The sequence below is a fragment of the Lysobacter sp. F60174L2 genome (assembly GCF_052547135.1).
Genome location: NZ_JBQWRA010000001.1, coordinates 338945 through 395697 on the forward strand (window position 1 = coordinate 338945; position 56753 = coordinate 395697).

47 protein-coding genes and 1 pseudogene (2 of these 48 running past the window's edge) are annotated in these 56753 nt (G+C 68.1%); 31 read left to right on the plus strand and 17 right to left on the minus strand.

What is annotated here, in order from left to right; genetic code table 11:
• The 10 genes from ACT9AS_RS01515 to ACT9AS_RS01560 form a co-directional block, all read left to right on the plus strand.
• Positions 1 to 2618, plus strand: the 3' portion of a protein-coding gene (locus tag ACT9AS_RS01515) for an alpha-amylase family glycosyl hydrolase (RefSeq protein WP_445098354.1). It extends 88 nt beyond the left edge of the window; the window shows 2618 of its 2706 coding nt (coding positions 89-2706); its start codon lies beyond the left edge, outside the window; it ends in the stop codon at positions 2616 to 2618.
• Positions 2619 to 2836: 218 nt separating this feature from the next.
• Complete coding sequence (locus tag ACT9AS_RS01520) at positions 2837 to 3661, plus strand: hypothetical protein (protein ID WP_445098355.1); 825 nt, start codon at positions 2837 to 2839, stop codon at positions 3659 to 3661.
• Between the two features lie 410 nt (positions 3662 to 4071).
• Positions 4072 to 4470, plus strand: coding sequence for a GFA family protein (locus ACT9AS_RS01525; RefSeq protein ID WP_445098356.1), 399 nt, complete (start codon positions 4072 to 4074; stop codon positions 4468 to 4470).
• A 229-nt stretch (positions 4471 to 4699) separates the two neighbouring features.
• Positions 4700 to 5125, plus strand: coding sequence for a hypothetical protein (locus tag ACT9AS_RS01530; RefSeq protein WP_445098357.1), 426 nt, complete (start codon positions 4700 to 4702; stop codon positions 5123 to 5125).
• Between the two features lie 174 nt (positions 5126 to 5299).
• Positions 5300 to 5929 (plus strand): hypothetical protein, encoded by a 630-nt coding sequence (locus tag ACT9AS_RS01535; RefSeq protein WP_445098358.1) that lies wholly within the window; start codon positions 5300 to 5302, stop codon positions 5927 to 5929.
• Between the two features lie 62 nt (positions 5930 to 5991).
• A complete protein-coding gene (locus ACT9AS_RS01540) occupies positions 5992 to 6411 on the plus strand; it encodes a hypothetical protein (protein ID WP_445098359.1) in 420 nt (139 codons plus the stop codon).
• A 64-nt stretch (positions 6412 to 6475) separates the two neighbouring features.
• Positions 6476 to 6916 carry a heme-binding protein gene (locus ACT9AS_RS01545; RefSeq protein WP_445098360.1) on the plus strand — a complete coding sequence of 147 codons (441 nt, stop codon included), beginning with the start codon at positions 6476 to 6478 and terminating at the stop codon, positions 6914 to 6916.
• Positions 6917 to 6977: 61 nt separating this feature from the next.
• Positions 6978 to 7355, plus strand: a complete 378-nt coding sequence (locus tag ACT9AS_RS01550; RefSeq protein WP_445098361.1) for a VOC family protein — start codon at positions 6978 to 6980, stop codon at positions 7353 to 7355.
• A 50-nt stretch (positions 7356 to 7405) separates the two neighbouring features.
• On the plus strand, positions 7406 to 7909 hold the full coding sequence (locus ACT9AS_RS01555; RefSeq protein ID WP_445098362.1) for a hypothetical protein: 504 nt from the start codon (positions 7406 to 7408) through the stop codon (positions 7907 to 7909).
• Between the two features lie 121 nt (positions 7910 to 8030).
• On the plus strand, positions 8031 to 8504 hold the full coding sequence (locus ACT9AS_RS01560; protein WP_445098363.1) for a hypothetical protein: 474 nt from the start codon (positions 8031 to 8033) through the stop codon (positions 8502 to 8504).
• A 33-nt stretch (positions 8505 to 8537) separates the two neighbouring features.
• Here the strand turns inward: ACT9AS_RS01560 and ACT9AS_RS01565 are convergent, their stop codons facing one another.
• On the minus strand, positions 8538 to 10907 hold the full coding sequence (locus ACT9AS_RS01565) for a GH92 family glycosyl hydrolase (protein WP_445098364.1): 2370 nt from the start codon (positions 10905 to 10907) through the stop codon (positions 8538 to 8540).
• Positions 10908 to 11078: 171 nt separating this feature from the next.
• On the opposite strand from ACT9AS_RS01565, the gene ACT9AS_RS01570 reads away from it, so the two are divergent.
• The 6 genes from ACT9AS_RS01570 to ACT9AS_RS01595 all read left to right on the plus strand — a co-directional run bounded on the left by ACT9AS_RS01570 (position 11079) and on the right by ACT9AS_RS01595 (position 16487).
• Complete coding sequence (locus ACT9AS_RS01570; protein ID WP_445098365.1) at positions 11079 to 12116, plus strand: substrate-binding domain-containing protein; 1038 nt, start codon at positions 11079 to 11081, stop codon at positions 12114 to 12116.
• Positions 12113 to 13123 carry a PfkB family carbohydrate kinase gene (locus tag ACT9AS_RS01575; RefSeq protein WP_445098366.1) on the plus strand — a complete coding sequence of 337 codons (1011 nt, stop codon included), beginning with the start codon at positions 12113 to 12115 and terminating at the stop codon, positions 13121 to 13123. The genes ACT9AS_RS01570 and ACT9AS_RS01575 overlap by 4 nt, the downstream gene beginning before the upstream one ends.
• The gene (locus ACT9AS_RS01580) at positions 13120 to 14355 is read left to right on the plus strand and encodes an AGE family epimerase/isomerase (protein WP_445098367.1); all 1236 of its coding nucleotides are present in this window, start codon (positions 13120 to 13122) and stop codon (positions 14353 to 14355) included. Before ACT9AS_RS01575 ends, ACT9AS_RS01580 begins: the two co-directional genes overlap by 4 nt.
• Positions 14352 to 15776: a glycoside hydrolase family 47 protein gene (locus tag ACT9AS_RS01585; RefSeq protein ID WP_445098368.1), complete on the plus strand. Its 1425-nt coding sequence runs from the start codon at positions 14352 to 14354 to the stop codon at positions 15774 to 15776. Before ACT9AS_RS01580 ends, ACT9AS_RS01585 begins: the two co-directional genes overlap by 4 nt.
• Positions 15773 to 16273, plus strand: coding sequence for a GNAT family N-acetyltransferase (locus ACT9AS_RS01590; protein ID WP_445098369.1), 501 nt, complete (start codon positions 15773 to 15775; stop codon positions 16271 to 16273). Before ACT9AS_RS01585 ends, ACT9AS_RS01590 begins: the two co-directional genes overlap by 4 nt.
• A 76-nt stretch (positions 16274 to 16349) precedes the next feature.
• Positions 16350 to 16487: a hypothetical protein gene (locus ACT9AS_RS01595; protein WP_445098370.1), complete on the plus strand. Its 138-nt coding sequence runs from the start codon at positions 16350 to 16352 to the stop codon at positions 16485 to 16487.
• A 21-nt stretch (positions 16488 to 16508) separates the two neighbouring features.
• Here the strand turns inward: ACT9AS_RS01595 and ACT9AS_RS01600 are convergent, their stop codons facing one another.
• The 3 genes from ACT9AS_RS01600 to ACT9AS_RS01610 all read right to left on the minus strand — a co-directional run bounded on the left by ACT9AS_RS01600 (position 16509) and on the right by ACT9AS_RS01610 (position 18900).
• Complete coding sequence (locus ACT9AS_RS01600) at positions 16509 to 17738, minus strand: nucleotide disphospho-sugar-binding domain-containing protein (RefSeq protein WP_445098371.1); 1230 nt, start codon at positions 17736 to 17738, stop codon at positions 16509 to 16511.
• Positions 17735 to 18364, minus strand: a complete 630-nt coding sequence (locus tag ACT9AS_RS01605; protein WP_445098372.1) for a TetR family transcriptional regulator — start codon at positions 18362 to 18364, stop codon at positions 17735 to 17737. Before ACT9AS_RS01605 ends, ACT9AS_RS01600 begins: the two co-directional genes overlap by 4 nt.
• A gap of 86 nt (positions 18365 to 18450) precedes the next feature.
• Complete coding sequence (locus ACT9AS_RS01610; RefSeq protein ID WP_445098373.1) at positions 18451 to 18900, minus strand: Rrf2 family transcriptional regulator; 450 nt, start codon at positions 18898 to 18900, stop codon at positions 18451 to 18453.
• A gap of 110 nt (positions 18901 to 19010) precedes the next feature.
• On the opposite strand from ACT9AS_RS01610, the gene ACT9AS_RS01615 reads away from it, so the two are divergent.
• The 5 genes from ACT9AS_RS01615 (at position 19011) to xth (ending at position 25386) form a co-directional block, all read left to right on the plus strand.
• The gene (locus ACT9AS_RS01615; RefSeq protein WP_445098374.1) at positions 19011 to 19946 is read left to right on the plus strand and encodes an FAD-dependent oxidoreductase; all 936 of its coding nucleotides are present in this window, start codon (positions 19011 to 19013) and stop codon (positions 19944 to 19946) included.
• A gap of 219 nt (positions 19947 to 20165) precedes the next feature.
• A complete protein-coding gene (locus ACT9AS_RS01620) occupies positions 20166 to 21797 on the plus strand; it encodes an ATP-binding cassette domain-containing protein (RefSeq protein ID WP_445098375.1) in 1632 nt (543 codons plus the stop codon).
• A 35-nt stretch (positions 21798 to 21832) separates the two neighbouring features.
• Positions 21833 to 22288 carry a DUF2946 family protein gene (locus tag ACT9AS_RS01625; protein ID WP_445098376.1) on the plus strand — a complete coding sequence of 152 codons (456 nt, stop codon included), beginning with the start codon at positions 21833 to 21835 and terminating at the stop codon, positions 22286 to 22288.
• Between the two features lie 66 nt (positions 22289 to 22354).
• Positions 22355 to 24481 carry a TonB-dependent receptor domain-containing protein gene (locus ACT9AS_RS01630; RefSeq protein WP_445098377.1) on the plus strand — a complete coding sequence of 709 codons (2127 nt, stop codon included), beginning with the start codon at positions 22355 to 22357 and terminating at the stop codon, positions 24479 to 24481.
• A 101-nt stretch (positions 24482 to 24582) separates the two neighbouring features.
• A complete protein-coding gene (gene xth, locus ACT9AS_RS01635; RefSeq protein WP_445098378.1) occupies positions 24583 to 25386 on the plus strand; it encodes an exodeoxyribonuclease III in 804 nt (267 codons plus the stop codon).
• Here the strand turns inward: xth and ACT9AS_RS01640 are convergent.
• Together ACT9AS_RS01640 and ACT9AS_RS01645 are read right to left on the minus strand one after the other, a co-directional pair.
• Positions 25358 to 25912, minus strand: coding sequence for a cytochrome b/b6 domain-containing protein (locus ACT9AS_RS01640; protein ID WP_445098379.1), 555 nt, complete (start codon positions 25910 to 25912; stop codon positions 25358 to 25360). The two genes, xth and ACT9AS_RS01640, sit on opposite strands and share 29 nt — an antisense overlap.
• Positions 25909 to 26958: a catalase gene (locus tag ACT9AS_RS01645; RefSeq protein WP_445099008.1), complete on the minus strand. Its 1050-nt coding sequence runs from the start codon at positions 26956 to 26958 to the stop codon at positions 25909 to 25911. The genes ACT9AS_RS01640 and ACT9AS_RS01645 overlap by 4 nt, the downstream gene beginning before the upstream one ends.
• Before the next feature lie 275 nt (positions 26959 to 27233).
• On the opposite strand from ACT9AS_RS01645, the gene ACT9AS_RS01650 reads away from it, so the two are divergent.
• Together ACT9AS_RS01650 and ACT9AS_RS01655 are read left to right on the plus strand one after the other, a co-directional pair.
• Positions 27234 to 27746: a sigma-70 family RNA polymerase sigma factor gene (locus tag ACT9AS_RS01650; RefSeq protein ID WP_445098380.1), complete on the plus strand. Its 513-nt coding sequence runs from the start codon at positions 27234 to 27236 to the stop codon at positions 27744 to 27746.
• Positions 27743 to 28486 carry an anti-sigma factor family protein gene (locus tag ACT9AS_RS01655; RefSeq protein WP_445098381.1) on the plus strand — a complete coding sequence of 248 codons (744 nt, stop codon included), beginning with the start codon at positions 27743 to 27745 and terminating at the stop codon, positions 28484 to 28486. Before ACT9AS_RS01650 ends, ACT9AS_RS01655 begins: the two co-directional genes overlap by 4 nt.
• Before the next feature lie 22 nt (positions 28487 to 28508).
• Here the strand turns inward: ACT9AS_RS01655 and ACT9AS_RS01660 are convergent, their stop codons facing one another.
• From ACT9AS_RS01660 to ACT9AS_RS01675, 4 genes are all read right to left on the minus strand, one after another.
• Positions 28509 to 30347 (minus strand): alpha/beta hydrolase-fold protein, encoded by a 1839-nt coding sequence (locus ACT9AS_RS01660; RefSeq protein WP_445098382.1) that lies wholly within the window; start codon positions 30345 to 30347, stop codon positions 28509 to 28511.
• Between the two features lie 118 nt (positions 30348 to 30465).
• Positions 30466 to 32520: a glycoside hydrolase family 97 catalytic domain-containing protein gene (locus ACT9AS_RS01665; RefSeq protein ID WP_445098383.1), complete on the minus strand. Its 2055-nt coding sequence runs from the start codon at positions 32518 to 32520 to the stop codon at positions 30466 to 30468.
• A 130-nt stretch (positions 32521 to 32650) separates the two neighbouring features.
• Positions 32651 to 35485, minus strand: a complete 2835-nt coding sequence (locus tag ACT9AS_RS01670; RefSeq protein ID WP_445098384.1) for an alpha-1,6-glucosidase domain-containing protein — start codon at positions 35483 to 35485, stop codon at positions 32651 to 32653.
• 15 nt (positions 35486 to 35500) lie between these two features.
• Positions 35501 to 37144, minus strand: coding sequence for an alpha-amylase family glycosyl hydrolase (locus tag ACT9AS_RS01675; protein ID WP_445098385.1), 1644 nt, complete (start codon positions 37142 to 37144; stop codon positions 35501 to 35503).
• Between the two features lie 225 nt (positions 37145 to 37369).
• Here ACT9AS_RS01675 and ACT9AS_RS01680 point away from each other — a divergent pair, with 225 nt between their 5' ends.
• Positions 37370 to 38860, plus strand: coding sequence for an MFS transporter (locus ACT9AS_RS01680; RefSeq protein WP_445098386.1), 1491 nt, complete (start codon positions 37370 to 37372; stop codon positions 38858 to 38860).
• Positions 38857 to 40572 carry an alpha-amylase family glycosyl hydrolase gene (locus ACT9AS_RS01685; protein ID WP_445098387.1) on the plus strand — a complete coding sequence of 572 codons (1716 nt, stop codon included), beginning with the start codon at positions 38857 to 38859 and terminating at the stop codon, positions 40570 to 40572. Before ACT9AS_RS01680 ends, ACT9AS_RS01685 begins: the two co-directional genes overlap by 4 nt.
• Before the next feature lie 213 nt (positions 40573 to 40785).
• Here ACT9AS_RS01685 and ACT9AS_RS01690 read toward each other — a convergent pair whose 3' ends face one another.
• The 3 genes from ACT9AS_RS01690 to ACT9AS_RS01700 form a co-directional block, all read right to left on the minus strand.
• Positions 40786 to 41844 carry a substrate-binding domain-containing protein gene (locus ACT9AS_RS01690; protein ID WP_445098388.1) on the minus strand — a complete coding sequence of 353 codons (1059 nt, stop codon included), beginning with the start codon at positions 41842 to 41844 and terminating at the stop codon, positions 40786 to 40788.
• 60 nt (positions 41845 to 41904) lie between these two features.
• Complete coding sequence (locus ACT9AS_RS01695; RefSeq protein WP_445098389.1) at positions 41905 to 44025, minus strand: TonB-dependent copper receptor; 2121 nt, start codon at positions 44023 to 44025, stop codon at positions 41905 to 41907.
• Between the two features lie 108 nt (positions 44026 to 44133).
• A complete protein-coding gene (locus tag ACT9AS_RS01700) occupies positions 44134 to 44559 on the minus strand; it encodes a DUF2946 family protein (RefSeq protein WP_445098390.1) in 426 nt (141 codons plus the stop codon).
• Between the two features lie 203 nt (positions 44560 to 44762).
• On the opposite strand from ACT9AS_RS01700, the gene nirK reads away from it, so the two are divergent.
• From nirK to ACT9AS_RS01715, 3 genes are all read left to right on the plus strand, one after another.
• Positions 44763 to 46139 carry a copper-containing nitrite reductase gene (gene nirK, locus ACT9AS_RS01705; RefSeq protein WP_445098391.1) on the plus strand — a complete coding sequence of 459 codons (1377 nt, stop codon included), beginning with the start codon at positions 44763 to 44765 and terminating at the stop codon, positions 46137 to 46139.
• A gap of 82 nt (positions 46140 to 46221) precedes the next feature.
• Positions 46222 to 48132, plus strand: coding sequence for a DUF885 family protein (locus ACT9AS_RS01710; protein ID WP_445098392.1), 1911 nt, complete (start codon positions 46222 to 46224; stop codon positions 48130 to 48132).
• A gap of 90 nt (positions 48133 to 48222) precedes the next feature.
• On the plus strand, positions 48223 to 48687 hold the full coding sequence (locus ACT9AS_RS01715) for a BON domain-containing protein (protein ID WP_445098393.1): 465 nt from the start codon (positions 48223 to 48225) through the stop codon (positions 48685 to 48687).
• 52 nt (positions 48688 to 48739) lie between these two features.
• Here ACT9AS_RS01715 and sstT read toward each other — a convergent pair whose 3' ends face one another.
• From sstT to ACT9AS_RS01730, 3 genes are all read right to left on the minus strand, one after another.
• Positions 48740 to 49966: a serine/threonine transporter SstT gene (sstT, locus tag ACT9AS_RS01720; protein WP_445098394.1), complete on the minus strand. Its 1227-nt coding sequence runs from the start codon at positions 49964 to 49966 to the stop codon at positions 48740 to 48742.
• 84 nt (positions 49967 to 50050) lie between these two features.
• Positions 50051 to 50533: a TrmH family RNA methyltransferase gene (locus ACT9AS_RS01725; protein ID WP_445098395.1), complete on the minus strand. Its 483-nt coding sequence runs from the start codon at positions 50531 to 50533 to the stop codon at positions 50051 to 50053.
• Between the two features lie 224 nt (positions 50534 to 50757).
• Complete coding sequence (locus ACT9AS_RS01730) at positions 50758 to 51474, minus strand: SDR family NAD(P)-dependent oxidoreductase (RefSeq protein ID WP_445098396.1); 717 nt, start codon at positions 51472 to 51474, stop codon at positions 50758 to 50760.
• Positions 51475 to 51633: 159 nt separating this feature from the next.
• On the opposite strand from ACT9AS_RS01730, the gene ACT9AS_RS01735 reads away from it, so the two are divergent.
• The 3 genes and pseudogenes from ACT9AS_RS01735 (at position 51634) to ACT9AS_RS01745 (ending at position 56322) form a co-directional block, all read left to right on the plus strand.
• Positions 51634 to 54558 (plus strand): insulinase family protein, encoded by a 2925-nt coding sequence (locus tag ACT9AS_RS01735; protein ID WP_445098397.1) that lies wholly within the window; start codon positions 51634 to 51636, stop codon positions 54556 to 54558.
• Between the two features lie 266 nt (positions 54559 to 54824).
• A pseudogene (locus ACT9AS_RS01740) lies at positions 54825 to 55136 on the plus strand (DUF4156 domain-containing protein); the annotation flags it as partial.
• Between the two features lie 169 nt (positions 55137 to 55305).
• Entirely contained in the window at positions 55306 to 56322 is a 1017-nt protein-coding gene (locus ACT9AS_RS01745; protein ID WP_445098398.1) for a 3-oxoacyl-ACP synthase III, read from the plus strand.
• A gap of 201 nt (positions 56323 to 56523) precedes the next feature.
• Here ACT9AS_RS01745 and ACT9AS_RS01750 read toward each other — a convergent pair whose 3' ends face one another.
• Positions 56524 to 56753, minus strand: partial view of a hypothetical protein gene (locus ACT9AS_RS01750; protein ID WP_445098399.1) — the end only. Its footprint extends 598 nt past the window's final position; the window shows 230 of its 828 coding nt (coding positions 599-828); the start codon falls outside the window, past its right edge; it ends in the stop codon at positions 56524 to 56526.

Below are 56753 nucleotides of genomic sequence, written 5' to 3' on the forward strand. Positions count from 1 at the left end.
CGCAGGCCGCCCCGACGGAGCCCGGCAAGCTGCACGTGCCGTCGCCGGACTGGCGCGATCAGGTCATCTACTTCGCGATGATCGACCGTTTCGACGACGCGCAACCCGGCAACAACGACCAGGGCGTCGACGAGTACGACCCGACGGACCCGTCGCATTACAGCGGCGGCGACATCCCGGGCATCACCCGGCGGCTCGACTATATAAAGAGTCTCGGCGCGACCGCGGTCTGGATCACCCCGCCGGTCGCCAACCAGTGGTGGAACCCGGGCGGCAGCTACAGCGGTTACCACGGCTACTGGGCGTCGGACTTCGGCGCGGTCGATGCGCACTACGGCACGCTGGCCGACTACCAGGCGCTGTCGCGCGCGTTGCACGGCCGCGGCATGTACCTGGTGCAGGACGTGGTGGTGAACCACGTCGCCGATTACCTCGACTGCAAGCCCGGCGACGACGGCGCGCTCGACCCGGCGCGCGACTGCAGCGTCCGCGCCGACGCGCGCGGACGCACCGCGCCGCTGCAACCGCCGTTCGACCGCAACGACGCGCGCGACCCGGAACAGCGCGCCGGGGCGATCTACCACTGGACGCCGGAGATCACCGACTTTACCGAGCGCCGGCAGGAACTCGACTTCGTACTCGCCGGCCTCGACGACCTCGACACCGAAAACCCGGACGTGCGCGACGCCCTGCGCGCGGCCTACGGCCACTGGATCCGCGAGGTCGGCGTCGACGCCTTCCGGGTCGACACCGCGTTCCACGTGCCGGCCGATTTCTTCCCCGACTTCCTGCACAGCGACGACGCCGACGCACCCGGCATGGCGCGCGTCGCCGCGGCGACCGGCCGCGACGACTTCCTGTCGTTCGGCGAAGGTTTCGGCAGCGACAAGCCGTTCGACGACACCCAGGCGCGCAAGCTCGACAGCTACATGCGCGTGCCCGGCGGGCTGCCGTCGATGATCAACTTCCCGTTGTACGGCAGCCTCGGCGACGTGTTCGCGCGCGGCCGGCCGACCGCCGAGCTGCGCCACCGCATCGAGTCGATGCTGGCGCTGCACGCCGACCCGCACCGCATGCCGAGCTTCATCGACAACCACGACGTCGACCGCTTCCTCGCCGGCAGCGACAGCGCCGGACTCAAGCAGGCCTTGCTGGCGATGCTGACCCTGCCCGGCATCCCGGTGATCTACTACGGCACCGAACAGGGCTTCAGCGAACGCCGTGCATCGATGTTCGCCGGCGGCGTCGGCAGCGGTGGCCGCGACCACTTCGACACCGAAGCGCCGCTGTACCGCTACCTGCAACGCGCGATCGCCCTGCGCCGCGAGCACAGGCTATTCTCGCGCGGCACCCCGACCGTGCTTGCCGACGATTCGGCCGGCGCCGGTGCGATCGCGTGGCGCACCGACCATGAGGGCGATGCCGCCGTGGTCGTGCTCAACAGCGCCGAGCACCCGGCGTTACTCAGCCACCTCGACACCGGGTTGCCGGCGGGAACCCTGCTGCGAGGACTGTTCGGCATCGACGGTGCGCCGGAAGACCTCGTTGTTGGCGCCGACGACGAAGTGACGCTGGTGCTGCCGCCGCGCAGCGGGCAGGTGTGGCGGGTGGAGTGGGGCGGCGTGGCGTCCTCGCCGGCATCAGTGCCCACCCCGGCCGTGCTGCCGGGATCGCCCTCGACGTCGACCACCGCAACCGCGTCGTCCGCGTTGACCATTGCTCCCCTGCAGACACAAGAATCCAGTGATGCACCAACGCTTACCGGTAACCTCCAACTCAGCGGCACCGCTCGCCCGGGCCAAACCTTCCAGCTCGTCGTCGACGGCAACCTCGCCGCCGCCACCGACGTGCGCGCCGACGCCGATGGCCGCTGGCACGCCACCGTCCGCACCGACGGCATGACCGACCCCGCGATAGAACACCGCGTCGTCGCCTTCGATCCCGTCACCACCCACACCAGCGCCGCCCGCCCGTTCCGAGTCACCCTCGACTGGCAACTGCGTGTCGACCAGCCCGACCCCCGTGGCGACGACACCGGCCCGACCGGCAACTACAGCTACCCGCTCGACCTCGGCTGGCGAGACCTGCACCCGGCCGACATCGAGCGCGTGCGCGTCTGGACCGCCGGCGGCGCGCTGCGGTTCGAACTCACGATGCGCAACGTCACCGCGCCATGGAACCCGGCCAACGGCTTCGACCATGTCGCCTTCACCGCCTACCTGCAGCTTCCCGGCCGCGCCGGCGGCGCGCGCGCGATGCCGCAGCAGCATGCCGACCTGCCCGGCGACATGCGCTGGAACTACCGCCTGCGCGCCCACGGCTGGTCGAACGCCCTGTTCGGTTCCGAGGGCGCCAGCGCCACCGACGAAGGCACCCCGGTCACGCCGGGCGCCGCGATCGACGTCGACGCCACTGCGCGCACCGTCACCTTCACCCTCCCGGCGACCGCGCTGGGCAACCCCGACTCACTTGCCGGCGCGAAGTTGCACGTCACCACCTGGGACTACGACAGCGGATACCGCCTGCTCGCGCCCGAGGCGGGGCCAGCGACATTCGGCGGCGGCGAAACCGAAGAGCCGCGGGTGATGGATGCCGCTACGGTGGTTCTGCAGTACTAAACATCAAAACAGGGGGCCGTGGTCGGAAGTTATCCTCCGGCATCGCAGTGATAACTGATCACTTCATTTACGCTGCATATCCCTCAGCCGCTCAAACGAGGCGTGCGGCAACTCAGCACGGCTGCGGTTGACGCGGTTGCCGCGACAAACGAGGATCGGATAACACCTCAATTCTGGGGTATACGTAGTGTTAGGCATTGGGGGATAGATCAGCGCACATGACACTTCCAACCCTGAGCGTCCCTACCGTTGTCTGGTCCGGCATCGTTGCCGCGGCCATTTCACTTGCGGGCGTTGTACTTTCAAACTGGAGCACGGCTAGGCGGCTGCGGATGCAGCTCGAGCATGACGCAGGTGAAAAGCTAAAGGATCGCCTTGGCACGCTGCGAAAGGAGATTTACCTCCAGCTTTACAGCGACATCTCCGCCTTACAAGGCCACCTAGGGGCGCTTTCGGCCAAGGATCCGACGTCACCCGAATTTGCGGCGCCAGTGCAAGTTGTGAACGCACAACTGGCCAAGGTTCAACTAGTGGGCGGCACTGAGGTCATGGAGCACGCCGGAGAGTTGATGGCTCTCTTTACCGAGTCCTTGTTCAACCTGATGGTCGCGGCCAAGCCCCTCCATGAACTTCGGTCTGACATTTCCATAGCTGACCGTCTCTACAACCAGTATTTTCAAGAGGCGCAGCGCGTTAATAGCGAGATGACTGCACTCAACGAATCGGGTCACCCAGACCCCATGCGCATGGCCGCCCTACAACGCTCATTTGAAGGTTTTCGGGAGCAGTACACCAAGTTCAGTAATGAGCGAGACGAGGCGTGGGACAAGCACAACACTTCCCAAGGCGATTTCGTTAGCGCGGTTAAGAAGCAGATTGAGTACGTTGGTCCAACCCAGGCAAAGTTGATGGCTGCAATCAAGAACGAAATTGGCGTACCTACAGACGTAGCCAAGCTTCTTGATCGGCTAGAGGCCAATCAACAGCGAATGGAGAATGCGGTTAAAGCCGTCTTGGCTGAGTTCACGGCCGACAAGGCCTAACAGTTCATTCAAGCCGAAGCCGCTTCACGGCTCGGCTTAACTCAGGTGTTAGGCCTAATGAAACAAACCACGTGGCTAGTGTTAATTCCAGGCGCAATTTTAGCGAGCCTTGGCGTCGCTCTCATCGTGCTAATGAACGTGGGAAGTCCAATATGGACTTGCAGCTGCGACGACGCAGATCACTGGCAGTATGTCGGTCCAAATGGCGTTGCGGAGAGTGAATCGCATTTTGATGCAACTAGACACACTACTTCGTGCAAGCGTACGGATCGGGCAGCTAAGGTTATGGATCGGGTGTACGGATTAATTTTCGGGCCATCAGGCCTAAGCGACGCACTTGCTGACATGTACTGAAAACGTCACATCAACGGGGCTCACGACCAGTTCGCGATACGCAATCGAGGATCTTCATGAAGTATCTAACTGGCTCCTGCCTGTGCGGGAGCGTGAAAATTCAAGTATCAGATAACTTCGGCTTTGTCGGCTACTGTCATTGCTCCGAATGTCGAAAATGGTCCGGTTCGGCATTTGCCACAGGCGCACTTGTGAGTCCTGAGGATTTTTCAATCGCTTCGGGTGAAGAATTTGTGTCCTACTACAGCAAGTCTGAAGAGACAGTTCTAGGCTTCTGTAGGAGCTGCGGATCAAGTTTATTTTCAAAGAAAGTCAAGCTCGGAAGATACATCGTCCGCCTTGGCATCCTCGATGATGCGCCGACCCAGCGACCTGACGTGCACATATTCGCAGCGTCAAAGGCACCCTGGTTTGAGATTACCGATCAACTCGACAAATTCGATACAGTGCCTTAGATGGTCCATTGCCACGGGCTGTGACGCGGCCAAACAATTCGTTCAACTGGGACTTGCTTCGTTCCACCAAGGCCATGGCAGAAAAGGCTTGCCATGACTTTGACTCCACTACGCAAGCCGGCTCAACTCAGGTACTAGCGCCCAACCGGTGTCTCTCGCACGCTTCTATGTCAACGTCCCAACCCGCGCAGCCATTTGCGCGTGGCTACTGGTGTGGCTACATCCGTCCATGGCGCAGCAGCCGCCTGCGCGCGAGGCACAAGCGGAACCGCCGGTGACGTTGGATCGGGTCGAGGCCCGGGAACACCACTGGCGGGATATCCGCGGCACCACCGACTACTGCGTCGACGCCCGCTTTCTGCGCGGGTGGAGCAAGGACGGGGAGGGGCTGTTGGTCGAGGTATCGCCGCTGCGGCATGCCGGGCACCGTTACTACCGGGTCGAGACCGTGGAAACCTGCTCCGATCTGGCCAGTGCACATTCCATCCGGTTGGTGTCCAGGAGCGGGGGAGCGGCGGTATGCGGGCATCCGGGTGACAAGGTGGTGTTACTGGACTACTCGTCGCAGGGCCTCTCCAGAATGGGAGTCTGGGCTACTCGTGCATTCGAGCGTGGCTGCGAGATCAACAAGGTCACTCCGGTTCCGCGCAAGTGAGCTCAGTATCTGGAATCCCTTCTAGTCTGCCCATCTTCCTTTCCGGGTGGCGTGGGTGTTGCATCTACGCTATTGGCTCGCGCGCGCCCACGATTCATTATGCGAAAGGTAGCGTCGGAGAATACGCTCGACCGACGGCGCACTGGCTCTCAATCTTATGGAGAAGACACCGCAATGCAGCGATCGCAGCAGTTCCTCGTGCTTTACTCGGGCGTCCTGACCGTAGCCTTCGCCGCCACTGCGCTGTTGGCCTTTGGGCCATGGAGGACCGGGGATTTTCGCGAACTCACGGTGGAACGACTCAACGTCGTCGAGCCGGACGGAACGCTCCGGATGGTCATATCGAACCATGACCTGATCCCGGGCATCATCGTTCGCAGCGAAGAACGCGCGCTCGACCGCAGCCAGGCGGGCATGCTGTTCTACAACGACGAGGGCTCCGAGGTCGGCGGCCTCATCTTCGGCGGGCATCGCAACGCCGAGGGCGAAGTCGTCGATTCGGGAGTAAGCCTGTCCTTCGACAAATACGAGTCCAACCAGATCGTGTCCCTCTATGGAGTCGACGACAGCAAGAACAAATTCGCCGGGCTGTCCGTTGCCGACAGCCCGAGTGGATCCGAGGTCAACCGCCGGATCTGGCTGGGACGCGGCGAGGACGGCATCGCGACACTTGCCCTGATGGACGCGGACGGCAACAAGCGTCTCCTGATGCAGGTCGAGCCTGACGGCCAGGCGAAGTTCAGCGTGCTGGATGCGGAGGGAAACGTTATCCAGAACGTCCTGCCCTCATCTGTTGCCGAGTGATGGTCAAGGTTGCGGTTTGACGCAGCGTTCGCTGCAGCAATTCTTCATTGCGGAGAAAATCGATGAATACACCAAAGTGGTTCAAGGTGGTTGCCGTGATCGCCCTGCTCTGGAACCTGCTCGGTTGCCTGGCGTTCGCCATGGACCTGCGCATGACGCCCGAGGATGTCGCCGCGCTTCCCGAGGCGCAGCAGGCACTGTATGCGGCGCGGCCGGGGTGGGCGGTGGTGGCAACCGCGGTTGCGGTGATCGGCGGCGCGCTTGGTTGCGTCGGGCTGCTGCTGGGCAGGAAGTGGGCGTTCGTGCTGCTGCTGTTGTCATTGGCCGGCATTCTCGCCCAGGACTACGGACTGTTCGTGCTCGCGGACGGTGCGAGCCTGGCTGGGCCCATGGCGGTAATCATGCAGGCCATCGTGCTTGCGGTCGGGATCGGGCTGGTCCTGCTCGGCCGCAAGGGTATTGCGCGCGGCTGGTTGGTATAGCCGGATCCCGCAACGGTCGATCGGGCCAGCGGTCCGCATCTGCTACGTGGCTTCAAGGAATTCCATGACAGACAACATCTCGTCCCCGACCGGCAAACTCCTGCGCAGCCGGCTGGTTCTCGGCCTCGACGCCGCCAGGAAAATCACCGCCGCGGCCGAAGCCGAAGCGGTGCGCAACAACTGGAACGTGTCGATCGCCATCGTCGACGAGTCTGGCCGCCTGCTCCATTTCATGCGGATGGACGACACCAGCAACGCCAGCGTCGACATCGCGATCGCCAAGGCCCGCCACGCCGCCAATTACCAGCGCGACACGGGCTTCCATCAGCAGCTGCTGCAGAAGGGCAACAACGTCGTGCTGTCCCTGCCGGAGAGCATGCCGCTCGAAGGCGGGGTCCGGCTGCTCAACGACGGCAAGGTGATCGGCGGCATCGGCGTTTCCGGCGTGCAGGCGAACGAGGATGGCCAGATCGCCCAGGCGGGCGCGGATTGGCTGGGCGGATGAAGGCCGGGCCGGCCACGATTCGTGACAAATGGTCGGCCGGCGAGTTCGGGAGAGTCGACACATGAAACGCGTAACGGGAATCGGCGGGATCTTCTTCAAGTCCCGGGATCCGGTAGCGCTCGGCACCTGGTACCGGGATCACCTTGGACTGGATGTGTCCGACTGGGGCGGTGCCATTTTCAACTGGGGCGGGCCCGGCAGCGAGGAAGGCATGACCATCTGGAGCGCGTTCAAGAGCGACACGACCTACCTGGAGCCGGGTACTGCCAGCTTCATGGTCAACTTCCGGGTCGCCGACCTGCAAGCGTTGCTCGGCGCGCTCCGGGCGGAAGGCTGCAACGTGGAAGAGCGCACGGAAGAGTCGGAGCAGGGCAAGTTCGGCTGGGTGATCGACCCCGAGGGCAACAAGGTCGAGCTCTGGGAACCGCCTGCTGGATAAGCGGGACTGCGAGGGGCGTCCTGTAGCAGGATTGCTTGGGGGGTGGGGCGATGAGTGTCAATGCAAGGATCGGATATTGTTTTCTGGCTTTGATTTTTCTTGTTGCCGTGATCGCCGGAAGGGACGGGTTAACCACTCTGGTTGCAGGAGCAAACAAGGATAAAGTTGCCGTCGGCACTCTTCGCGAGGGGTTCGATTCGTTACCCGTTTTTCCGGGGGCGGTAGCGGAGGGCGACGTCCGCAAATTCGACAAGGCCGTGTTAACCAGTTACTCGAGGAACATGTACGCGGAAGGTTCCATGGATCATGTCATTCGTTTCTATGAATCCGTCATGCCTCCGCTGGGTTGGGGGCGCTCCACGGTAAAGAAAGTAGACGGAGTCACCCGGTCAGCCAAGTTCTGCAAGTCGGGAGTGGCCTTGATCGTAGGGTTCGTGGGTGACGCGAGGAACGGCGTGATCTATGGAGTTCAGATGGTGTGGGATGGTGATGCAAACAGCAGTCTCCACTGTCCTCTTGCCCGGGAAAGTCCGGTGGCCGCCCTTCACCTATAGTCGCCCGACCGTTTGCTCCGCGCTTGTTGGAGCGGCCAGGGTGAGCTGTACCGTTGGCGGCGCACCGTCTCTAGGCCCTTTGGCCAGCTTGCTACCCCTATGGATATCGAGAGGGTGGGTAATGAAAAAACTCGCAGTCACTATCGGGTCTTTGCTCTTGATGGCGCCCGCCGTTGGTGGTGCCCAGGGCAGAACCCATGACGGTAGATATTCGAGCAGTTGCTACCCGTCTCATAACAACACGTCGAAGGCTGATGCGTACTGCGAGTCTTCGATCGTCCGGTTGATTGCTCGCCCCGAGGAATATCACGATAAGCACATCCGCGTGACTGGATTTCTCATTCGGCAATCAGGGATCTACGTTCTGTTTCCGGGTCGCAGCTTCTGGATGGCGACACGCGGTACCAGCGGCGTGGAACTTCTAACTGGAGAACAGATACCCGCCGACATTCGGGCCCTGGCTGACGGTGACGGCGTCGATGGGGTGCGTATCACTGGCAGGTTTGATGCTCGAAGTCCGGCCCGGGCCAGTGCTTCTGCTGGCCTTGTCACCGATGTCGAAGCCATATTCGTGGAGCCGCTGTTTCCGCATTGATCGTTTATGGCGGAGGAGTTGGAACCGCTGGCATCAATGATTCGCCCCCGACATCGAATACGGCCGCTGATCCGCGCCGGTCGCCCACGCCTTGTTCGCCTGCGCCCGCATCGTGAAGCGCAATTCGCCGCCGGCCATGATCTCTTCGTGGGTGATGTAGCTGCGCTGCAGCGGCTTGCCGTTGAGCAGCACGCCGCCGACATACGGGTTCGCGTCGTCGAGGCCGTCGGCGACCACGGTGAAGCGCTTGCCGTTGGGCAGGTTCATCGCCGCGCGCGGCAGGAACGGGCGGCCGATCACGTACTGGTTGCTGCCCGGCGCGACCGGGTAGAAGCCCAGTGAGGTGAACACGTACCAAGCCGACATCTGGCCGAGGTCGTCGTTGCCCGACAGCCCGTCCGGGCGCGGTGCGTACTGGCTTTCAACTATTTGCTTGAGCCGCTCCTGGGTGCGCCACGGCTGGCCGGCGTAGGCGTACAGGTAGGCGACGTGGTGGCTGGGTTCGTTGCCGTGGGCGTACCAGCCGATCAGGCCGGTGATGTCCTCCATGTGCTCGAACAGGCCGGGGTCGACCTCGGCGTCGAACACCTGGTCGAGCTTGGACACCAGCGCGTCGTCGCCGCCGAGCGAGTCGATCAGTCCCGCCACGTCCTGCGGCACGTACCACGAGTACTGCCAGGCGTTGCCCTCGGTGTAGTCGGTGCCGTAGCCGCTGGCGGTCGGGTCGAACGGGGTGCGGAATTCGCCGTCGCGTTTTCGCGCGCGCATGAAGCCCGTTTCGGAGTCGAACGCGTGGCGCCAGTTGCCGGCGCGCTTGCCGAAGGTCGCGGCGATGTCGTCGCGGCCCATCGCGTCGGCCATGCGCGCGATGGTCCAGTCGTCGAACGCGTATTCGAGCGTCTTCGAGGCGGCCTCGCCTTCCTCGTCGATCGGCACGTAGCCCAGCTCCATGTACTGGGCGAGGCCGTCGTAGGGGCCGTAGCTGGCGCTGGCGACCATCGCCTGCAACGCCTCGTCGGCGTCGAAGCCGCGGATGCCCTTGAGGTAGGCGTCGGCGATCACCGGCACCGCGTGGTAGCCGACCATGGTCCAGGTCTCCAGCCCGTGGAACGACCACACCGGCAGGATCCCGTACGGGCTGTGGCGGCGGTGCGCGAGCATCGAGTTGATGAAGTCGCTGTTGCGCTGCTCCGGCTGCACCAGGGTCAGCAGCGGGTGCAGCGCGCGGTAGGTGTCCCACAACGAGAAGGTCGAATGGTGGCGGAAGCCCTCGGCCTGGTGCACGGCGTTGTCGGGTCCGCGGTAGCGGCCGTCGCTGTCCATGAACAGGCTGGGCGCCATCAGCGTGTGATACAGCGCGGTGTAGAAGGCGGTGCGGTCGTCTTCGGGGGCGTCGACCTCGATCGCCGACAGCGCTTCGGTCCAGCTGGCGCGCGCGGCGGTGCGGACGCGGTCGAAGTTCCAGCCCGGCACCTCGGCCTCGAGGTTGGCGATCGCGTTGTCCTCGCTGACGGAGGAAATCGAGACTTTCACCAGCAGCTGTTCGGTGTCGCCGAAATCGAAGGTGCCGACCAGCTCGCGCCCCTCGATCTGCGCGCGCTGGCGTGGGTCCTGGTGGCCCGGCGTCGGGAAGCCCTTGTAGGCGATGTCCTGTTCGGTGTCGTGCAGCGCGTGGCCGCTGACCGGTTGCGAGAAACGCATCGCGAAGTACAGCTGCCGGCCCGGCGCCCAGCCGCGGGTCTCGCGGACGCCGGTGACGGTGCCGTCCTCGCGCAGCCGCATGCGCGACCACAGGGTCTTGCCGGGGTAGTCGTACATGCTGGTGCGCAGGTCGACCAGCACATGCGCGGGCTTGCCGGCGGGGAAGGTGTAGCGGTGCACGCCGACGCGCTCGGTCGCGGTCAGCTCGGCGCGGATGCCGTAGTCGTCGAGGGTGACCGCGTAGTAGCCGGGCTGGGCGACTTCGTCGTCGTGCTTGAAGCGCGAGTGGTAGCCGCTGCCGGGCTTGTCGACGTCGCCGCGTTCGAGTTGAACCTCGCCGGCGATCGGCATCAGCAGCACGTCGCCGAGGTCGGAATGGCCGGTGCCGGAAAAGTGGGTGTGCGAGAAGCCGATGATCGTGCTGTCGTCATAGCGGTAGCCGGCGGCCCAGTCGTAGGCATCCTTGCGCGGCTGGATGCGGGTATCCGGGCTGAGCTGGATCATCCCGAACGGCACCACCGCGCCGGGGAAGGTGTGGCCCTCGCCGCCGGTGCCGATGAACGGGTCGACCGCGTCGAAGCCGGTGCTCTTGTCCGCAGCCGGACCGGCGATGGCGGAGCCGGCGATCACCGAGGCGCACAGCAGCGAGAACGCCCGGTGCCAGGACCGGCGACGGCGCGGGAGGAGGGTCGGGACGGGCATGCGGCGGCTCCGGTGGGGCGGGTTCGGCGGATTTTTGGATCGTTCCAATGGCGGCGACGCTACCATCGCGCCGCGCCTGCCACATGCTGCGGTGCAAAATGCGCGGTGCCGGCGGAAACGTCAGGATGCCCCGAATTGGATCGATCCAAATCCGTGAAACCGAAATCCACCATGACCGCCGCCCCTGCCCGCCGCCGCGTCACCCTCGCCGACATCGCCAAGGCCTGCGAGCTGTCGCGGGCGACGGTGTCGCTGGTCCTGCGCGGCAGCCCGCTGGTCCATGCCGACACCCGCGCGCGGGTCGAGGCCGAGCTCAAGCGGCAGGGCTACGTCTACCACCGCGGCGCGGCCAACCTGCGGCGCAACGTGTCGTCGGCGGTGGCGCTGGTGATCAACGACCTGTCCAACCCGTTCTTCGCCGAGTTCGCGTCCGGCGTCGACGAGGCGCTGGCCGAGGCCGGTTATGTGACCCTGCTCGGCAGCACCGGAGAGTCGGTCGAGCGCCAGCAGGCGGTGCTCGCCTCGCTGCTGGAGCACGACCCCGCCGGGATCATTCTGTCGCCGGCCGAGGGCAGCGACGCGACGCGCCTGCACGCGCTGGTCGGCCCGCGCACGCCGGTGCTGGTGTTCAACCGCGAGCTCGACGCCGGCTGGGACTTCCTCGAACTCGACAACCACCACGGTGCGCGGCTGGCGACCGAGCACTTGATCGGACTCGGCCACCGGCGCATCGCGTTCTACGGTGGTCACCGCGATTCCAGCTCCTGCCGCCAGCGCCGCGACGGCTACCGCGAGGCGCTGGCGCAGGCCGGCATCACGCCCGAGCCGCAATGGCTGGTCGAGTCCGCGCCGACCCGGCTGGAGGCGGCGCGACAGGTCGGCGCGTTGTTCGTGCGCGATCCCGCGCCGACCGCGGCGGTCTGCTACAACGACGCCGTCGCGCTCGGCCTGGTCGCCGGGCTGACTGCGCGCGGTCGCCGCGCCGGCGAGGACTTCGCGGTGGTCGGTTTCGACGACATCCCCGAGGCCGCGGTCAGCGCGCCGCCGCTGACAACCATCGCCGCCGACCCGCGCGCCCGTGGTCGCCAGGCCGCGGCGCTGGTGCTGCAACGGCTGCAACACCCCGACGCCGCGCCCGCCCGCACCGTCGCCCCGGCACGGCTGGTGGTGCGTGACAGCAGCGGCCTCGCCATGGAGGTCCAGGCATGAGCACTACGCCGCGCAAGCCGCGCGACCGCAACGCCATCGTCTGCTTCGGCGAGGCGCTGGTCGACCTGCTTGCGCAACCGCCGGCGTCGCCCGGTGCGCCGCGCCAGTTCGTCGAATACGCCGGTGGCGCGCCGGCCAATGTCGCGGTCGCAGCGGCCCGGCTCGGCGGGCATGCCTGCTTCGTCGGCATGCTCGGGGAGGACATGTTCGGCGACATGCTGCTGGGGCAGTTGCGTGCCGCCAACGTCGACACCGCCTACGTGCGCCGCACCGACCAGGCCAAGACCGCGCTGGCCTTCGTCTCGCTCGATGCCGATGGCGAGCGCAGCTTCAGTTTCTACCGGCCGCCGTCGGCCGACCTGCGGTTCCGCGACGGCGATTTCGACGAGCGGTGTTTCGAGCGCGCCGCGGTGTTCCACGTCTGCTCCAACAGCCTGACCGAACCGCGGATCGCCGATACCACGCTGGCCGGGATGGCACGTGCCCGGGCCGCCGGCGCGCTGGTCAGCATGGATCTCAACCTGCGACCGTCGCTGTGGCCGGCCGAGGTCGACCCGCAGGCGCAGTGCTGGCGCGCATTGTTCGAGGCCGACCTGGTGAAGCTGAGCCGGCAGGAGCTGGAATTCCTCGCACCCGGTTCGGGTGGCGAGGACGGCGTGATCGCGCGGCTGCTGCGACAGCGCACGCGTTGCGTGGTGGTCACCGATGGCGCAGCGCCGATCCGGTGGTTCACCCGCAAGCACCGCGGAAGCGCGGCGACGATTCCGGTGACCGCGATAGACACCACCGCGGCCGGCGATGCCTTTGTCGGCGCGCTGCTGCAGCAACTGGTGTCGCGCAACGTTCGCGCATCCACGTTCGCCGAGTTCCTGGATTACCGCAATGCGCTCGACGACGCGCTGCGTTTCGCCGCCGCCGCCGGCGCGCTGGCGACCACCCGCAACGGCGCGTTCGCCGCGATGCCCGACCCCGACGATATCGACCGACTGCTGCAGGCCGCCGCATGAACCATCCGCCGATCCCGCCGATGCCCGACTTCCGCAGCCCCGGGTTCCTGCGCAGCCACATCGCGCGGACGATGGCGTTCTACCACCCGCACGCGCTCGATCCGGCGGGTGGCTTCTTCCACTACTTCCGCGACGACGGCAGCGTCTACGACGCGTCGCACCGCCACCTCGTCAGCAGCACCCGCTTCGTCTTCAACCACGCGATGGCCGCGCGCCTGTTCGGCATGCCCTGCGATGTCGAGGCCGCGCGCCACGGCCTGCGCTACCTGCGCGAGGTGCATCGCGATCCCGCCAGCGGCGGTTACGCGTGGACGATCCGCGACGGCGTGCCCGAGGACCGGACCAACCACACCTACGGCCTCGCGTTCGTGTTGCTGGCCTACGCGACCGCAATGAAGGCCGGCATCGACGAGGCCGCGCCGTGGCTGGACGAAACCTGGGCGCTGCTGGAATCGCACGCCTGGGACGCGGACGCCGGCCTCTACCGCGACGAAGCCGACGCTGACTGGAACTACAGCGACTACCGCGGCCAGAACGCCAACATGCACATGTGCGAGGCGATGATCGCGGCGTACGAAGCCGGTCACGACGATCGCTACCTCGACCGTGCGCTGCTGCTCGCCGACCACATGACCCGGCGCCAGGCGGCCAAGGCTGACGGGCTGGTCTGGGAGCATTACGACCGCGACTGGAATGTCGACTGGGACTACAACCGCGACGATCCCAAACACCTGTTCCGCCCGTGGGGTTTCCAGCCCGGCCACCAGACCGAGTGGACCAAGCTGCTGCTGACGCTCGACGGCCACCTGCGTGCGCGCGGCAACGCTCACGATTGGCTCGTGCCGACTGCGCGCCATCTGTTCGACACCGCTGTCGCGCGCGCCTGGGACGACCGCAACGGCGGCCTGTTCTACGGCTTCGCCCCGGACGGCAGCGTCTGCGACGACGACAAGTATTTCTGGGTCCAGGCCGAGTCGATCGCCGCCGCCGCGCGGCTCGCGGCCGCGACCGGCGACACCCGCTACTGGGACTGGTACGACCGCCTCTGGGGCTACGCCTGGCAGCACTTCATCGACCACCAGTACGGCGCCTGGTATCGCATCCTCGACCGCGACAACCGCAAGTACGGCGACGACAAGAGTCCCGCCGGCAAGACCGACTACCACACCATGGGCGCGTGCCACGACGTGCTGCAACTGCTGCGCGACACCGCGCAAGGAGACCCCGCATGACCCTGCACGCGCTGCTGCTCGCCACCCTGTTGCTGCCGGCCGGTGCCATTGCAGCCGAACCGCAGGCCACACCGGCCGCGACCGAAGCCAGCGACGCGGTAGCCGTCATCACCGACGCCGAATCCGCGCGCCTCGCCGAACAGGTCAAGGCTGAATTCCTGCACGCCTGGAACGGTTACAAGCAGTACGCCTGGGGCCACGACGCGCTCAAGCCGCTGAGCAAGGCGCCGCGCGACTGGTACGGCCAGTCGCTGCTGATGACCCCGGTCGACGCGCTCGACACCATGATCCTGATGGGCCTGGACAAGGAAGCCGATGCCGCGCGCGAACTGATCGCAACGAAGCTGTCGTTCGATGTCGATGCCGACGTCAAGCATTTCGAGATCGTGATCCGCCTGCTCGGCGGCCTGCTGTCGGGCTACCAGTTGACCGGCGACGAACGCCTGCTCGCGCTGGCCGAAGACCTCGGCACCCGCCTGCTGCCGGCATTCGACTCGCCGACCGGGCTGCCGTACGTCTACGTCAACCTGCGCACCGGCGCCGCCCACGGCAACGAGAGCAACCCCGCCGAGTCCGGCACCCTGCTGATCGAGTACGGCACCCTCAGCAAGCTCACCGGCAACCCGGTGTTCTTCGACAAGGCCAAGCGCGCGCTGGTCGCGACCTACGAGATGCGCTCCGACATCGGCCTGGTCGGCGAGCGCTTCGACGTCACCACCGGCGAGTGGACCAACACCCGCAGCCACGTCGGCGCCCGCATCGATTCGTACTACGAGTATCTCTACAAGTGCTGGCGCCTGTTCGGCGACGCCGACTGCAAGGCGATGTGGGACGACGCCATCGCCGCCGCCAACCGTTACTACCCGGAGGAGGTCGACGGCGCACTGTGGTACGGCCACGTCGACATGCACGACGGCTCCCGCGTCGCCAGCCAGTACGGTGCACTCGACGCGTTCTTCCCCGGTCTGCTGGCTTTCTCCGGAGATATCGAACGTGCGCGCCGGCTGCAGGCCTCGTCGTTCGACATGTGGAACGTGCACGGCATCGAGCCCGAGGCATTCGACTACCGCACCCGCACGGTCACCGCCGCCAGCTATCCGCTGCGCCCGGAAATCGTCGAGTCGACCTGGTACCTGCACCGCCTCACCGGCGACAACGAATACCGGGTGATGGGCCGGCAGTTGTTCGATGACTTTGTCGAACACACCCGCAGCGACACCGGCTACGCGGCGCTGAAGAGCGTCGTCACCAAGGAGAAGGCCGACGACATGGAAAGTTTCGTGCTGGCCGAGACCTTCAAGTACTTCTACCTGCTGTTCGCGCCGCCGCAGGTGCTGGACCCGGCCGAGGTGGTGATGAACACCGAGGCGCATCCGATCCGGCCGACCTGGAACGACGCGGGCACGCGGAAGGTGCAATGAGCGATCTGCCCTCGACCGATCCCGCCCTGACGTTCCGCGCCGCCACCCGCGACGACCTCCCCGCGATCGTCGCGCTGCTGGCCAACGACCCGCTCGGCGCCGAGCGCGAGAACCACGTGCTGCCGCTGCCGCGGTCGTACGAGGACACGTTCGCCGCGATCGACCGCGACCCCAACAACGAGCTGGTGGTGGTCGACACCCCGGAGCACCCGGTCGCCGGCGTGCTGCAGCTCACCCGGATCCCGCACATCACCTACCAGGGTGGCTGGCGCTGGCAGATCGAAGGCGTCCGCGTCGCGTCCGCATTGCGTTCCAGCGGCATCGGCCGGCAACTGTTCCTGTGGGCGATCGAGCGCGCCCGCCGCAGCGGCTGCCACCTGGTGCAGCTGACCTCCGACAAGGCCCGCCCGGACGCGATCCGGTTCTACGAGCGGCTGGGTTTCAAGGCCTCGCACGAGGGCATGAAGCTCCACCTGGAATCGCAGGGCACGGCCTGAACGTCCTGCGTCCGAATTTCGCGCCGCGGCCCGCAATTGGGTATCTTGGAGGCATCGGCCACCGCGGAGTGACGCGATGATCCTCGACTCGATGCTCGGCTCCCAACCGCTGCTGCTGTTCGCCGCATCGGTCGTGGTGGCGGGCGTGTACCTGCTCTGGCGCCTGGCGCGGGGCTGCGTGCACGGGGTCCGAGGCTGGTGGGCGCACCGCTAGGCGCGCCCGGGGTTCGGGAAGTCAGCGCATCAGCGCTTCGATCCGCGTCACCGCGGTCGCCAGTCCGTCTTCGGCGCGCATGCGCCGGCCGAGGGTTTCCGCCCGGCCCCTGATTTCCGGCTGCGCGGCGGCGTCGATCGCCTCAGCGAGGCTGGCCGCGTCGAGCGAACGGCCGTCCAGCCGCGTTGGCGAGACGCCCGCGCGTCGCAGCCGGTCGGCCCAGAAGAACTGGTCGCCGGCAAACGGCACCACCACCGACGGCACCCCCGCGCGCGTCGCCGAATGGCTGGTGCCGGAGCCGCCGTGGTGGACGACGACGCCCACGCGCGGAAATAGCCAGCCGTGCGGGGTGTCGCCGATGACGTGGATATTGGCCGGCAGCGCGCTGGTGTCGATGCCGCTCCAGCCGGGCTGGAACACGGTGCGACGGTCACCGACGGCATCGACGATGGTCCGGCGCAGCGCCGCGTTGTCGAAGCCGAGCATGCTGCCGAAGCCGATGTGGAGCGGCGCTTCCCCGGCGTCGAGGAAGGCCTGCAACGCCGCAGGTGCTGTCCAGTGTTCGACCGGCCGGGTCCACTGCCCGCACATCAGCGCGTTGTCGGGCCAGTCCGCGGGCGTCGGGCACAGGCTCGGCGAGATGCCGTAGAGCATCGGATGGCCCTGCCACAGCCGGTGCCGTGGCGGCAGGTCGCAGACGGCGGCGCGGGCGCGGTTGGTTTCGGCGCGGAAGGCGCGCCACAGCAACTGGTTGACCAGCGACTGGCTGGCGCGGTTGAGGAAGCTGGGCAGGCGCTGCGTCGGCAGGAACGGCGAGGGGAACTCGCGCGTCGGCGTGATCGGGATCATCCCGGCGCCGATCGCGGGGATGCGCAGGAACTCGGCGGCGGAGAAGCCGACGAACGCCGCCAGCCCGCTGACGATCAGCGCATCGCAACCGCGCGCGGCCCCGACCGTGGTCCTCAGCCACGAAGTCGCGTTGGCATTGGCGATGTTCGCCAGTGCCCGGGTGGTGCGGGTGACGCCTGCGCCTTCTTTCAGTACCCCGGAGATCGCCTGCTGCGGGTCCAGCGTGCCGCGGATGTCGCCGGCCAGCGGCACCGCCGGTACGCCGAGCGCCTTCGCCGTGCCGAGGGTCGAGGCGTCGGCCAACTGGATCGCCTCGTGGCCGGCATCGATCAATGCGCGGGCGAGGAAGGCCAGCGGACGGGTGTCGCCCTCGGTGCCGTAGCCCAGCAGCGCGAACTTCATGCGGCACCGGCCCGGCGCGGGTCGCGGGCAGCGGCGCCCTGCAGGAAGAACGTCACGATGTCGCCGAACTCGTCCGTCAGCGACAGCCGTGCGTGGTCGAGCCAGCGCAGCAGCGCCGACAGGTAGAGGAAGTGCAGGTACAGCGCCAGCTGCGCGGTCGAGAGGTCATGGCGCAACTCGCCGTCGGCCTGGCCGCGCGCGATCAGTGCGGCGAACGCCTGGGCGAGGTCGGCCGATGGCTCGTCGTGATTGCCGGGCTGCGGCTGGCCGACGCCGGTGAGGCGGTAGCGCAGGTACGGGGCGAGGTAGCCGCGATGCGCCTCGCACCATGCGACCGACGCCTGCAGCACCGTCGCCACGCGCGCGGCGAAGCTGCCGGCCGTGGCGGCGCTGGCCAACAACGGCGCCAGGTCCTGTGCCAGTTCGGCGTGGATCCAGTGCGACAGCACCGCTTCCTTGACCGGGAAATACTTGTACAGCGTGCCCTTGGCGATATCCGCCTCGGCGGCGATCTGTTCCATCGTGACGGCATCGAAGCCGTAGGCCTGGAACAGCGCGTAGCCGGTGCGGGCGATATGGTCGAGCGCCTGCTGGCGCTTGCGGTCGCGCCGGGTGGGAGGCGTCATGGGAAGACCAAAAATGTACGTCGTATGATTTTATACGACGTATATTTCAGGTCAAATCCTGGCCTCGCTCCGATGATTGGCACGGGTCACAGGTCGTGCGTCCAGCCGCCGCCGGCGCGCAGGCGCTGGTCGAAGTCCGCGGCGATGTCCGACAGCCTGATCGCTGCGAAGCGCGCGAGGATCGCCGCTTCGGCCTCGCCGAGCGTCGACTCCAGCCGCATGTTCACCGATTGCTCGACCAGGCAGTCCGGTGTCCGGTCGGCCACGCCGATGGTGAACAGCGTGGTCGTGCCCGAGGCCTGGTAGACGTCCAGCAGGGTGATCTCCGACAGCGCGCGTGCCAGCGCCCAACCACCGCCGGGCCCACGTTCGGCTTTGACGATGCCCTGCTCGCGCAGGCCCGCCAAGGTGCGTCGGACCACCGCCGCATTGGTTTCCAGCATGCGGCCGATCGACTCGGAGGTCGCGCGCTGTTCGTGGCGATCCATGTGGACCAGCACGTGCAGCATCCGGGACAGGCGGCTGTCGGTTCTCAATGGGATCACCTTGCTGGGCGGGGCTTGGAGACAAATCATAACATTAGATGTTGCGAATAGGCCGGGCCCGGTCTATATTGAAACTTCCGATGATACATATAGGTCCGCAGATGGAAACGACACCCGTACGGCATGACGCGATCGTGGTCGGCGGCAGCTTCGCTGGCCTGTCCGCCGCGTTGATGCTCGCCCGCGCCCGCAAGCGCGTGCTGCTGGTCGACGCCGGCAAGCCGCGCAACCGCTTCGCCGCCGAGGCGCACGGCGTGATTGGCCACGATGGCACCCCGCCGCAGGTGCTGCTCGGCAACGCCGTCGCGCAACTCATGGCGTACCCGACGGTCATGCTGAAGGTGGGTACGGCGACCGGCGCCAGCGGCCACGACGGCCACTTCGCCGTTACGCTCGATGACGGCGAGCGGGTCGAAGCCAGCAAGCTCGTGCTCGCCACCGGCGTCACCGACCTGCTGCCCGACATCCGCGGCGTTCGCGAACGCTGGGGCAGCACGATCCTGCATTGCCCCTACTGCCACGGTTTCGAAGTGGCGGACCGGGCGCTCGGCGTACTCGGCACCTGCGCGATGAGCACGCACCAGGCGCTGCTGATCTCGGAGTGGGGACCGACCACCTACTTCACCCAGGGACGGTTCGCGCCCGACGACGGCGAGTGGCGGCAGATGCAGGCACTCGGCATCACCATCGAAACGACGCCGGTGCTGGCGGTCGAAGGCGCGGCGCGCACGATGGAGCGCGTGCTGCTGGAGGACGGCCGCACGGTGGCGCTCGGGGCCATGTTCCTCGCGCCCGCGCAGGAGCTCACCAGCGACCTCGCGATACAACTGGGCTGCGAACTCGACAGCGGGCCGCTGGGACCGTTCGTGAAGGTCGACGGCATGAAACAAACTAGCGTGCCCGGCGTGTTCGCCGCGGGCGACCTCGCCGCGCCGATGCAGAGCGCACCGATGGCGCTCGCCGCCGGGCAGATGGCGGGCCTGGCAGCGCACCGCGCGTTGATGGAGGAAGCCCGGCGGCGGCTCGCCGGCGACTGACGGAGTACCGGTGGCACGGCCAGCTGCCGTGAACCGCACCGTGTTCCACTGCCGGACAGGCCGGTATCGCTAGAATCGCCAGGCCCATCAACGAGGAACGACGCCAGACATGTGAACAACGACGACATCGCCGGATAGCCGGCAGTCATCGACCACCGGCCGCGCGCAAGCGCCGCCATGGGTCGCATCGTCGTTACAGATTCCTTCCAGGGAGCCAACATGTCCGAACCGTTCATTCGATGCACCGACCTTTCCTTCGCCTGGCCCGATGGCACGCCGGTGTTCCGCGACCTGTCGTTCGGCATCGGCAGCGGTCGCACCGGACTGGTCGCACCCAATGGCGCCGGCAAGACCACGCTGCTTCGGTTGGTCGCCGGCGAATTCCATCCTGCTGCCGGCGCCGTCAACGTCCAGGGCCAGGTCGGCTACCTGCCGCAGGACCTGCCGTTCACCGGCGAACTGAACGTGGCCGAGGTGCTCGGCATCGCGCCGGTGCTCGATGCATTGCAGGCACTGGCTGCGGGTGATGCCGACGAGGCGGTGTACTCGGCCATCGGCGACGACTGGGACATCGAGGAGCGCACCCGCGCCCAGCTTCACCGGCTGGGTCTGGGCATCGCGCTCGACCGGCACCTCCACACCCTGAGTGGCGGCGAAGTGGTCTCGCTCGGCCTCGCCGCGCAATTGCTGAAGCGGCCCGACGTGCTGCTGCTCGACGAGCCGACCAACAACCTCGATCTCGACGCGCGCCGCAAGTTGTACGACGTGCTCGACGACTGGAGCGGCTGCCTGCTGCTGGTCAGCCACGACCGCGCGCTGCTCGACCGCATGAACCGCATCGCCGAACTCCACCGCGGCGAGCTGCGGCTGTACGGCGGCAACTTCAGCGCTTACGAAGAGGCGATACGCGCCGAACAGGAAACCGCCGAGCGCAATCTCCGCAATGCCGCGCAGCAGCTGAAACGCGAGAAGCGCGAGATGCAGCAGGCCCGCGAACGCACCGAGCGTCGCAACAACAACGCCGCCCGCAACATCGACAGCGCCGGCCTGCCGAAGATCGTCGCCGGCAACCGCAAACGCAGTGCGCAGGAGTTGGCCGGGCGTTCCGACGAGACACACGCCGCTCGCGTCGGCGACGCCCGCGGTCGGCTCGACCAGGCTGCCCGCGCCGTGCGCGACGACGACACGCTGGTGCTGGACCTGCCGGCCACCCGCGTGCCGGCCACGCGCATGGTCTTCACCGGCGAAGGGATGCAGGTCTGCCGTGATGGCCGTGCGCTGTTCGCCGACGGCGGCATCGATCTGGCGATCCGCGGCCCCGAACGCATCGCCCTGACCGGTCCCAACGGCGCCGGCAAGACCACTTTGCTGCGCCTGGTCAGCGGTGCGCTGGTGCCGGACACCGGCGAAGTGAAGCGCGCCGACGGCCGCATCGCCACGTTGTCGCAGCGCCTCGACCTGCTCGATCCCGATCGCACCGTGGCCGGGAATTTCGCCGCCGCCGCACCGGACATGCCGGCGGCGGAGCGGATGAACCTGCTTGCCCGCTTCCTGTTCCGCGGCGATCGCATGCACCTGCCGGTCGGCGCCCTGTCCGGCGGCGAGCGCCTGCGCGCAACCCTGGCTTGCATCCTCCATGCCGAACCCGCCCCGCGATTGCTGCTGCTGGACGAACCGACCAACAATCTCGACCTCGCCAGCGTCGGTCAGCTGGAGAGCGCGGTAAGGGCGTTCGAAGGTGCGCTGGTCGTCGTGAGCCACGACGAGCGGTTCCTCGAAGCGATCGACGTGGGGCGATGGTTACGGCTGGACGGCGGCGCTTTGCGGGACGCGGCGAACAACGCCGGCTGAGCGCCGGCATCGAAGCGCCGTGAGAGAATCCGCCGGTGTCCAGCCGCTGCTCCCGTTTCCTTGCCTGTCTCGCCCTGGTGGCGACGCTGCTGATCGTGGTGATGCCGACGGTCGGGCGCCAGTTCGGCGGCGGTTTCATGCTGCCCGGCGAAACGCACGGGATGCCGCATGGAGCCACGCACGATGCGGCCCCGGCGATGGCCGGCATGGAAGGAATGTCGCCCGCCGAGCATGCACACCACATGCAGGCGATGGCATCGGCGGATACCGAAGCGGCTGAACCCGCGGACAAGCCGTCACCGCATGACGGGCACGCCGGCCACGACTGTGCCTACTGCCCGCTGGCATCCGGGCTGGTCGCATTCACCGTGCCGCGGCTCGATCTGGCTCCGGCACCGCTGGCGCCTTGGTCGGTACGCACTGCGGCCAATCCGCCGCGGCCGGCGCCGGTTCCCGCGCTGGGTTCCCGCGGTCCACCGCCCCTGCTCTGAAAGCCAGTACCGACTCTCGCGTGGGGCCACGAGCTCCGCGCGCACCCCGCTTTCGGAGTTCTACCAATGTCGATCTTCCCGATCGCGATGCCGCGTGCGTCGCGTCTGGCCGTGGCCGTCGCCACGGCGTGCATCCCCCTGTCCGCCACCTTCGCGGCGGAACTGCAGGACCCCATCACCCTCGACCCGGTCCAGGTCCAGTCCACGCGACCCGACGACGTCCAGGCCGAGCGCGCGAAAACCCCCGGCGCGGTCAGCGTCGTCGAGGCCGAGGCGTTCTACGAGCGCACCGTCACCAACCTGGCCGACTCGCTGCGCTACGTGCCCGGCGTGTTCACCGAGAGCGGCACCGGCGGCGATGCCATCTTCATCTCCAGCCGCGGCTCCAACCTCGACGCGACCAACTACGACAGCAACGGCATCAAGCTGTTCCAGGATGGCCTGCCGGTCAGCACCGCCGACGGCAACAACCACAACCGCTTCCTCGACCCGATGGCGGCCCATCGCATCGTCGTCGCCCGCGGGGCCAATGCCCTGACCTACGGCGCGAGCACCCTGGGCGGCGCCATCGACTCGATCTCCGCGACTGCCCGCAACAGCCCGCCGTTGCAGGCGTTCTTCAACGCCGGAAGCGACGGCCTCATCAGTAGCCGCCTGACAGCCGGCGGGGTTGCGGGGAACGCCGACGGCCTGGTCACGCTGGAGGCCAAGAGCCGCGACGGCTACCGCGAGCACAGCCGGCAGGATCGCATCGGCGTGTATGCCAACGCGGGCTGGCGGCTGTCGGAGGATTTCGATGCGCGGGTGTTCGCCACCCACGTCGACAACGACGAGCAACTGGCCGGTGCGTTGACGCGCGCGCAGTTCGAGCAGGACCCGATGCAGGCCGACCCGTCGGCCATCACCGGCAACTATCAGTTGAACGTCGAGACCAGCCGCCTGGCAGCCAAGGGCACGTGGAATGTCGACCCGCGCAGCCGCCTCGAATTCGGCCTGTCCTACGAGGAACAGTCGCTGTACCACCCGATCGTCGACCGGGTGCTGGTCGACTTCGACGGCCCCGGCCCCAACCCGCCGACGGAGGTCTTCAGCCTGCTGAAGAACACCGACCAGCGTACCTACGGCGGCATGGTCCGCTACAACCTGCGGTCGGGCGACCACGACGTGCTCGCGGGCCTCAACCTCGCCGACACGCATGAGCAGGGCGGCAACTACCGCAACGCCGGCGGCCGCCGCAACGGCCAGACCGGGATCATCGACAACCGCTCCGACAGCGTCGAGCTGTTCATCGTCGACCGGTGGAATTTTGTCCGCGACTGGACGCTGGTCTACGGCGCGCAGGGCGTGCTCACCGGCCGCGACGTGCGCAGCGTCGACCTCGCCAGCGGCAGCGCGCGCAACCCGCGCCGGGACTACCGCGCGTTCAACCCGCGCGTCGGGCTGATCCGCGCGCTGGGCACCGCGGGCGAGGCCTTCGCCAGCGTCAGCCGGCTGTACGAGGCGCCCACCACCTTCGAGCTGGAGGACGACGTGCGCGGCGACAGCCGCACGCTCGACGCGATGCACGGCACGGTGGTCGAGGCCGGCGTGCGCGGCAACGCCGTCGCATCAGCCGACGCGCCGGGCTGGCGCTGGGACCTGTCGGTGTACTACGCGCGGATCGACGACGAGATCCTGTCGGTCGAGGATCCGGACGCGCCCGGCACCAGCCTGTCGACCAATGTCGAGCGCACGGTGCACGCCGGCCTCGAAGCGCTGTTGGGCGCCAGCTTCCCGCTAGGCGACGGCAGGCACCGCATCCAGCCATTGCTCAGCGCCACGTACAACGCGTTTGCCTTCGACGACGATCCTGTCTACGGCGACAACGACTTGCCGGCCGCGCCGGAGTACGCGGTGCGCGGCGAGGTGATGTACCGCAACGACAATGGTTTCTTCGTCGGCCCGACGTTCGACCTGGTCGGCGCGCGTCATGCCGACTTCGCCAACAGCTACCGCGTCGATTCGTACCACCTCGTCGGCCTGCGCACGGGGATCCAAGGCGAACGCTGGGAGGTGTTTGCCGAGGCGAGGAACCTGCTCGACGAAACCTACGTCGGCACGTTCAGCGTGCGCGATCGCGCGACCCTGGACGACGCCATCCTGCAGGCCGGCGAGCCGCGTTCGGTCTACGTCGGCATGAGGTTGCGGTTTTAACGACGCCTCATCCCGGGCGCGGATCAACCGGCAACCGCGCCCGGTTTCACCCCTTTTCGTATCCTTACCCGTCTACTGTTCCGTGGACGAAGGAGACCGGCGTGGCACGCAGCAAGACCCTGAAGCTGGCAACGTTCAACGTAAATGGCATTGCTACGCGCCTGCCGCATCTGCTCGCGTGGCTGGAGAAGGAACAGCCCGACATCGTCGCGCTGCAGGAGCTCAAGACCGTGGACGCGGCGTTCCCGGTCGCCGAGCTGGAGGCGGCGGGCTACGGTGCAATCTGGCACGGGCAGAAGTCCTGGAACGGCGTGGCCCTGCTGGCGCGCGACGCGGTGCCGGTGGAAAGCCGGCGTGGCCTGCCGGGCGATGCCAACGACGGGCAGAGCCGTTACATCGAAGCGGCCATCCACGGCATCGTCGTGGCCGGTCTGTACCTGCCCAACGGCAATCCACGGCCCGGCCCCAAGTTCGACTACAAGCTCGCCTGGATGGAGCGCCTCATTCGCCATGCCAGTACGTTGGTGGACCTGCCGCATCCGACGGTGCTGTTGGGCGATTTCAACGTGATCCCGAGGGACATCGATGTCTATGACCCCAAGGCCTGGCGCAAGGACGCGCTCATCCAGCCGGAGGTGCGGGCGGCGTTCGAGCGACTGCTGGCGCAAGGCTGGACGGATGCGCTGCGGCAGGTCGCCGGTGACGAGGTGATCTACACGTTCTGGGACTACTTCCGCCAGCATGCCGAACGCGACCGCGGGTTGCGGATCGACCATCTACTACTCAACCCCGCGCTCGCGAAGAACCTCAAAGACGCCGGCGTCGACCGTTGGGTGCGGCTGCAGCCGAAGGCCAGCGATCACGCACCGACCTGGATCACCGTTCGCGTCCCACCCGCTGCCTGATCCTCCCGGCCATCGCCTGGAACACCCCGTCGCGATACACCCACGCATGCAGCAGCGCCGCCGACAGGTGCAGCAGCACGGTAGCGAACAGCAGGTAGGCCAGCCAGCCATGCGCGGCACGCAACGCGGCGTACAGGGTCACGTCCTGCGGCAGGATCGGCGGCAACGCGAACGACGGCGACATCTGCACCGGGTAACCGCCGGCGGACAGCATCGCCCAGCCGATCAGCGGCATCGCCAGCATCAATCCGTACAGAAGCCAGTGCGAGGCGCGGGCCGCGGTCTTCTGCCAGTGCGGCAACGTCGAGGGCAGCGCGGGCGGGCGATGCCGCATCCGGTTGCGCAGCCGCAGCACGACCAGCAGCAGGATCGCGATGCCGAGCGGGCGGTGCAGGTCGATCAGCCACGGTCGTGCCGAGATCGACGTGACCATGCCGACGCCGATGAACAGCATCGACACGATCATCGCCGCCATCGACCAGTGCAGCCAGCGCGCGGTCGGGTTGAAGCGGGTCGGGATATTCATCGGGTCGGCTCCGTACCGGTGGCGGCATCACCGCGGCCGAGCGCGATCTCGCGCTGGCGGCGGTTGAAGGACTGCGAGTAGGCCGCCGAGCGGGTGGCGAGGATCGGGTCGCCGGATGCGGCGACGCCCGGCGGCAGGATCAGCGGGTCGAAGTTGACGTCGCGGCATTCGCCGGTCGCCTGTGGCTCGGCGTGGACCAGGGTCAGCGTGCCGGCAACCACCTGCTCGCGCGTGTCGGGCCAGGGTTGCGACGGGTCGTCGACCGCGTCGCCGGGCGCGGCCAGCGTCACCACCATGTCCCAGTGCACTGGGCCATGCGCCAGCCGCGTGTGCAGGTCGGCGGCGAGGAAGTCGGCATCGGCGCGTTCGCGTTCTTCGGCGTCCAGTGCGTGGAACGGCAGGCGTGGCTGCATCGACCAGCGGACAAACCGCTCGGTGCCGTCGGCGTCGATGAAGCGGAACGCGTTGACGCTGTTGTATTGCGTATTCGCCCAGCTGTCGGACCACGGCGCGGTCTTCGCCCACTTCCCGAATTCACGGGCTTGCGGATGGGCGGCGAGGAACGCTTCCATGGCGACGGGGTCCGGCTTTCCGGTCGCCGGATCCGGGCGCTTGGCGAGGATCTGCTGGTGGAACGCCTGCGGCGTCGCCACGGCGAAGAACGGGAAGCTGTTCATCGCCATGCGCCATTGCGGTTCACCGGGGCCGCCGAACTGCAGCGCCATGCTGCGTACGCGCGCGGTGTTGTCGGCGCCGTGCGGGTTGGGCCCACCGATCGAGAACCGGCCCAGCACCGGCACGGGCGTGCCGGAAAATGCGCGTGCGCTCGACAGCGCCTGTCCCTGCGGCGTGCCGCGGAACGTGCCGCTGACGCAGACGCCCTTGGCATGGTTGCGGCGGAAGCCCGGATGCGCGGGGCCATTGGCTTCCATCGCGCCGACGATGCGTTGCGCGGTCAGCCGGTCGCCGCCGATCCAGCCGGCGGTCCAGGCGAACGCGCTGGCGGAACCCAGCGCGATGGCGCCGATGCCGGCCAGCGCGGCCAGTTGCCGGCGCCGTTCGCGCTTCGCGATTGCAGCCGATGTGTCGACCGGCGGGACTACGGACGGACGGTGAGGGTCTGATTCGTTCATTGCACGCTCGGTGGTGGAATCCAAGGTGTGACGAGCCGCACGGGGATATATTCCCTACAAGCGGCACGCGTGCCGGCTTGGGAATAAACCGCGCGCCCACGCGTCCCACGCCCATGAACCCGCGTCCGCGCCACACGCCCGCCATCGACCCATCCCCCAATCCGCCCCGCACCGTGGATGTCTGCGCCATGGATGAACTGGATGAGGACCGCCTGCATGCACTGATCCCGCGAATGCGGCAGTTCGCACGCGCACTCACGCGTGACGGCACGGCGGCCGATGACCTGGTCCAGGCCGCGCTGGAGCGAGCGCTACGGGCGTGGTCGTCGCGCAGCAAGCGCGATGCGTTGCAGTCGTGGCTGTTCTCGATCCTGTACCGGCAATTCATCGACGAGCAGCGGCGAGCCAAACGCTGGCGGCGCGTGCTCGACGTGGTAGGCGTGGCCGATGAACCGCATGCGCCATCGGCCGAGCGGGTCAACGAGGGGCGCGACGCGCTGGCGGCGTTCGCCCAACTGCCGGATGAGCAGCGCGCGATCCTGCTGCTGGTCGGCGTCGAGGGATTCAGCTACCGCGAAGTCGCGGATACGCTGGAAATCCCGATCGGTACCGTGATGTCGCGCCTGTCGCGCGCCCGCGACAGGCTGCGCCGGCTTTCCGAAGGGCGCGCGTCTACCCCTGCACTGCGGATACTCAAATGAACACTTCGGCCCCGCACCCCGACGAACTGCACGCCTATGTCGACGGCCAGTTGCCTGCCGCGCGACGCGCCGAAGTGGAAGCCTGGCTGGCCGCCCACCCCGATGATGCCGCCCGGGTGCGCGGCTGGAAGTCCGACGTCGAGGCCCTGCGCTCGGCCTGGGGCAATCCCGCCGCATTGCCGGCCGCGCCGCGGCTGGACCCGGCCCGGATCCGCCGCCTGCATGCCGGCCGCTGGACCGGGCTGGCCCGCGCGGCTGTGCTGGTGCTCGCGTTGGGACTGGGGGCCGGCGGCGGCTGGCTGGCGCGCGACGCACGCAACGGCTACGGCACCCCGCCGATGGCGGATGCGGTGACGGCCTACCGGATGCTTGCGGACCAGCAGGTGTCGATGGATTTCGAGGGCGACCGGATGGGCGGCCTGCAGGGCTGGCTCGCGCGCAACTTCAACGAAGCCGGCCGCGTGCCCGACCTCAGCTCACAGGGCTATGCCCTGCAGGGCGCGCGCATGATGTCGACGCCCGAAGGCGCGGCGGCGATGCTGGTCTACGAGGATGGACAGGGCGGCATGCTCGGGGTCTACCTGCGGCCGCGCACGCAGCGCATGCGCGATGGCGAGCGCCGCGACGGCGGCCTGATGGCGCGCTACTGGGGCCAGGGCGATACAGCGATCGCGGTGGTCAGTTCGCGTTTCGACCAACGCGCCGACGCAATTGCGCCACTGGTGCGGCGCGGCGGATAGAAGCCGTGCGTGATCGCCGGTCTCAGTCGCCGAGCAGGAACCGCAGCGGCTGGTCGATCCGCGCGCGCCATGCCGCCTCGTTGTGCCCGGCGCCTTCGAACACGCGGCTGCTCCAGTTGCCGCCCTCGACATAACCGGCGGCGCGCAGGCGCTGGTCCATGCGCTGCTGGTAGGGCGCGTAGCCGGCGTCGAGGGTCGCGGTGCCGTGGTCGAAGTAGAGCCGGTGGGTCGCCGGGTCCGGCAGGTGGTCGCCGAGCCAGTCGACCACGATGCCGTCGCCGACCGGCCAGTGGGTCGACAGCGCGCCGACGCCGCCGAACACGTCTGGGTACTCGGCGGCGGCGTACAGCGAGATCAGCCCGCCCATGCTGGAGCCCATCACGAAGGTGTCGTCGCGGCCCGGCCGGGTCCGGTACGTGGCGTCGATCCACGACTTGAGCTCGTCGACGAGGAAACGCAGATAGGCGTCGGAGATGATGTCCGCGGTCGGCAGCGGTGGCACGCCGTCGACGCCGGACGGCAGCGCGTCGCCAGCGACCGGTTTGCGCGGCATGTATTCCTGGAACCGCCGCGGAGTGTTCCAGATGCCGACCACGATCGCCTCGCGCACGGCACCTTCGGCGACCAGTCGGGTCATGGCTTCGTCGATGCCCCAGTCGACGCCGGTGTACGACAGCGCCGGGTCGAACAGGTTCTGGCCGTCGTGCATGTAGAGCACGGGGTAGCGCCTGGCCGGGTCGTCGCCGTAACCCGGTGGCAGCCAGACGTCGACATTGCGCGGCGCGACGTGGGCGGAGGGCACGTCCTGCCAGCTGTCGACGCGGCCGGTGGCGTCCAATGCCGGCGCGCGCGGTGCGTAGGCCCATTGCAGGAAGTGCGGCAGCATCCGCGCCCACGCGGCCTGGTTGTGCTCGCCGTCGGACAGCGACAGGTAGGCGATGTCGGCGCGGGTGGTGTCGGAGCCGGCGTCGCCAGCGCTCGCGACGTGGGTGCTGCGGTAGCCGAGGTCGACCAGCCCGCGCAGGTGGCGGCCATCGGGCGAGGTGTAGCCATCGATGAGGTCGCGCGCATCGTCGATCGGGTCGTTGATGCCGTCGCCGTCGCGGTCGTCGCTGTCCTCGTTGGTGCCGACGGCGAAGAAGAACTTGAGGCCGTGGCGCGCCTCGCTGCTGCCGACCATCGCCTGGGCGAGGCGGGTGCGCTGGACCGACTCGACATCGCTGCGGTCGGCGGAGATCCACAGCGACGGCGAGAACATGCCGACCCGTCCGAACACGTCCGGATACTGCCAGCCGAGGTTGAAGGCGTTGAGTGCGCCGAGCGACCAGCCGAGGATCGCGCGCGCGCCGGGGGTCGGGTTGCTGCGGTAGTGGGCATCGACGTACGGCACCAGGGTGCGGGCGACCCATTCGGAATAGTCGTGCGCGCGGGCGCCGACCGGGCCGTATTTCGTCTGCGCGACGATCGCGTGGCCGGCGCCGCGGTCGGACAGGCCGTAGGTGCCCATGCGGTCGGGCAGCATGTGGATGGCGACGACGATGACCGGCTGGATCGAGTCGTCCGCGTGCAGGCGCGCGAGGGTGTCGGCGAGGTGGACCGCTTCGGCGTCCTGGCCGTCGTTGAGGTAAAGCACCGGGTAGGCGCGGGCGCCGCTGGGGTCGTAGCCGGATGGGAGGTGGATTGCGACTTCTACCTGCTCCGGGGCGAAGGCGGTCGCGTCGAGGTGGAGGATTTCGATGGTGGCGGGCTGTGCCGTCGATTCCGCCGGTGTCGCAGGGGGCGTACTGGTCGCGGCGGTCGCGGGAAAAGCGAAGCAGGCGGCAAGCAGGGCGGTGGTCACGGGACCGGCGGTGCACTTCATGGCGTCGGGGCGACTCGCTTCGTTGTAGGAGCGACGTAAGTCGCGATCGCACGGCGATCCCGGGCAGCAGTGAAATCGCGACTTACGTCGCTCCTACACGGGTGCCGGGGTTGTCTCGTCATTGGGGCTTCGCCACAAACCGGATTGCCTGGCCGCCACCGGCCGCAAGCCGAATCGTCAACACATCGGTGCTGGTCACCTCGCGATCCTCGCGCTCGAACTCGAACGGCGCATCCTCCCAATGCGCCCCGTCACCATCGCGATAGATCTGCGCGGTGTAGGTCCTCCCCGGTTGCAGAAACGCCAACGGCACCTGCAACACCCGACCGTGCTCGTCGGTGATGCTGCCGAGATACCAGTCGTCACTGTCGCGGTCCTGCCGTGCGAAGGTCACGTAGTCGCCGACCTCGCCGTTGAGCACCTCGGTGCGCGCCCAGTCGGCGGGCACGTCCCGGATGAACTGAAATGCGTCCATGTGCTTCGCATAGTTCTCCGGCAGGTCGGCGGCCATCTGCACCGGGCTGTACAGCACCACGTACAGCGCGAGCTGCTTGGCGATCGTGGTCTGGATCGCCTGCCCGCGACCCTGCAGGCTGAGGATGCCGGGGGTGTAGTCCATCGGGCCGGACAGCATGCGGGTGAACACGAGGTTGGTTTCGTGCTCGGGCGGATTGGTCGGGTCGGCCCAGGCGCCGTACTCCATGCCGCGCGCGCCCTCGCGGCTGACCCAGTTCGGGTAGGTGCGACGCAGGCCGGTGTCCTTGATCGGCTCGTGGGTGTTGATCGCGACGTGTTGTTTCGCCGCGGCTTCGAGCACGCGCAGGTGGTGGCCGGCGTTCCACTGGCCGTCGTGCCACTCGCGCGCGATCGTGCCATCCGGCAGGCGCCGCTCGATGCCGCCGGCGTCGCAGACGTAACCGGTCTTCACCACGTCGATGCCGAGCCGCTCGTTCATCGCGAACGCGTCGGCCATCTGGTCCTCGTAGTGGCTGACCGCGCAGCCGGTCTCGTGGTGGCCGATCAGGTGCACGTCCTTCGACTTCGCGTAGGCCGACAGCGCTTCGATGTCGAAGTCGGGCGTGGCGCGGGTGAAGTCGAAGTCGTAGCCGTTGCCGAACCACTGGCCATCCCAGCCCGGATTCCAGCCTTCGACCAGCACGCCGCGGAAGCCGTTCTCGGCGGCGAAGTCGATGTAGCGCCTGGTGTTGGCGGTGGTGGCGCCGTGCTTCTTGCCGGTTGCCCAGCTTTCGGTTTCCAGGTGCAGCGACCACCAGATGCCGACGTACTTGGCTGGCTCGAACCAGCTGACGTCACCAAGCGTGTTGGGTTCGTTGAGGTTGAGGATCAGGTCGGACGATTCGTACAGCGCGGCGGCGCTGTCGGCGATCTGCAGGGTGCGCCACGGGGTGTTGAACGGCAGCGCGCGACGCACCTTCCAGCCTTCCGACGCCGGCGCCAGCTGGGCGCGGAAGCGGCGGCCGTCGGTGCGGCGCAGCCACATGCCGGCGTAGTCGACCAGCGCCGCCTCGTGGAAGGCGATGTGCAGGCCGTCGTCGGTGCGCACGGTCATCGGGGTGTGCGCGGTGGTGACCTGGTTGAGCGGGGTGCGGTTGTAGAGGTACTCGTAGCGGTTCCACTCGCCGGCCGGGATCCACCACGCGGTCGCGGGATCGGCGAGGGCGAACTCGGTCAGTTCGTCGTCGATGATGACTTCCTCGGCGGCGGCCTGTTCGGGGAACTCGTAGCGGAAGCCGATGCCGTCGTCATACACGCGGAACACGACGTCGAACGTGCGGTTGGGCGCGACGGTTTCGGTCAGGGTCGCGTGCAGCTCGTTGTAGTGGTTGCGGACGAAGCGATCCTCGCCCCATGGCTGCTCCCAGGTCTCATCGAAGCTGCGGGTCGCCTGTCCGGTGAGCGCGAGGTTGCGTTCGAGCTTGCCGCTGCCGCGCAACATGAAGCCGAGCGCGGAGGTCTCGATCACCGGCTCGCCGAAGCGCTCGACGCGGTAGCCGACGCGGCCTTCGTGCAGGTCGAGCTCGACCGTGAGCACGTCGTTGGGCGAGGCTACGGTGGCGACGGTTTCGGCGTGGGCGGTGGGCGCGAGCAGCGCGGCTGCGAGGGCGGCGGTTGCGAGGACGGTGTTTTCGAAGAGCTGGCGGAGCTGGTGCATCGAAATCGTTCCCTTGGAAATGATGGGCCGGCCGCATGACCGTGCTCCCTCTCCCGCCTGCGGGAGAGGGTTGGGGTGAGGGTGCGCGGCAGCCGGTGACGCCCGGTGCTGCGCGGTTCCTGCCATCACCCTAGCCCTCTCCCGCAGGCGGGAGAGGGGACTGGTTCGCGGCGATCACGTAGACCATCGCGGTGCGTGCGGGTAGGAGGAAGCGGCCGCTGGCGGAGTCGTACCGCGCGGCCTCACGGGGACGCGGGTCGGCGGCGGTGTCCGCGGCGTGCACGGGATGCAACGCGTAGTCCTTGCCCGCGGCCTCCGGGATCACCAGCGTCTGCGCTCGTGGCGAAACGTTGACCAGGTACAGCACCTCGGCGAACCCGGCACCCGGATAGCTGCGGCCGTCGAGGTGGCCGGCGATCACCAGCGCGTTCTGCGCCGGGCCGGTGTTGTGGAAGCGCAGGCGCTGCGCGACATCATCGGCCGTACGCAGGCGGAACAGGGTCGAGCTGTCGCGGATGCGCAGCAGGTCCTCGAACGCGCCGCGGGTGAAGGCGATCCCGCGCGCGGTCGGCTTGATCCCGCCGTTCGCCAGCAGCGGCGCCATCTGCGGCCAGCTGTCGCGGTTGTCCGGCGCCGGCGGCAGGCCGGTGCCGAAGTGGTTGTCGCCGCCGGTCCAGTCGATCCGGTTGAACCAGTCGCCCGAGTCGAAGCTGTTGCGGTCGAGCGACTTGGAGCGCAGCAGCTCGCCGCCGGCATGGAAGTAGGCGACGCCCTGGCTGAAGGCATTCAACGCGAGTGCGAGCACCTGCACCCGCGCGCGGTCGTCGCGGCTGGTGTCGGCCGGCAGCTTGAACGCGTTGACGTCGAACAGGGTCTGGTTGTCGTGGTTCTCGACGTAGTTGACGACCTCGCCGGGCTGCGCGGCGTAGCCGGCCGGCTGGCCCTTGTAGTCGAGCTGCGACATCGGGATCGTCGCGCCGGTGGCGTCGGTGATGACGTAGTCGGCGAGAGTTCCCGCCAAGCCGGCGCGGACAAGGTCGGCGGCGTGCAGCAGCGCATCGCGACTGTTTGCTTCCGCGTCGCCCGCCGGGCTGGCCGCAACCGCGTTCGGCGCGTAATGCAGGCCGTTGACGTAGCCCTGGGTAAACATCGCCGCGCCCTTGTCACCGGCGCCGCCGCGGATCGCATCGCGCGCGCGGTCGCTGAAGGTGCCGATGCCGGAGCCCTGCAGCGACAGCTGCGAGGCCTGCACGAAGCGCGCGCCGTTGGCGACCTCGCCGAAATTCCAGCCCTCGCCGATCAGGTTCACGTGGCGGCCGGCGGCTTCGTCGACGCGGACCTGCAACTGTTCCATCACCCCGCGCGGCTGGTGCCCCATCAGGTCGAAGCGGAACGAGTCGATGCGGTAGTGCTTCGCCCACAGCGCGGCCGAGTCGAGCATCAGCTTGCCCATCATCCGATGTTCGGTCGCGGTGTTGTCGCAGCAGGTCGAGGTAGTGACCTTGCCGTGTGCGTCGAGCCGCTGGTAGTAGCCGGGCACGATGCGGTCGAGCACCGAGCGCTCGACCTGGCCCGACGCGGTGGTGTGGTTGTAGACCACGTCCATGCCGACCCGCAGGCCGGCGGCGTGCAGCGCCTGCACCATCGCGCGGAACTCGCGGATGCGCACGGCGCCGTCATTGGCGTCGCTGGCGAAGCTGCCTTCGGGTGCGTTGAAGTGGTACGGGTCGTAGCCCCAGTTGAAGCAGTCGCGTGCGGCGACCGCCATCACCGCGGCCTGTTGCGCGTCGCTGTCGGGTGCGGCGGCGGGTACGTCGGGCTCGACGCAGCCGGTCTCGGGGACGGTGGCGAGATCGAACACCGGCAGCAGGTGGACATCGGTCAGGCCGGCATCGGCGAGCGCGCGCAGGTGGCGCATGCCGTCGCTGCCGGTCTCGGTGAAGGCGCGGTACTTGCCGCGGTTGGCATCGCTGACGGTCGCGTCATCGCGCGAGAAGTCGCGCACGTGCAACTCGTAGATGACCATGTCGGTCTGCGCGGCGAGTAGTGGCGGACGCGGTGCGTCGTCCCAGCCGGCCGGCTTGAGCGCGGGGACGTCGAGGTCGGCGATGTAGCTGCGCTTGGAATCGGTGGTCAGGCTGACCGAATACGGGTCGGTGACGCGGTTGCGGACCACGCCGGTGCCGGGCACGAACACGTCGACCAGGTAGGTGTAGTAGCTGCCGGTTCGGTCGGCCGGAAGCTGCAACGACCACGCGCCGGTCGCGGGGTCGAACCGCATCGGCTCGCGCGACTCCGCATCGCTTTTGCCGTTGTCGTACAAGCACAGCGACACGTCGCGCGCGGTCGGAGCCCACAGCCTGAAGCCGGTGGCATCGGCCGCGATGGTCACGCCAAGGTCGTCGATCGAGCCGGCTGCTGCGTACACGTCGTCGAGCGCGCCGGGCGACTGCAGCGTGGTGCTGGCGAGCACGTTGCCGGCGGTATCTTCGCGAACCAGCAGCAGTTGCCGGCGCAGCAGGCCCGGGACGCGCGCGGTGTCGGTCGAGGCCAACGCCAGCACCACGCCGTCACCGATGAACCTGAAGCGCTGCGCGAGCGCGGTCGGCACGGCACCGGGGGAAACCTTCAGCTCAACCGCGCCATCGGCGCCATTCACCGCACTTCCAACATTAGCGGCGATGCCGCCGTCGGCCGCGTGGTACAGCCTGAATCGCGAACCGTCGCCCGCCACCTGCCCCGGCCATTGCAGCAGTTGCCGGTCAAGCCAGTACGCACTCGCACCGGTCGGCGAATCCGGCGCCGCATGCAGCACGGTCGCGAACGCCCCGGCATCGCAGGCGGCGGTGTCCAGCGTCGCGGCGATGCCCGGTGCGGCGAGTCCGCCAACCACCGCGAAAGCCAGCGCCGCGGCCAACCGGCGCAGGCGCTGGACTCGGAACGGAAACGGGTCAGGCGGCGTCATCGCGCTGGTGCGTCCTCAGTCGAGCCCGGCGAAGAACACTCCACGCGCGGGCATGTGCAGTTGGCGGCCGTCGACGCGGCCGGCGAGCCCACCGTGGTCGTCGATCGCGCGCGGCTCGAACCCATCCGGCAGCGTCCACTGTGCGGCGTCGGCCGACAGGTTGAACGCGACCAGCAACCGCTCGCCCCGTGCCTCACGGGTGAACGCGAGCACCGGTTCCGGCGCATCGATGAACGCGATATCGCCGCGCACTAGCGCTGGCAATGACTCGCGCCAGCGCAGGAAGCGGCGGGTGGCGTTGAGCACGGAGCCGGGATCGGCATCCTGCGCGGCGACGCTGCGCGCGCGGTGCTCGGCCGGGATCGGCAGCCACGGCGGGCTGTCGGTAAAGCCGGCCTGCGCGCTGTCGTCCCACGGCATCGGCGTGCGGCAGCCGTCGCGGCCCTTGAAGTTTGGCCAGAACGAAATGCCATAGGGATCCTGCAGCGCCTCGTACGGCACGTCGGCTTCGGTCAGCCCCAGCTCCTCACCCTGGTATAGGCACACCGAGCCGCGCAGCGAGCACACCAGCGCGACTAGCTGGCGCGCGAAGTCGTCGTCGCCGGCGCCGCCCCAGCGGGTGGTCGCGCGCATCACGTCGTGGTTGGACACCGCCCAGCACGGCCAGCCATGCGGCATGCGGGTCTCGATGTCCTCGACGGTCGCGCGGATGTAGGCGGCGCTGAAGTCCTCGACCAGCAGCTCGAAGCTGTAGCCCATGTGCAGGCGGGTGTCGCCGACGTACTCGGCCATCGTGCCCAGCGAATCCTCCGAGGAGATCTCGCCGAGCATGGTGCTGCCGGGGTAGCGGTCGAACAGCGTCCGCAGGTCCTCCATCAGCGCCAGGTTCTCGGGCCGGGTGTTGTTGTAGTAGTGGTACTGGTAGGCGTACGGGTTGTCGGCGCTGAAGCCGCGGCCGGTGCGCAGTTCCGCCGGCTTGGCCGGGTTGTCGCGCAGCTGCTCGTCATGGAAGCAGAAGTTGATCGAGTCCAGCCGCATGCCGTCGACGCCGCGGTCGAGCCAGAACTGCAGGTTGTCGAGCATCGCCGCGCGCACGGCCGGGTTGTGGAAGTTCAGCTGCGGCTGCGACGACAGGAAGTTGTGCAGGTAGTACTGCTCGCGCCGCGGCTCCCACTTCCACGCCGGGCCACCGAAAATCGACAGCCAGTTGTTGGGCGCGCCGCCATCGGGTTTCGGATCGGCCCAGACGTACCAGTCTGACTTGTCGTTGACGCGGTCCTGCCGGCTCTGGCGGAACCAATCGTGCTGGTCGGAGCTGTGGCTCAGCACCTGGTCGATCATGACCTTGATGCCGAGCGCGTGCGCCTTCGCCAGCAGGCGGTCGAAGTCGGCGAGCGTGCCGAACAGCGGGTCGACGTCGCGGTAGTCGGAGATGTCGTAGCCGAAGTCGGCCATCGGCGACTTGAAGAACGGCGAGATCCAGATCGCGTCGACGCCGAGGCTGGCGACGTAATCGAGCCGGTCGACGATGCCGGGCAGGTCGCCGACGCCATCGCCATCGGTGTCGAGGAAGCTGCGCGGGTAGATCTGGTAGATCACCGCGCCGCGCCACCAGTCGAGCGCGCGCCCGGCCGCCGCTGTCACCGGGTTGCTTGCCACCAACCCGCCCGTCGTCGCACTCGTCGCCATTCGCGTTCCCATGAATCGATCGGTCACCGGCGCTCACCACCGGCGTGGTGGCACTATTCCATGCCTCGCGATGCAGCATGTTGCCGTGTCATGCACTGTCCGGATGAATACGTTTGCAGACGGAATGTGCAGTGGTAGCGGTGACTACCATGGGGTCCTGGCCAACCAGGCTCGACGAAGACGGGACCACGCTCGATGAACCAGAAACCGCAGCTGTCGTTCTGGCAGATCTGGAACATGTGCTTCGGCTTCCTCGGCATCCAGTTCGGGTTCGCCCTGCAGAACGCCAATGTCAGCCGGATCTTCCAGACCCTCGGCGCGTCGATGGACGACATCCCGATCCTGTGGATCGCCGCGCCGCTGACCGGGTTGATCGTGCAGCCGGTCGTCGGCTACCTGTCGGATCGCACCTGGACCGGCTTCGGCCGTCGCCGGCCGTACTTCCTGATCGGTGCGGTGCTGGCGACGCTGGCATTGTTCGCGATGCCCAACTCGCCGTCGCTGTGGATCGCCGCCGGCATGCTGTGGGTGCTCGACGCCTCGCTCAACATCTCGATGGAGCCGTTCCGCGCGCTGGTCGGCGATCAATTGCCGGTGCGCCAGCGGCCGACCGGCTACGCGATGCAGAGCTTCTTCATCGGCGTGGGCTCGGTGGTCGCGAGCCTGCTGCCGTTCCTGCTCGCGCACTGGGGCGTGGCCAACACCGCCGGCCCCGGCGAGGTGCCCGACACGGTGCGCTACGCGTTCTATTTCGGCGGCGTGGTGCTGCTGGTCGCGGTGCTGTGGACGATCCTGCGCACCCGCGAGTACCCGCCGGAGCAATTGAAAGCCTGGGACCAGGCGCCGCCGCTGGTGCAGCGCCATTCCGATCCGCGCGCGGCATGGCGGCCGGCGCTGGCGTGGCTGGCGGTCGGCCTCGTCGCGATCGCGCTGGTCGCCGGCTTCGGCCTCGACAAGCAGCTGTACATCCTCGCCGGGCTGATCGCGTTCTACGGCGCCGCGCTGCTGGTGCGCACGCGTATCGGGGGCGGCGGCGCGTTCAGCAGCATCCTCGACGACCTGCGCGACATGCCGACGGCGATGCGCCGGCTCGCGGTGGTGCAGTTCTTCTCGTGGTTCGGGCTGTTCTCGATGTGGTTGTTCGCGACCGCCGCGGTCACCGGCGTCCACTTCGGCAGCAGCGACACCACCTCGGCGGCCTACAACGAGGGCGCGAACTGGGTCGGCGTGCTGTTCGCCGCCTACAACGGCTTCGCCGCACTCGCCGCGGTCGTCATCCCGTGGATGGTGCGGCACTGGGGCCTGCGCGTGAGCCACCTGCTCAACTGCGCGCTCGGCGGCGCCGGGCTGCTGTCGATGCTGGTGATCCGCGACCCGATCTGGCTGCTGGCGTCGATGGTCGGCGTCGGCTTTGCCTGGGCGTCGATCCTGTCGCTGCCGTACGCGCTGCTGTCGGACAGCGTGCCGGCGGCGAAGATGGGCGTGTTCATGGGCATCTTCAATTTCTTCATCGTGATCCCGCAGCTGGTCGCGGCCAGCCTGCTCGGGTTCCTGCTGAAAACGTTCTTCGGCAACGAGCCGATCCAGGCGTTGATGATCGGCGGCGTGAGTTTGATCGTGGCGGGCCTGTGCGTGCTGCGGGTGCGCGAGCCGGGCGCTGAATTGGCCGAAGGGGAGACCGCATGAGCATCCGTGTTCTTTCGATCGCGCTGATCGCCGGGCTGGCCGCCGGCTGCGCGCATGAGCCCTCATCCGCTGCACCGTCGCCGGCCGCGCCGGTGGCCGACTACTACGGCACCACCGAACCGTTCGCCGCCAACGCGGTGTACTTCGTGGTCACCGACCGCTTCGTCAACGGCGATCCATCCAACGACCAGCGCGGGCAGGGTGGGTCGGATCCGGCGCTTCGGACTTTCGACCGGCCGACCCCGGGCGCGGAGGCCCACGGCGGCAACATCGGCTACCTCGGCGGCGACTTCCGCGGCCTGCTCGACAACGCCGGCTACATCGCCGACATGGGCTTCGGCGCGGTCTGGCTGACCCCGATCGTCGACAACCCGGACGAAGCCTTCACCGGCGGCGACCCGCTCGGCTCGGACGCGTTCTTCAAGGACCGCGGCAAGACCGGCTACCACGGCTACTGGGGGGTCAACTTCTTCGAGCTCGACGAACACCTGCCGAGCGCCGGCCTCGACTTCGCCGGGCTGGCCGCGGGGCTCGATCAACACGGCCTGCAGACCGTGCTCGACATCGTCGCCAACCACGGCTCGCCGTCGTTCACGATGCCGGCCGACCAGCCGAAGTACGGCGAGCTGTACGACGCCGACGGCACGCTGGTCGCCGACCATCAGAACCTCGCGCCGGAAGACCTCGATCCCGATGGCAACCCGCTGCACGCGTTCTTCCACGACGAGCCCGACCTCGCCCAGCTGTCCAATATCGACGACACCAACCCGGCGGTGCTCGACTACTTCGTGCGCGCGTATTCGCAATGGATCGAGCAAGGCGCCGACGCGTTCCGGATCGACACCATCCGCCACGTGCCGCACCCGTTCTGGAAGGCCTTCAGCGACCGCATCCGGGCCGAGCACCCGGGCTTCTTCATGTTCGGCGAGGCGTTCGACCACGAGGCGGCCAACATCGCGCCGCACACCTGGCCGGAGAACGGCGGCGTCAGCGTGCTCGACTTCCCGCTGAAGGCCGCGCTGCAGGAGGTGTTCGGCGGCGCCGGGGCGGGTTACGAGGCGTTGGCCGATGCGCTGTACCTGGTCGACGGCCCGTACACCAACCCGTACGAACTGATGACGTTCTACGACAACCACGACATGCCGCGCATGGACGCCAGCGACGCCGGCTTCATCGACGCCCACAACTGGCTGTTCACCGCGCGCGGCATCCCGGTCATCTACTACGGCTCGGAAACCGGCTTCATGCGCGGTGCCGGCGAGCACGAAGGCAACCGCAACTACTTCGGGCAGGAGCGCATCGACGCCGCGGTCGGTAACCCGATCCGCGAGCAGCTCAAGCGCATAGCGCAGGTACGCGCGGCGTCACCGGCGCTGCAGCGCGGGTTGCAGCTGAACCTCGTGCTCGATCGCGACCGCGCCGTGTTCTACCGCGTCCATCAGCACGCCGGCGAACACCAGGTCGCGCTGGTGCTGCTCAACAAGGGCGACGCGCCGGCGGATTTCGAGGTGCGCGACTACCTGGAGGCGGGCACGTGGCAGGGCGCGATCGGCGGCGGCGCGGTCGAGGTGGCGGAAGGCGGCCAGCTGTCGGCGACGGTGCCGGCGCACGGAGCCGAGGTCTACCTGCTCGACGCGACGGTGACCCGGCCGGACCTGCAGGCGGAACTCGCCCGGCTGATGGCCGGCGCCCGCCGCGGACCCGGTCCCTGATTCATCAGCGGATCCTGCGTTCCCCCGCACACGCCGAATGTAGGAGCGACGTAAGTCGCGACCCGCCGAACCCGGCAAGCGCCTCGCCAGCCGCTTGCGGAGGGACTACCCGAAGTTGCTTCGGGCACGACGCCAGCGTTCGACGATCCGAATCCTTCGGCAACGATGTGCAGGTCGCGACTTACGTCGCTCCTACACAATGCAGAGCGATGATCAGCCGCTGTCGCAACTCGAACGCCGCACCACCAGCTTCGCCGGCAGGGTGAAGCTTTCCACCGGCTGCTCCTGCACCTGTTTCATCAGGGTCTCGACCAGCAGGGTGCCGGCGCGCGAGGTGTCCTGCGACACCGTGGTCAGCGCCGGGCTGGCCGAGCGCGCGGTCGGCAGGTCGTCGAAGCCGACCACCGCGACATCGCGTGGCACCTGCAGGCCGGCCTCGGCGAACGCGCGCATCGCGCCGATTGCGATCAGGTCGCTGGCGGCGAACACCGCATCGAACGCCACCCCGCGACCCAGCAGCTCGCGCGCGGCGGCGTAACCGTCGTCCTCGGCGCTTTGCGCATCGACCTGCAACGCCGGGTCGAGCACCAGTCCGGCCGCATGCAGCGCGGCGTCGCAGCCCTGGTAGCGATCGAAGAATTCCGGGTAGTGGCGCGAGGCGTCGCCGAGGAACGCGATGCGGCGATGCCCCAGGCCGGCCAGGTGCTCGCCGACCAGTTGCCCGCCATGGAAGTTGTCGCAGCCGATCGACAGTCCCGGCTGGTCCGGCAGCACCGCACCCCAGCGCACGAAGTGGGTGCCCTGTTCGACCAGCTTCTGCAGTTTGCCGCGGTAGCTCAGATAGTCGCCGTAGCCGAGCAGGATCAACCCGTCGGCCTTCATGCTGTCGGCGTAGTCGGCGTGCCAGTCGTCCGACAGTTGCTGGAACGACACCAGCAGGTCCTGCCCGGCGCGCGCGCAGGCGCGGGTGATCGAGCCGAGCATCGACAGGAAGAACGGGTTGATGTGCGAGTCGTCCGGGGTCGGGTCCTCGAACAGCAGCAGTGCCAGCGTGCCGGAGCGCTGCAGGCGCAGGCTCGAGGCATGGCGGTCGACCTTGTAGTTGAGCTCGCGGACCGCCGCTTCGACTCGTTTGCGGGTTTCGGCATTGACCAGCGGACTGCCGCGCAGCACCCGCGACACCGTCGCCTGCGAGACGCCGGCGGCGTGGGCGATGTCGATCGACGTGGTCTTGGCGCGCTTGCGCGAGGGCGGCTGGCTCGGACTGTTCATGCGGGGCCGAGTGTATGCCGGGCGCCGGTGGACTGCACCGGCGCCCGGCTTCGCACCCGGTCAGTAGCTGACGTTGAGCTTGAGCCACGCGGTGCGGCCGGGCTCGTTGATCCGCACCGGGTCGGCCGGGTAGCCGAAGTCGGCGTTGCCGGCGAGGTTGAGGTGCTCGCCGTAGGCGCGGTCGAACACGTTGTCGACGCCGGCGGTGAGCTGCATGCCGTTGTCGAAACGGTAGCCGGCGTTGAGGGCGAGCGTGGCGAAGCCCGGGCTGGCGCCGAGGTCCTGGCCGACCACGTTGCCGTAGCCGGGGGCGACGCGGTGCTGCCCGTCGACCACCCGCAGCAGTGCGCCGGCGGTCCACTGGCCGTTGTCCCAGGCGGCGGTCAGGCGCGACTCCAGCGGGGTCATCTGCGGCAGCGGACGGTTGCTGTTCGCATCGTCGCCTCGCGCGTAGGCAAGGGTGCCGCCGAGCTTCCAATGCTCGGCCGGGCGCAGCTCCACACCGAGTTCGGCACCGCGGATTTCGGCGTCGATGTTCGACACGATGCTGCTGCCGGCCATCATGCCGTCGGCCGGGTAGTGGAACTGGATGAAGTCGTCGACGCGACCGGCGTAGGCCGATACCCAGGCGTCCGCCTTCTTGCCGCGATAGTGCAGGCCGATGTCGAGCTGGGTGGTCTTCTCGGTGTCGAGGCCGGCGAAGGCATTGGCGCCGCCCATGCCCATGCCGCCGCCGAACGCATCGGCCGAGAACAGCTCCCAGTAGTCGGGCATGCGTTCGGTATGGCCGACGCCGGCGTACCAGGTCAGTGGCCGTCCGGCGGCGTCGCGCTCGAAGCGGACGAAGCCGGCGCCGAGGGTTTCTTCGCGGGTCTGGCCGGAGGTCGGGCTCGGCATTGCGTGGCCACCGTGGCCGCCGGAAATGGTGGCGCGCTCGTCGGTGGCTTCGGCGCGGTCGAAGCGCGCACCGGCGATCCAGCGGTTGCGCTCGCCCTGGAACCAGGTGCTCTCGGCGAACGCGCCGAGGTTTTCGAAGCGCGCATCGACCGTCCACGGCTGCGCCTTGTAGGTATCGCGGCCCATGCCGTTGCGGCGGCGGTGGCGGCTGTCCTGGCCGTCGAGCCCGGCGACCAGCTCGTAGGCGTCGGCGCGCCAGGTTGCGGCGAGGCGGCCCCCGCTGGTGCGGCGCTCGACGTTGCTCGCCATCGGCATCGGCATCATGCCGTCGGGATTCGGCTCGCGCAGGCTGTAGTTGTCCATCACGTGGTCGGCGCGGTTGTGGAACAGCGTCGCCTCCAGCTCCGCCAGGTGCTCGCCGATGTTGGATTTTTCAAAGCGCAGGCTGGTGTTGTCGCGCTTGAACTGGCTGCCGTCCATGCCGCGGGTGGCGTAGCGCGACTCGCCGTCGCCGATGCCGACGCCGAGTTCCAGCAGGGTGTCGGGGTCGGGCGTCCAGCCGATCGCGGCGTCGGCGTTCCACTTGTTCCAGGCCGAGCCGACGGTGTCGCCGTTGCCATCGCGGTAGTCGTCGGATTCGGAACGGTTGGCGCTGACCCGGGCGTAGCCGATACGGTCGCCGTAGGTGGCGTCGACGACCTGGTCGTTGCGCCCGAAGCTGCCGCCCAGCAGGCTGCCGGCGGCCTTGAACGTGGGCGATTCGAAATACTCGCGGTCACGCTCGAAACGCACCGTGCCCGCCGAGGCGCCCGGGCCCCAGAGCACGGTCTGCGGACCCTTGACCACCACCAGCCGGTCGTAGGTTTCGGGCGCGACGTAGGACATCGCGTTGTCCATCCGGCTCGGGCAGGCGCCTGGCATCGCGCCGTCGTTGGTCAGCAGGTTCAGGCGCGAGCCGAACATGCCGCGCAGCACCGGGTCGCCGTTGGTGCCGCCGTTGCGCACTGCAGAGAAGCCGGGAATGGTCTTGAGGTAGTCGGCGCCGTCGCTGGCCGGCACGGGCTGGCGCGGCAGCTTGGGACTGGTGTCGAAGGTCAGCGCCGACACCGGTGCGGCGGCGGTGACGACGATCGCGTCGAGGTCGAACGGGTTGGTGGCCGGAAGGACGGCGGCATCGGCGGCCGTATCCGCGGTGGCGGCGAGGGCGAGCGGCGCGCCGAGGATCAGCAGCAGGGCGGCGGAAAGGGAGGACAGACGGATCGCCGGGGTACGGAGGATCGTCATGGCAGGGCTCCAGAAGGCAAAAGTAGGGCGTGCGGCACCGTCAGGCGCGGCGGGACGCTTGTTGGGTCTTGGTATCGGGGTGGAGCGCGCGGGCTCCGTGGACGCGGATCAGGCCGGGGTTGGCGGTCCGCGTGCGTGCAGGCCGTGCGGGCGTCGCGCGGCGTGGCCGATGGCGGCGGTCAGTGACGGCGCCGGGCCCGCGGGCGGTGCCGCGAGCAGGACGACCGGGGGTACGGTGCCGGCCAGTTGGGCCAGCAGCGGGCAGTAGGCGCAGTCTTCGTGGCCGGCGTGGCCCCGGTCGGGGGCTGCGGGTGCGTCCGGCGCGTTGCGGCCGGCGGACGCGCGATGGTGACTGTGCTCGCCGGTGTGGTGGCTGGCGCCGTCGGCACCCGTCGTCCCGCTGGTTCGGGCGCCGGCCGCCGCGGCATGCAAGCGCCCCGCGGTCGGCATCACCACCAGCGCCAGCATCGCGGCGAGGGCCAGGCGGCCGACCCAGTACTGGAACGCGCGATGCGGGCGGAAGAGGTTCTTCACGGGTGCCATTTTCTCGCATCGGCATCCGGCCGTGCTGATCCAGGTCAAGACGCCTGCGTATGGACGAGGAAGCTTGCAGCGATGGGCTTCGCGCCATCCATACGCAATGGTGTGGTCGGGCTTGACCCAAGTCAGGGCCGGCCTCCGGGCGTTCGCCTAACTTGCGGTCAACGAGAGATCCGCAACCCCAAGGAAACCCGAAGATGAAAGACCTGGTATTGCTGTTCGCACTCGCGACGGCCGCCGGTTTCACGCCGATGGCCCTCGCCAACCAGCACCACGCCGCGGTCACCCCGGTGGCCGATGTCACCTTCACCCTGAAAACGCAGATCCACGAGGGCCAGCTGGTCTTCGTCGGCGACGCCGGCGCGATCAAGGGCCAGGTCGCGCCCGACCTGAAGGTGCCCGAAGGCGCCGTGGTCGCGATCACCATCATCAATGGCGACGGCGCGATGCACGACGTCGCGGTGCCCGAGTTCGGCGCCCAGTCCGACCAGCTGGTCGGCGAAGGCGCGGCCACCACGATCGTATTCCGCGCGACCAAAGCCGGCACCTTCGAGTACCTGTGCACGATCCCGGGCCACAAGGCCGCCGGCATGTTCGGCAAGCTGATCGTCGGCGACGTGGTGGAGACCGTCAGCACCGCGGTCGACATCGCCAAGAACCCCGCCGAGGTCGGCGAGCCGGTCGGCGACCGCGCGCCCCAGCACGTGACCTACGACCTGGAAACCACCGAGGTCGAAGGCAAGCTGTCGGACGGCAGCACCTACCGCTACTGGACCTTCAACAACACCGTGCCCGGCCCGTTCCTGCGCATCCGCCAGGGCGACAGCGTCACCGTCAACCTGAAGAACGCCGAGGACAGCATCAACATCCACTCGGTCGACTTCCACTCCGTCACCGGTCCCGGCGGCGGCGCGGCGGTCACCCAGGTCGCCCCGGGGCAGACCAAGAGCTTCACCTTCAAGGCGCTGCACCCGGGCCTGTACGTCTACCACTGCGCCACGCCGATGATCGCCCACCACATCTCCAACGGCATGTACGGGATGATCCTGGTCGAGCCCGAAGGCGGGCTGGCAACGGTCGACCACGAGTTCTACGTGATGCAGGGCGAGCTCTACACCGCGCAGAAGCACGGCTCGCGCGGCTTGCAGGAGTTCTCGCTGGACAAGCTGCTCGACGAGCAGCCCGAGCACATGATGTTCAACGGTTCGATGGACGCGCTGACCAAGACCTACAACATGGAAGCGCAGGTCGGCGACACGGTGCGGATGTACTTCGGCGTCGGCGGACCGAACCTGACCTCGAGCTTCCACCTGATCGGCGAGGTGTTCGACCGGGTCTACAACCTGGCCTCGTTCACCAGCCCGCCGCTGACCGACGTGCAGACCACGCTGGTGCCGCCGGGCGGCGCGACGATGGTGGAGTTCAAGGTCGACTACCCGGGCAAGTACATCCTGGTCGACCACGCGCTGTCGCGGGCCGAGAAGGGCCTGGCCGGCTTCCTCACGGTCAAGGGCGAGGCCGACAAGGCGATCTTCGAGAGCGCCGAGCCGATCGACCACAGCTCCGGTCACTGACGCCGCGTCGCGTCATCGCAGCAAAGCCGGATCGCCATGCGCGGTCCGGCTTTTTGTTTGCCTGATCGGTCGGGACCCGCCCATGCCAACCATTGGCACCCTGCAGCGGGCCGGTTTCCCGGTCATGATCGGCCGGTTCGTCGCCGTCGTCGGCGACCCGTCACGGAGCCCGACCATGCGCCACGCCCCGCTTTCGCTGTCCCTGTCGCTGATCCTCGCCACCGGCCTCGGCGCCCTCGCCGGTTGCCAGCCGGCCACGTTGCCGGTGGCCGACGCGGCGCCCGCCGACGCCGCCGCGGTCGCCAGCGATGCCCGTTTCGAAACGGTCGCCGAATCGCTGCTGATGCGTGCGCTGGAGCGCAGCCCGGAGTGGTCGATCTACTCGGGCCGCTACGACAACGCCGCGACCCTGACCATCCCCGACGCCGCGCGCCGCGCCGACGACCTTGCGTTCGCAAAGGGGGCGCTGGCCGAGCTGGCCGCGTTCGACCCGCAGCAGTTGCCGGCGCCACAACGCATCGACCACATGCTGCTGAGCAACCAGTTCGAATCGTCGATCTGGTACCAGCAGCAGTTCCGCGACTGGAGCTGGGACCCGTCCAACTACAACGTCGCCGGCACCGTCGCGCTGCTGCTCAACACGCCGTATGCCGATGAGGACACGCGCCTGCGCACGGTGATGCAGCGGATCGAGCAGGTGCCGCAGTACTACGCCGCGGCGAAGGCGAACATCGCCGACCCGACCGCCGAGCATGTCGAACTGGCGATCGTGCAGAGCCGCGGCGCGCTCAGCGTGTTCGACGACGCACTGCGCGACCGGATCAAGGCGTCCGGTCTCGACGCCGCCGAGCAGGCGACGTTCAATGACCGTATCGACGCCACCAGCGGCGCGATCGAAGGCTGGATCGGCTGGCTCGAGGGCGAGCAGAAGCGCCTGGCCGCGAGCGGCGACGCGCGCTCGTTCCGCATCGGCAAGGACCTCTACGAAAAGAAGTTCGCCTACGACATCCAGTCGCATTACACCGCCGCCGAGCTGTACCAGCGCGCGGTCGAGGAAAAGGAATCGCTGCACCAGCGCATGGACGAGATCACCGTCCAGCTGTGGCCGAAGTACTTCGCCGATACCGCGATGCCGGATGACCGGCTGGAGCGCATCGGCCGGATGATCGACAAGCTGTCCGAGCGCCACGTCGAACGCGACGAATTCTTCGGCGAGATCAACCGGCAGATCCCGTTGCTGGCCGACTTCGTTCGCGAACACGACCTGCTCGACCAGGACGAAAGCCGCCCGCTGGTGGTGCGCGAGACCCCCGAATACATGCGCGGCGGTGGCGCCGGTGCCTCGGTCAGCGCGCCCGGCCCGTTCAACCCCACCGCCGACACCTACTACAACGTCAGCCCGCTGGACGCCTACGACGACGCGCAGGCCGAGAGCTTCCTGCGCGAGTACAACCACTGGGTGCTGCAGGTGCTCAACATCCACGAGGGTATCCCCGGCCACTACACCCAGCTGTTGCACGCCAACAAGAGCCCGAGCCTGGTCAAGAGCCTGCTCGGCAACGGCGCGATGATCGAGGGCTGGGCGGTCTACGCCGAGCGGATGATGCTGGAGCAGGGCTACGGCAACCAGGAGCCCGAGATGTGGCTGATGTACGGCAAGTGGAACCTGCGCGTGGTGACCAACGCGATCCTCGACTACGCCGTGCACGTCGATGGCATGACCGAGGAGGCGGCGATGGACATGCTGCAGCGCGAAGCCTTCCAGGAGAAGACCGAGGCGGTCAACAAGTGGCGCCGGGTGCGGCTGTCGCAGGTGCAGCTGACCAGCTACTTCACCGGCTACGCCGAGATCATGGACCTGCGCGAGCAGCGCAAGGCCGAACTCGTCGAGGTCTTCGACCTGAAGACCTTCCACAACCGCTTCCTGTCGTACGGCAATGCGCCGGTGTCGGCGATCGCCGAGTTGATGCGCGAGCAGTATCCCGCCAGGTGAACCGCGTACCTCCGGGGTAAGGTGGCGCACACAGGACCTGAACATGCGATGCGGAAACTTCGACGTACACCCACGTTGGAGGCACCGCACATGAACACGACCCGCACCCGCACCCCGCGCACCGCGCTCGCCGCCGCCCTCGCCACCGGCCTGCTTTTCGCTGCCGGCGGTGCCGTGGCAAGCGATCCGGTGGACACCGCCGGTGTCCAGAACGACGCCCAGGACGCCAGTGCGCAGCAGATCGACCAAGACAGCAACCTGACCAACACCGAGCAACTCGACCGCGCCGACTCGGATCAGCCGGTCGACGACACTTGGATCACCACCAAGGTCAAGTCCAGCCTGCTCGCGGATACCGACACCGCCGGCACCGATATCCAGGTCGAGACCAACAATGGCGTGGTGGCGTTGTCCGGCAACGTCGGCAGCCAGGCCGAGGCGGATGCCGCCACACGCATCGCCAGCGAAATCGAAGGCGTGGTCGATGTCGATTCCAGCGACTTGAACTACGGCACGATGGGCAACTACGAGGGCGAAGAGGACGACGAGCAGTAGTCCTCCCCACGATGCAGCATGCGCAGCGCCCTCGCGGCGCTGCGTTCTTTTGTCAGCGCGGGGCGGCTTCCGGCGCCGCCGCGATGGCGGCAGGGGATCCGATGGCGGTGAACAGCACGTCGGTCGACGAGTTCAGCGCGGTCTCGGCCGAATCCTGCGCCACGCCGACGATGAAACCGATCGCCACCACCTGCATCGCCAGGTCGGTGGAAATGCCGAACAGTCCACAGGCCAGCGGCACCAGCAGCAGGGAGCCACCCGGCACGCCCGATGCGCCGCAGGCCCCGACCGTCGCCACCAGGCTCAGCAACAGCGCGGTCGGCAGGTCGACCGGAATGCCGAGGGTGTTCACTGCGGCCAAGGTCAGCACGGTGATGGTGATTGCCGCACCGGCCATGTTGATGGTCGCGCCGATCGGGATCGAGACCGCGTAGGTTTCCTCCGGCAGCCCGAGCTTGCGGCACAGCTCCAGGTTGACCGGGATGTTGGCCGCCGACGAACGGGTGAAGAACGCGGTGATGCCGCTCTCGCGCAGGCAGGTGAACACCAGCGGGTAAGGGTTGCGGCGGTTTTTCAGGAACACGATCAACGGGTTGCCGACCAGCGCCATGAACAGCATGCAGCCCAGCAGTACCGCCAGCAGGCGGGCATAGTCGAGCAGCGCCGACAGCCCGGTTTCGGCCAGCGTCGCCGCGACCAGCCCGAAGATGCCCAGCGGCGCCAGCCGGATCACCAGCCGCACCAGCCAGGTGATCGCGTCGGCCAGGTCGGAAAGCATCTGGCGGGAGGCCTCGGAGGCATGCCGCAACGCCAGTCCCAAGCCGATGCCCCAGGCCAGCAGTCCGATGTAGTTGCCGGTGACCAGCGCGTTGACGGGGTTGTCGACCACCTGCATCAGCAACGTCCGCAACACCTGGCCGATGCCTTCCGGCGGTGTCAGCGCGATGTCCTCGGGCAATGCCAGCTGCAGCGTGGTGGGGAACGCGAAGCTGGCGAGCACCGCGACCAGCGCCGCGGCGAAGGTGCCGAGTACGTACAGCAACAGGATCGGGCGGATGCCACTGCGTTCCCCGCGGCGATGGTTGGCGATCGAGGCGGCGACCAGCACCAGCACCAGTATCGGCGCCACCGCCTTCAACGCGGAGACGAACACCGTGCCGAGCAATCCGGCGTCAGCGCCCGCGCCCGGAGAAACGAGCGCCAGCAGCGTGCCGGCAATCAATCCGATTACGATCTGGGTGACCAGGCTGGGGCGGCGCAGGAAAGCGGGAAGCTGCATGGCGGTTCGTGGCGGCGGAAAATCCGATTGTCCCCGGGAGTGGCGGCCGGCGCGAGCAGCCGATGCGGACGGCTTGCTGCCCGCTCAGTCGGCGGCGCCGGCGAATCCTTGTTGCCGCCACGCCTCGAACACCGTCACCGCGACCGCGTTCGACAGGTTGAGGCTGCGGTTGTCGGGGCGCATCGGCAGCCGCAGGCGCTGCTCCGGCGGCAATGCGTCGAGCACCGCGTCGGGCAGGCCGCGGGTTTCGCAGCCGAACAGGAACGCATCGCCCTCGCGGTAGGCCGGGGTGTCGAAGCGGGTGCGGCCGCGCGTGCTCAGGGCGAACACGCGCGGCGGCGTGCCATTGGCTTCGGTGATCGCGGCGAGTGCCGCATCGAGGTCGTCGTGGACCTGCAGTCGCGCGTACTCGTGGTAGTCGAGCCCGGCGCGGCGCATCTGCTTGTCGTCAAGGTTGAAACCCAGCGGCCGCACCAGGTGCAGCCGCGCGCCGGTGTTGGCGCATAGGCGGATCGCGTTGCCGGTGTTGGGCGGTATTTCGGGCTGGAACAGGATGACGTCGAACATGGGCGGCAGTCTAGGTCGGCGCGGTACCGGCGGCCGCGCGAATATCCATATTGTAGGAGCGACGTAAGTCGCGATCGCACGGCGGAACCGTGCGCCGATATCTATCGTGATGTCGGGGTCAGGCCCGCGCTTCGGCCGCCATACGCGCAGGTCGCGTTTCTGGTCCGGCAGTGAAATCGCGACTTACGTCGCTCCTACACATCCGGCGTGGCGCGGTTGAGAGGTCACCAGGGCAGCGGCGCGCCATGGCGGTCGAGGAAGCGGCCGCTGTCGGCGGTATCGGTGCGGTCGATCACTTTCAATAGCGCGGCCGCGGAATCCTCCGGGGCCACGTCCGCGCCGTCGCCGCCCATGTCCGTCCGCACCCAGCCCGGGTGCAGTGCGACCACCACGGTCCCGCGTTCGGCCAACGCATGCGCCAGCAATACCGTCGCCATGTTCAAAGCGGCCTTGGAGATCGAGTAGCTCGGCGTGCGGAACGCGTCCTTGCCGGCGATCGAGCCCAGTTCCGACGACAGGTTGGCGACCTTGCCGCCGTCGGCCAGCAGCGGCGCCAGCGACTGGGTCAGCAGGAACGGGCCGGTCGCATTGGTGCGCAGGCTGTCGTCGAGCGTGGCGGCGGCAACCTTGCCGAAGCGCTCGCCCGAATGCAGTACGCCGGCATTGTTGACCAACAGGTCGAGGCGGGCGTCGTCACCCAGCACCAGCGGCAGCTCGCGCACGAGTTCGGCGTGCGATTTCGGCTCGGCGACGTCCAGCGGCAGCACGTGCAGGCGGCCCGGGTATTCGCCGGCGAGCTGGTTGAGGGCGTTGGCGCGGCCGGGCTGGCGGCAGGTCGCGACCACACGGTCGCCACGTTCGAGCAACTGCCGCACGAACTCCAGTCCGAGCCCGCGGTTGGCGCCGGTGACGAGGCAGTGGCGCGGCGATGAGGGCGTCATGGCGGTCTCCTGGGCGGGGTCCGGCCAGTCTAGGCCGGGATGCCGCGGCCGGCATCGGCCTAGGACTTGTGACCTAGTGCCCGGATCGGATGCGGCCGCTAGGATGGGTCGTTGCGCCCATTCCGGGCCGTCGCACACGCAATCACAAGGGAGTGTCCAATGTCCGCACCACGAGCCGTACTGCACAAGGGCGCGCTTGCGCTGGCCCTCGCCACCGCGATCGGCGCCACCGCCTTCGCACCCGCGCAGGCGCAGGACGCACCGGCCCGCGCCGGCGTCGCGATCCCGTACCAGCAGTTCACCCTGCCCAATGGCCTGCGGGTGATCGTGCACGAGGACCACAAGGCACCGATCGTCGCGGTCAACGTCTGGTATCACGTCGGCAGCAAGGACGAGCCGCGCGGGCGCACCGGCTTCGCGCACCTGTTCGAGCACCTGATGTTCAACGGTTCGGAGAACCACCCCGGCGAGTACTTCGACCCGTTCGAACTGGTCGGCGCGACCGACATGAACGGAACCACCAACACCGACCGCACCAACTACTTCGAGAACGTGCCGACCACCGCGCTCGACACCGCGTTGTGGATGGAGTCCGACCGCATGGGCCACCTGCTCGGCGCGATCGACCAGGCCACCCTCGACGAGCAGCGCGGCGTGGTCCAGAACGAGAAGCGCCAGGGCGAGAACCAGCCCTACGGCCAGGTCTGGACCAAGCTCAACCAGGCCCTGTACCCGGAAGGCCACCCGTACCACCACAGCGTGATCGGCTCGATGGCCGACCTCAACGCGGCCTCGCTCGAGGACGTCAAGAACTGGTTCCGCACCTGGTACGGCCCCAACAACGCGGTGCTGGTGCTCGCCGGCGACATCGACGTGGAAACCGCGAAGAAGAAGGTCGCCAAGTACTTCGGTGACATCCCGGCCGGCCCGGACATGGCGCAGCCGCCGGTCGACGTCGCGGTGCGTCCCGCCGACACCCGCGAAACCATGCACGACAACGTCCCGCAGGCGCGCATCTACCGCGCCTGGAACGTCGCCCAGACCGGCAGCACCGACGTCGACCAGCTGCACGTGCTGGCGCAGGTGCTTGGCGGCAGCGACACCTCGCGGCTGGAGAAGCGGCTGGTCCACGGCGACAAGCTGGTCGATGGCGTCAGCGCCGGGGTCAGCGAGTCGCAGCTGGGCTCCAACTTCCTGGTCACCGCCAGCGTCAAGGAAGGCGTCGATCCGAAGAAGGTCGAGGCGATCATCGACGAGGAGCTCGCCCGCCTGCTGAAGGAAGGCCCGACCGCGGAAGAAGTCGCCCAGGCCAACTCCGTGATCCGCGCCGGCTTCATCCGCGGCATCGAGCGCATCGGCGGGTTCGGCGGCAAGGCCGACGCGCTGGCCGCGTGCGAAGTCTACGTCGGCGATCCGGGCTGCTACCGCGACACCCTCGCGACGGTCGCGGCGGTCACACCGGCGCAGCTGCAGGCGGTCGGCAAGCAATGGCTCGGCGACGGCGACCACACCCTGGTGGTGCTGCCCGGCGAGCGCACCGCGCTGGCCGAGGAGCCGGCGGTCGAACCGGCCGCGCTGGACCTGCCCCCGGTCGACCCGAAGTACAGCGTGTCGCCGTCCACGGTCGACCGCAGCACCGGCGTGCCGATGCCGGAGGATTTCCCGGAGTTGAAGTTCCCCGAGCTGCAGCGCGCCACTCTGTCGAATGGGACGAAGGTGATCCTCGCCGAGCGCCATGAAGTGCCGGTGGTGCAGTTCCGGTTGCTGCTCGACGGCGGCTACAAGGCCGATGCGCTGGACGACGCGAAGCTGGGCACGTCGAGCTTCGCGATGAGCATGCTCGACGAGGGTGCGGCCGACTACAGCGCGCTGGAATTCGCCGCGGCCGCCGAGTCGCTCGGCGCCAACCTCGGTGCCGACGCCTCGCTCGACGGCGCCAGCGCATCGCTGTCGGCGCTGAAGGAAAACATCGATCCGTCGCTGGCGCTGTTCGCCGACATGCTGCGCGAGCCGAGCTTCGACCCGGCCGAGATCGACCGGATCAAGGCCAGCTGGATCGCCGGGATCAAGCAGGAGAAGGCCCGCCCCAACGCCGCCGCGCTGCGCGTGCTGCCGCCGTTGCTGTACGGCGAAGGCCACGCCTACGCGATGCCGTTCAGCGGCTCGGGCACCGAGAAGTCGATCGCCTCGCTGACCCGCGACGACCTGGTGGAGTACCACGACACCTGGGTGCGGCCGGAGAACGCGACCCTGGTCGTGGTCGGCGACACCACCCTGGCGCAGGTCGTGCCGTTGCTCGAGAAGCACCTGGGCGACTGGAAGGGCGAGGGCCAGCCGGCCACCACCGGCGAGGTCGCCACGGTCGCGCTTCCGGACGCGCCGCGGGTGTTCCTGATCGACCAGCCCGGCGCGGTGCAGGCCAATATCTTCGCCGGCCAGCTGGTGCCGTCGACGATGTCGGACGACGCCACCGAGTTCGAGTTCGCCAACACCGTGCTCGGCGGCCAGTTCAGCGCCCGCCTCAACATGAACCTGCGCGAGGACAAGCACTGGGCCTACGGCGCCTACAGCTTCTCGCCGGACGCGCTGGGCCAGCGGCCGTGGCTGGCGTTCGCGCCGGTGCAGATCGACAAGACCGCCGAGGCGATGGTCGAGATGAAGCGCGAGGTGGGCGAGTACGCCAGCGGCAAGGCGCCGCCGACCGCCGAGGAGGTCGCCAAGGTGCGTTCCAACGAGATCCGCAGCCTGCCCGGCGCCTACGAGACCGGTCGCGCGGTGCTCGGCACCATCGCAGGGATCGTGCGCTACGACCGTCCGGACGACTACGTGTTCCAGCACAAGGCCGAGATCGAGGGGCTGACCCCGGCGCAGGTGGCCAAGGCCGCCGGCACGATCGACCCGGATGCCCTGACCTGGGTGGTGGTCGGCGATCTCGACAAGATCGGCGCGCCGGTGCGCGCGCTGGAGCTGGGCACCGTGCAGGTGCTCGATGCCGACGGCAATCCGGTAGCCGGCGATGCCGCGACCACGGCCGAGGCCGATGCCGGCACCAGGGCCGAGGGTGACGGCAGCGCGGCGGAGTAAGCGGTATCCCGCCGGGTGGCTGGTCCACCCGGCGGGCCATCTCTCCGATGTAGGAGCGACGTAAGTCGTGATTTCGCTGCTATCCGGGATCGCCGTGCGATCGCGACTTACGTCGCTCCTACAGGACGGGATTGTTGTGGTGGAAGCACCGCCAAGTCATCCGAGATTCACCGCGCAACGCGCAAAACCGTCGCGTCCAAGCGACAATCCGCCGGCTCGTCATCCGATCCGCCGTCGTTCCACCGCTTTCGATCCAAGGAGTTCCCATGACCCGCCTGCTCATCCTCGGCTGCGCCACGCTCGTCCTCGCCAGTGGCTGCACCTGGGTGCACATGGCCCCCGGCGCCAGCGCGGTGCGGGTGATCGCCGCCGGCGGTCCGCCGGCCGGCTGCGTCAAGCGCGGCGAGGTCGCCGTGTCGGTCAAGGACAGCGTCGCCTTCTACGAGCGCAACAACCTGCGCGTCCGCGAGGAGCTGGAAACGCTCGCCCGCAACGAAGCGCCGGGCATGGACGCCGACACCATCCAGCCGCTGGCGCCACCGCTTGAGGGCGACCAGCGTTTCGCCGCCTACCACTGCGGCGGCACTGCGGCGGTGCCGGGGCCGTTGCAGCCGGCCAATGCCGCTGCCGGCGGGGCGCGGACCTATCCCATCGGGAGCTGAACCGTTCAGTCCATACGGGGGGTTAATGCAGGCGTCCCGGGAAAACGTTAATCTGACGTGATCTTTTGTCTACGGTTTGCCGCCCATGCTGTTCCAACACGTCGCCATCGCCGGCCTGGCCCATATCGATGCGCCGCGTCGCCTGAGCTCGGCGGAGATCAACGCCCGGCTCAAGCCGACCCTGGACCGGCTCGGCATCCGCACCGACGTGCTTGGCGACATCGCCGGCATCCACGCCCGGCGCCTGTGGGACGGCGACATGCTCGCATCCGACGCTGCCACCCTGGCCGCGGTCAAGGCGCTGGCCGATGCGGCGATCGAGCCGGGCCGGGTCGGCCTGCTGGTCAACACCTCGGTCAGCCGCGACTACCTGGAGCCGTCGACCGCGTCGATCGTGTCCGGCAACCTCGGCCTGCCCGACACCTGCCAGAACTTCGACGTGGCCAATGCCTGCCTGGCGTTCATCAATGGCATGGACATCGCCAGCCGGATGATCGAGCGCGGCGAGATCGACTACGCGCTGGTGGTCGACGGCGAGACCGCCGACCTGGCCTACGAGAAGACCCTCGAGCGCATGATGCGCGCCGACTCCACCGAGGCCGATTTCCGCAACGAGCTGGCGACCCTGACGCTGGGGTCCGGCGCCGCCGCGATGGTGCTGGCGCGCGCCGAGCTGGTGCCGGGTGCGCCGCGCTACAAGGGTGGCGTGACCCGCGCCGCGACCGAGTGGAACAAGCTGTGCCGCGGCAACCTCGACGGCATGATCACCGACACCCGGCTGCTGCTGATCGAGGGCGTCAAGCTCGCCCAGAAGACCTTCCTGGTCGCCCGCCAGAAGCTCGGCTGGGTCGCGGAGGAACTCGACCAGTTCGTGATCCACCAGGTCAGCAAGGTCCACACCGCCGCCTTCACCAAGGCGATGGGGATCGACCCGCGCAAGGTCCTGACCATCTTCGACGAACACGGCAACATCGGCCCGGCCTCGGTGCCGATCGTGCTGAGCAAGCTGCGCGAGATGGGCCGCCTGAAGAAAGGCGACCGCGTCGCCCTGCTCGGCATCGGCTCCGGCCTGAACTGCTCCATGGCCGAAGTAGTCTGGTAAACGCCCCCGGTACTGCGGATCTTGCAGGGTTCGTAGGAGCGACGTAAGTCGCGAATTCACTGATCCATCGACCGTCGTGTTGCGCGCGAAACCCGGTACGCGAGCATGACTCCGCACCGGATGCCGACCGAGCCGGCCGCCGATTGCTCCGGCATTCGCGACTCACCCCGCTCCTGCACGCTCCGGTCGATGCAGCGTCCCTCAACCCGCCGCCGGACACGCCGGATCACGCCCCGCATACACCGCGCAGATCTCCTGCCGGCACTTGAGCCCCTTGGCGGTATTCGCCGCCGGACATTCGCGCAGGTTCTGCTGGATCTGCTGGGAGCGCGTGCGTTGCGGGCGCCCGTTGCGGTTCCGCTCGGCGCTGGCCACGCCGGTGCTGTCCGTATCCATCGTCTGCAAAAACGCATCCAGCCCACTGCCGGGGC

What these genes read in the sequence shown, in the direction of transcription:
- ACT9AS_RS01565 (WP_445098364.1), bottom strand. Translation starts at nt 10,907, where the DNA reads ATGCCCGTCCCGACCCTCCTCCCGCGCCGTCGCCGGTCCTGGCACCGG.
- ACT9AS_RS01690 (WP_445098388.1), bottom strand. Translation starts at nt 41,844, where the DNA reads ATGAACAGTCCGAGCCAGCCGCCCTCGCGCAAGCGCGCCAAGACCACG.
- ACT9AS_RS01580 (WP_445098367.1), top strand. Translation starts at nt 13,120, where the DNA reads ATGAACCATCCGCCGATCCCGCCGATGCCCGACTTCCGCAGCCCCGGG.
- ACT9AS_RS01595 (WP_445098370.1), top strand. Translation starts at nt 16,350, where the DNA reads ATGATCCTCGACTCGATGCTCGGCTCCCAACCGCTGCTGCTGTTCGCC.
- ACT9AS_RS01525 (WP_445098356.1), top strand. Translation starts at nt 4,072, where the DNA reads ATGAAGTATCTAACTGGCTCCTGCCTGTGCGGGAGCGTGAAAATTCAA.
- ACT9AS_RS01545 (WP_445098360.1), top strand. Translation starts at nt 6,476, where the DNA reads ATGACAGACAACATCTCGTCCCCGACCGGCAAACTCCTGCGCAGCCGG.
- ACT9AS_RS01555 (WP_445098362.1), top strand. Translation starts at nt 7,406, where the DNA reads ATGAGTGTCAATGCAAGGATCGGATATTGTTTTCTGGCTTTGATTTTT.
- ACT9AS_RS01725 (WP_445098395.1), bottom strand. Translation starts at nt 50,533, where the DNA reads ATGTTCGACGTCATCCTGTTCCAGCCCGAAATACCGCCCAACACCGGC.
- ACT9AS_RS01615 (WP_445098374.1), top strand. Translation starts at nt 19,011, where the DNA reads ATGGAAACGACACCCGTACGGCATGACGCGATCGTGGTCGGCGGCAGC.
- ACT9AS_RS01685 (WP_445098387.1), top strand. Translation starts at nt 38,857, where the DNA reads ATGAGCATCCGTGTTCTTTCGATCGCGCTGATCGCCGGGCTGGCCGCC.
- ACT9AS_RS01660 (WP_445098382.1), bottom strand. Translation starts at nt 30,347, where the DNA reads ATGAAGTGCACCGCCGGTCCCGTGACCACCGCCCTGCTTGCCGCCTGC.
- ACT9AS_RS01600 (WP_445098371.1), bottom strand. Translation starts at nt 17,738, where the DNA reads ATGAAGTTCGCGCTGCTGGGCTACGGCACCGAGGGCGACACCCGTCCG.
- ACT9AS_RS01745 (WP_445098398.1), top strand. Translation starts at nt 55,306, where the DNA reads ATGCTGTTCCAACACGTCGCCATCGCCGGCCTGGCCCATATCGATGCG.
- ACT9AS_RS01680 (WP_445098386.1), top strand. Translation starts at nt 37,370, where the DNA reads ATGAACCAGAAACCGCAGCTGTCGTTCTGGCAGATCTGGAACATGTGC.
- ACT9AS_RS01665 (WP_445098383.1), bottom strand. Translation starts at nt 32,520, where the DNA reads ATGCACCAGCTCCGCCAGCTCTTCGAAAACACCGTCCTCGCAACCGCC.
- nirK (WP_445098391.1), top strand. Translation starts at nt 44,763, where the DNA reads ATGAAAGACCTGGTATTGCTGTTCGCACTCGCGACGGCCGCCGGTTTC.
- ACT9AS_RS01575 (WP_445098366.1), top strand. Translation starts at nt 12,113, where the DNA reads ATGAGCACTACGCCGCGCAAGCCGCGCGACCGCAACGCCATCGTCTGC.
- ACT9AS_RS01570 (WP_445098365.1), top strand. Translation starts at nt 11,079, where the DNA reads ATGACCGCCGCCCCTGCCCGCCGCCGCGTCACCCTCGCCGACATCGCC.
- ACT9AS_RS01535 (WP_445098358.1), top strand. Translation starts at nt 5,300, where the DNA reads ATGCAGCGATCGCAGCAGTTCCTCGTGCTTTACTCGGGCGTCCTGACC.
- ACT9AS_RS01560 (WP_445098363.1), top strand. Translation starts at nt 8,031, where the DNA reads ATGAAAAAACTCGCAGTCACTATCGGGTCTTTGCTCTTGATGGCGCCC.
- ACT9AS_RS01550 (WP_445098361.1), top strand. Translation starts at nt 6,978, where the DNA reads ATGAAACGCGTAACGGGAATCGGCGGGATCTTCTTCAAGTCCCGGGAT.
- ACT9AS_RS01630 (WP_445098377.1), top strand. Translation starts at nt 22,355, where the DNA reads ATGTCGATCTTCCCGATCGCGATGCCGCGTGCGTCGCGTCTGGCCGTG.
- ACT9AS_RS01650 (WP_445098380.1), top strand. Translation starts at nt 27,234, where the DNA reads ATGGATGAACTGGATGAGGACCGCCTGCATGCACTGATCCCGCGAATG.
- sstT (WP_445098394.1), bottom strand. Translation starts at nt 49,966, where the DNA reads ATGCAGCTTCCCGCTTTCCTGCGCCGCCCCAGCCTGGTCACCCAGATC.
- ACT9AS_RS01730 (WP_445098396.1), bottom strand. Translation starts at nt 51,474, where the DNA reads ATGACGCCCTCATCGCCGCGCCACTGCCTCGTCACCGGCGCCAACCGC.
- ACT9AS_RS01585 (WP_445098368.1), top strand. Translation starts at nt 14,352, where the DNA reads ATGACCCTGCACGCGCTGCTGCTCGCCACCCTGTTGCTGCCGGCCGGT.
- ACT9AS_RS01590 (WP_445098369.1), top strand. Translation starts at nt 15,773, where the DNA reads ATGAGCGATCTGCCCTCGACCGATCCCGCCCTGACGTTCCGCGCCGCC.
- ACT9AS_RS01695 (WP_445098389.1), bottom strand. Translation starts at nt 44,025, where the DNA reads ATGACGATCCTCCGTACCCCGGCGATCCGTCTGTCCTCCCTTTCCGCC.
- ACT9AS_RS01520 (WP_445098355.1), top strand. Translation starts at nt 2,837, where the DNA reads ATGACACTTCCAACCCTGAGCGTCCCTACCGTTGTCTGGTCCGGCATC.
- ACT9AS_RS01540 (WP_445098359.1), top strand. Translation starts at nt 5,992, where the DNA reads ATGAATACACCAAAGTGGTTCAAGGTGGTTGCCGTGATCGCCCTGCTC.
- ACT9AS_RS01655 (WP_445098381.1), top strand. Translation starts at nt 27,743, where the DNA reads ATGAACACTTCGGCCCCGCACCCCGACGAACTGCACGCCTATGTCGAC.
- ACT9AS_RS01530 (WP_445098357.1), top strand. Translation starts at nt 4,700, where the DNA reads ATGGCGCAGCAGCCGCCTGCGCGCGAGGCACAAGCGGAACCGCCGGTG.
- ACT9AS_RS01715 (WP_445098393.1), top strand. Translation starts at nt 48,223, where the DNA reads ATGAACACGACCCGCACCCGCACCCCGCGCACCGCGCTCGCCGCCGCC.
- ACT9AS_RS01735 (WP_445098397.1), top strand. Translation starts at nt 51,634, where the DNA reads ATGTCCGCACCACGAGCCGTACTGCACAAGGGCGCGCTTGCGCTGGCC.
- ACT9AS_RS01605 (WP_445098372.1), bottom strand. Translation starts at nt 18,364, where the DNA reads ATGACGCCTCCCACCCGGCGCGACCGCAAGCGCCAGCAGGCGCTCGAC.
- ACT9AS_RS01670 (WP_445098384.1), bottom strand. Translation starts at nt 35,485, where the DNA reads ATGACGCCGCCTGACCCGTTTCCGTTCCGAGTCCAGCGCCTGCGCCGG.
- ACT9AS_RS01640 (WP_445098379.1), bottom strand. Translation starts at nt 25,912, where the DNA reads ATGAATATCCCGACCCGCTTCAACCCGACCGCGCGCTGGCTGCACTGG.
- ACT9AS_RS01710 (WP_445098392.1), top strand. Translation starts at nt 46,222, where the DNA reads ATGCCAACCATTGGCACCCTGCAGCGGGCCGGTTTCCCGGTCATGATC.
- ACT9AS_RS01620 (WP_445098375.1), top strand. Translation starts at nt 20,166, where the DNA reads ATGTCCGAACCGTTCATTCGATGCACCGACCTTTCCTTCGCCTGGCCC.